The sequence below is a fragment of the Aquimarina agarivorans genome (genome assembly GCF_000218485.1).
Lineage (GTDB): Bacteria > Bacteroidota > Bacteroidia > Flavobacteriales > Flavobacteriaceae > Aquimarina > Aquimarina agarivorans.
The window spans coordinates 1-40,606 of the sequence record NZ_AFPB01000141.1 but is presented as its reverse complement, the minus strand read 5'-3'; the positions used below and the strand labels follow the sequence as shown (position 1 = coordinate 40,606).

Genomic DNA, 40,606 nt, shown 5'->3' with positions numbered 1-40,606 from the left:
ATTTAATTTAAAGCACTAAACAAAAAAGAATCTTTGGCATCAATGCTTACTAAAAATAATCTAAAATAAATTTAGGGTATTTAGTTTTTAAAGTGTCTTAGTTTCCAAATAATAAATATTTAAACTATGAAAAAGACCAACTTTTTAGTGTTATTACTTGCTTCACTTTATTTATTTTCTTGTAGTGAAGATGATAATGAAACCACGAGCTTGACCGATACCGAAAATGCTACTACAATAGATTGTTCAGTTGCTCAAAAAAAAGCATTTGGAATTAGAAATGACGTAAAATTAGAGACTATTGAAACCATAGCTGCAAACTTAGCACCGTATAATACTGCAGATTTCCCTGATTTTTCACCTGTAGTACAATTACAATTCCAATTAGGTAATTCAAGTTACGCAGCTTCAGGAACATTAATTTCACCTGAATGGGTTTTAACCGCTGCTCATATTTTTGCCAAAAAAAAGGAAGGTAAATTTACTTTAATTTCTCCTGAAACTGTAACCGCTACTTTTGGGAATGATCCCAATTCATCTTCAGCCAAATCCAAAATAGCTGAAATTAAAATTCATCCTGCTTATTTGGCAAAACACGATGATTATGATGATTATGACATGTGCCTAATTAAACTTTCGGCTCCGATAAATAATATCAACCCAGCCAAACTGTATTTTAACACTAAAAAACTAGAAAAAATGACCGCTTGGATTGCTGGATTTGGCCAATATAAAGCTTCACAAGGGCAAAATCCTGATCTGTTTGCAAAAAAGCATGCCTTTCAAAATGTTATTGACAAAGTACTTACTGACAGCATTACTACAGGCACCAACACATACAAAACCGTAGGGTTAGTTGTTGATTTTGACGATCCATGCGGAAAAAACAATACTTTAAATGATAACAAAATTTTTTCAGAAGCCTTAGCCCCAATAACAAGTAATGCCACTCCAACAAAGTACGAAGGCGTTATAGTTGAAGGTGACAGTGGAGGACCTATGCTGGCTAAAATAAATGACCAATGGCAAGTTGTCGGCATAAGCGCATATGAAGTTGTATTTATTGAAGGAAAACAATCAGATTACAGTACTGTAGCTATAAGTATAGGATTAAGTGCTTATCAAAACTGGATCGAGGAAAATATTAAAAATTAAATACTATTGACTCTCCAACATTTTAAATAAAAAAAAGAATGCTCAACTTTTTTTCTTCAGTTTGGAGCTGTACCTAAAATTAAGGTGATAGCTCCAAATATTTAAATAAATATTATAATTAGTAACAGCTCCCATAGTACACTCATTAATTAAAAACTTGGCTGTTTTTATTAAAACCAACCTCAATTAATTTAAATTTGCAGCATTCTCTTACAGCGAGTTTAATTTATGACGAAAAAAAAGCACATCGCCCAATTTTTAAAATGGAGGTATCGTCATATTTCAGATAAAAATTTAGTCTTTTTACTTAGTATTTTAGTTGGATTTTTAGCAGGCCTAGTTTCCGTGGTCCTTAAAAACATAACGCATTTTATACAGTCATTTGTAGAGCGTGATGATTTATTTTTAGGACAATCTCTTTATTTTATATTACCAATTGTAGGGTTGCTAATTGTTTTTACACTAAACAAGTATTTTTTTAAAAGATTTCCAAGGCACTCAGTACCTACTATTTTACATGCGCTTTCGCGAAGAAATGGCATCATAAAACGCGTAAAAATTTGGTATCCATTAATAATAGCTCCTATAACGGTAGGCTTTGGTGGATCAGTAGGCTTATTAGGTCCAGCCATATTATCAGGAGCTACTATAAGTTCCAATTTAAGTTCCTTATTCCATATTGATAGTAAAACACGAACCCTACTCTTTGGCTGTACAGCTGCAGCGGCAATTGCTGCCGTTTTTAATTCGCCAATTGCAGGAATAATTTTTGCTGTCGAAGTCTTAAGTTTGGACCTCACACTAACCTCACTACTCCCTTTACTACTTGCCTCGCTTTCAGGAGTAATTACCTCTTATTTATTTTTAGGTGATGAAGTCTTATTCCGATTTAATGTTGCCGACACATTTAAAATAAATGATCTGCCTTTTTATATATTTTTAGGCATAGGCACTGCGTTTACCTCAGTATATTTTACTAAAATGTATTTTGGAATTTTCAGATTGTTTAGCAAATTAAATAATAATTTTTACCGATTTGCCATTAGCGTAACTACCATTGGCTTACTCCTTTATTTTATTCCTCCTTTGTACGGGGAAGGATTAAGTTTTATTAATAGCTTACTCACTAACAACCACCTTGCCGCCTTAGGCAAAACTCCGTTTGATGATCATATTAATAATGTTTGGGTAGTAATCACTTTACTTTTTGGTATCACAGTATTTAAAGCCATAGCCATGACCTCTACCCTTGCCGCTGGGGGTGCTGGCGGAATTATTATACCCACCTTAGTTATGGGTAGTGCCTTAGGTACTATTGTTGCCAAATTAATCAATCATTTGGGACTTGGCTTTCATGTTTCCGAAAGTAATTTTACCCTAGTAGGCATGGCTGGTCTAATAGCAGGGGTATTGCATGCACCACTCACTGCCATTTTCTTAATTGCCGAAATTAGTGGTGGATACGAACTTTTTATTCCTTTAATGATTACCGTAACTATTTCTTTTTTGATCACAAAACACTTTATAGAGCATTCCATTTACACCCAAGAACTTGCTGAAAAAGGACAATTAATTACTCACAACAAAGATGAAATGGTGCTGCTACTAATGAAATTAGATCCAGTTATTGAAACCAATTTTGTAAGCATTAAGTCCGAAGCAACTTTGGGTGACCTAGTGCACAATGTAGTAGCTAAATCCACCCGAAATATATTCCCAGTAGTGGATAACGACTCTAAGCTTTTAGGCATCGTATTATTAGATGATATTAGGGACATTATGTTTGATCAAAGTTATTACAAAAATACTACAGTGCAAATGCTAATGAAACAAGTTCCTGAAATTATTACTTACGAAACTGACACCATGAAATCAGTGATGAAAAAGTTTCAAGATACAGGAGCTTGGAATTTGCCCGTAATAAAAAACGGCACCTATTACGGTTTTATTTCAAAATCTAAATTATTAACGGCTTACCGCCGAAAGTTGATTAGTTTTACTAGGTAAAAAATTAGATCATGAAATACATAGTTCGCATATTGGTCATTGCTGAAGTAATTGGATTAATCACTGGCTCTTATTTGATTAATAATAATCAAGAAATTTTGGGCAACAAGATCATTGGATTTAGCGCTCTGGGACTTGCCTTTGTAGTAATGCCTGTGTTTATCATCTATCGTTTCAGCAAAAGCGACAAAAGTAAATCCATATTTTCACCCACCGAAAAAAATGAAGAATTGGAAGATTTAATTAAAGGAGATAAAACTATTGATTAGGATATATTTTAGCCTAGTATATATGCTTTGAAATATACTAGGCTTTTTTATTATGAATATAAACTACACTGTTTATGCTTTTCAAAAAGACAATAGTTAACCTTCAACTTTATTGTTGAGTCATTACTATTTGGACATATTACCCCTGGTTAGCTAAATATTTAAATTAACATATTTTATTTATTAGAAATTACTTTTTTAAAGTAAAAAAGCATAAAACAATCACTAAAAATTGGTTATTTATTCATCTAATTTAAAGCAGATTTATTTCTGTTATTCTTTAATCAAGCTAAATACCTGTTCTGTAGTTTCATTTTTTAAGGTAACAATATAAAAACCGCTTGAAATAGTTTCCAAAGAAATCAATTCTGTCCCCTTTATTTCTTTTGTAAATAGTTTTTTACCTGATAAATCGTTAATACTTACCGTATAATCTGAATTAGTTATTCCTGAAAATGAAATACTTGATGCTGCCGGATTAGGAAACATGGTAATAGCATTTTTTTCATTTTCAAATTCTTCAACAGAAAGTGTATCACCTTCAACAACTTCAATACGTGATACGGATATATTTTTAACATCACCCTTGCTATTGGTAAACCGAACAAATATAAAATAGAATTCTCCATCAGTTAAATCAGCACTTGGCGTTATTCCATTTAAAGGAATTGAAACCGTAGCTGTTCCAGACTCAGTACCTATAGCAGTTTCATCAGTCACTACAATATCACTTATAACATTAAAATCTTTGTCTAAATGACGAAATAAGAACCGAATTCCTTGATCGGGTGATGAAGCAATTGTATTGCCTGTTCCCGCATGGTAATCTACACTAACATCCACATTACCATCAGCTGAATACGCCGTATTTTCGTATATTCTACGATCATCAAACATAAGACTGATTGCAAAAAATCTAGATACATTTATCGTTACTTCATCTTTAATTGAAGGATCCGACATTAAAGCCGCTGTCACTACAGCTGTACCATCAGCTACTGCTGTAATTATTCCGTTTGCATTTACTGTAACTACTGCTTCATCGCTACTTGTCCAAAGAATATCTTTATCATCGGCATCTGCTGGTTCAACTGTAGCTACTAACGTTCGGGTATTTCCTTCTACAATAGTAACTGTTTCCACATCTAATGTTATTGAAGTTGCTGCAATAGGAAAAAATGGAACTACACTTACAGTAGTACTTCCAAAAACAGAATTGTCTATTTTACTAGTTGCAGTAATTGTTGTGCTTTGCCCTTCTACAATCCCTGAAACTATTCCATTTTCATCTACCGTAGCTATGGTTTCATCAGCAGACGACCAGGTAACCTCTCGACTTGCAAAGGTTGGAATCACATCCAAATTCAATTGTGTTGTGCGTCCTTCTCTTACTTCTGCCATTGCTGGAGAAATTGTTATGGTTGTTGGCGCCACATCATCAGTATCAAAAAATTGATTCACAGCTTTATCATTAAACTCAGCAACTTCTCCGTTGCGCCAACGCACCATAATTTTTTCAATAACAGTGTCATTCCCTAAACCAAAATGAACAATATTTAACAAACTTTGCGAAAATACGGCTCCTCCAGAAGCGACACGTTTGTGTTGTTCTCCACTTGCTGTAGTTACTGTTACCTCAGCTGAAATAGGGTCTATATTTGAAACTGGCGAATACCCTACTTTTACTGTAGCAAAATTTCCATTATCATTCTTTTCATTGCGGTACAAGTACCAACTACCAAATTCATCATCACCATTTAAAATATCTACATCACCATCATTATCATAATCAAAGGCTTGCCCCATATCCCCATGACTAATTACCCCTCTAACGTTTGCGTTGTGGTGTGTCGTTATTTCAAAACCATTTCCTGTGTTTAGTAATAAATAATCTGACCTTCTACTTTTTAAATAGGCGTACCTGTGCACCAGAATATCTTGCAATCCATCATTATTAAAATCTGCGGTAATTGCACCAGTATGGCTCCCGCCTTTAGGTATATTCCATGAATCCGACACGTCTACAAATCCATTTCCTGTTGCTATATCATTCCTTAAAAGTATATCCTGCGTATTTCTGTTAGCTACAGCTGGTGAAGTATTAATTATTTCACTAACACCCTCTAAGGAAAAAGCGATGTTAAAAAATATATTTCCATTTCGTACTGTTTCGAACCGCCAACTATTCCCGCCTACATAACCAATATAAATACCATTTTCGGTTCTTTCAGATGCTTCTGGAAATCCGCTGGCATTATCCTGTGTGATGATGAGCTGCCTATCTGCTTTTGAAGCGCCTTCCAAGTCATTTTCAATTGATGCCACAATATTTTCGGTTTTAGCACTTCCTAAAAATATCGGATATGGGTCTTTAAATCCATTTCGTCCTAACAAATCCAAATCGTAAAACTTTAAGTCAGCCTCCGCTTGGAAGTCTATCGAAAACGTACCAGCGCTCCCCGAAGTTTTGGCGTCTAAAATTGTAGTAGTAGGTTCAAAATCAATTGAATTACGGTCGGAAATTGCAAAAACCCCTAATCCCCCTGCAATGTATAAATCAAGATCTCCATCATTATCAATATCCAAATGCGTAGCAGCAAGATTGTTAAAACGATTCCTGATTTGACCTACTAAAGGACTGGAAGCCGGAAGCCACTCTGTAGACATATCAGTAAATGAAAAATCGCCATTCCCTTTCCATACAGTTAACGGTCCGATCATTAAAACATCATCAATATGATCGTTATTCAGATCTGTAATCAGAACCCTTTCCGCAGTAGCATCTTCCAATCCTGGTACCGCTATTGGTATAAATTTAGGGTTCTCTTTATCCCCATTATTTGCATAAAACACATGACGGGTTACATCAGGATTAGAAGGTGTCGCATTAAAAAAAGCCAAATCCAAATCTCCATCTAAATCAAAATCAACCCACCTTGGCGAGCGCCCTCTTCCTGCTAAAGTAACTCCTGTAGCATCCGGACTGCTTTGAATAAGAGTTCCTCCTTCATTAGTATAAATAATTGGAGGTGTTGGGTTAGTACCATTTCCTCCACCATTGGATATGGCTATATCTAAATCCCCGTCATTGTCATAATCACCAGCTGCTGAACCGTGCAAATCATGTAATCTAAATTGCGAAAGCTGTTGCCCTCTGGTCACATTACCATCACCATTATTGGTGTATACTACGTTAGGCGCAAACTCATGTGCATTATGATTGTTTAATACAAAGTCATAATCATTATCATTATCGATATCCGCAATGGATGGCCCTCCGTACTTAATGCTTTGTGGCTCATTCAATCCTATAGTTTCGCTTACGTTAACAAATTCAGGAATTACAGTAGCAACAGCATCCTCAATTACCAGACTATTTAAAGTAACGGGGTTACTTCTAACAAAAAAATCCAAGGTTAAATCGCCACTAGCAGGTAAACTTACTATAAAATTTAACGTTTGCGGTATTCCTGAAGGTACATCCACATTATCTATCAAAATAGCATCCCCTACAGACATTCCTATATTAGCATAAGATCCATCAGCATCAACAGATAAAGTAATTTTTTTTAACAAATTCCCTGCTGCTGTATAATCTAAAGAAAACGTATCACCTATTAAAATTTCTTGTGGAGCATTAAGTAGTCCAAAATCTGCCGTAGTATTCTCATCAGTATCGGGGTCATCGACTAAAAATTCCGCCTGAATTTGACTTAATGATGTCGTTGGAGTGGTGTCCGTATTTAATTGCGAAGCTATGGTAGCAGTTTCGCCATCTACTAAAATACCATTACCAAAAAACAGCCATCCTAACTCGGAAATATTAAATTCCATAGTTTCGCTAGTAGCGGTAAACGGGTTTCGAGCAAAACCAGCAAACTGGTTGTTGCTTGAATTTCTCAACTGATTGAATAACAGATAACTATCTCCTACCACCAAATTAGTTAACTCAATGATAAAATCATTATCGGATGTTAATTGAGTTGGTGCTACTCCAGTTCCTATAGCTTCAGAATCAATAATTGTAGGTATTGATTTGTAAGCAATTTCCTGAGCGTGGCTTAATATTGAAATAAGACCTGCTAAAAACAATGTAATTCTTTTCATATAAATTATTTTGTGTTTTGTTTCTTACAAACTTAACCCACTATATCGTTTTCGATTACTACAAATTCGTAAAATTATAACACAAATGATTTTAAAGCCCTCAAAAAAACAACCATTAAAAAGTGAATCATTATTATTTTTCTCGATTTAATTTCCCTAAAAATTCATAACAACCTAATAATCAGAAGTCAAAAATATCATTCACTATAAATGATTAGTTGTAAACTATAATAATCAAAAAAAGCTACTGTTATAAAACAGTAGCTTTTTTATAAAATTATCAATTTAAAATCATAACCAACTAATACAAATACACCCGTAATCCCTTTACTATCTTTATAAAACAAAAAGCACCCCTAGTAAACCAACACCTCCTAAAACTAAGGTATAAGGCAACGCCATTTTTACCATTTTTCCGTAAGACAATCCAATTAATGGTGCTAAAGCAGAAGTTAGTAAAAATAAAAAGGCAGCTTGACCATTTGGTGTTGCCACACTAGGCAAATTGGTTCCTGTGTTAATCGCAATAGCCAGTTTTTCAAATTGGGCTCTGTCAATTACTCCTGATTCAAAGGCTTGTTTCACTTCGCCAATATAAACCGTGGCTACAAATACATTATCACTAATCATGGATAAAATTCCATTGGCCATATAAAACATGGATGGCTGTTGCGAAGGTTCTAACGATAACGCCCAGTCAATAATAGGTTTAAATAAATGCTGATCATGAATCATGGCTACTACTACAAAAAACACCACCAACAATCCTGTAAAAGGAAGTGCTTCTTCAAAAGCTTTACCTAGTTGATGTTCTTCAATAATACCCGTAAATGCAGTTTGAAATATAATTAATGCCAAACCAATAAAACCAACAGGTGCCACATGCGTAGCCAATCCTATGATTAACAAAACAGCTGCAATAGCTTGTACTTGCAAAGCATATTTTTGATTAGGAGTTCTCTTATTATCCTCTTCAATAGTATAATTTTCAATAATTTTTCTTGCCACATCAGGCAGTTGATCTCCAAAACCAAAAGATTTTGTTGCTTCTAAAATAATAGTGGTTAAAATACCACAAAAAAGCACTGGAACTGTTACTGGAGCCATTCGTAAAAAGAATTCTATAAAATCCCAGCCCATTTTTTCGCCAATCAATAAATTTTGCGGCTCCCCAACTAACGTACATACACCTCCAAGTGCAGTACCTACCACACCGTGCATAATTAAACTACGTAAAAATCCTTTGAATTGCTCTAAAGTGTCTCCTCTTAACTCCTTACGATCTACTACTCCATCCTCATCGTAGTCTGAATCTACTTTTGAATGTATTTTATGATATACCCCATAAAAACCTATTGCAACACTAATTAGTACCGCAGTTACCGTTAATGCATCCAAAAAAGCTGATAATACTGCCGAAATAAACACAAATAGCACGGACAACACCGTTTTTGAGCGGATTTTAGTAAATACTTTACTAAAAATATACATCAATAACGGTTTCATAAAGTAGATCCCTGCTACCATAAAAACAAGTAACAGCACCACTTCTAAATTTTGAGCAACTTCATGATACGCATTATGGGGTGTAGTTAACTGTAATGCCAAAATTTGAATTGCCAACAATCCTCCAGATTGTAAAGGATAGCAGTTAAGAGCCATGGCTAAAGTAAAAATAAACTCTCCAATAAATAACCACGAAACAATCACATGAGCCGTGTGTGCGTCCATAAAAGTAGGAAGCAAAAAATATAAAAGCATATTAATTACTAAAAAGCTTAGCATGGTAAACTTAAACCACTTGGGGCTATTACCTAAAAAATTTTGTAACATCAGTTTTTCAATTAAGTTAGATCACAAATATATGGAGGCTGTTAGTATAAAAAAATAACTAACACAAATTTATCTTTTTCGTAAAATTATTTACTTATTTGCGTTTTCTGTAAAAGTTTTCCATTCAAAATATGCTTCCTGATGAATGATTTTTACTTGCTCCTGTAACACTTGATAATACATTTATCTTATTCTGTAACCGTAAAACTCCCAATAAGCCAAAAATAAGCGCTTCTTTATACGCTATTAAATTCTTATCTGGCACTACTAATTCCACTGTGGTATATTTTTTTAGCTCTTGTAATAAAAATGTATTAAACACACCTCCCCCTGTTAATAAGGCTTTTTTATCACTTCCGTTAGAAGGCAAACCTAGGGCCGTTCCAATACACTGAGCAACATGCGCAGTAAAGGTGCGCAATTTATCTTCAACCGATATCTCAAAACTATCAATTAAAGGAATGACAACATTATTTACCCACTCAATACCTAAGGATTTTGGTGGCTTTATTTTATAAAAATCCAACGCATTTAATTGCAGTAATAATTCATCATTGACCGTACCTTTTTTTGCAAACGCGCCGTAAGCATCGTAAGGTTGCCCTAATTGCAGTGCATACTTGTTTAAAACCACGTTCACTGGACAAATATCAAACGCTATCCGTTCATTTCCTTTTTGAAATGAAATATTTGCAAAACCTCCAAAATTGACACAATAGGCATATTCTGGAAACAACAATTGATCCCCAATAGGCACCAAAGGAGCACCTTGCCCACCTAACTGCACATCAGCCACCCTAAAATCGCATACTATCTTTTGTTTTATAAGCGAAGCTAATTCGGGTAAATTCCCAATTTGTAACGTAATTCCTCGATCAGGCTGATGCAAAATGGTATGCCCGTGTGTGCACACAGCATCAATAGCGTGCAAGTTATTTTCATTAATAAAATGAAGGATCACTTCTGCCAAATAGGTGGTATACGCTATATCTAATTTTTTCAATTCCTTAGAAGAAAAACTGGATGCCACCCGCAACTGCTCCTCCCTTTTTTTTGAATAAGGGTAAGTTTTGCAACTACCAAGCTTAAATTTCCACTGCTCGGTATCCAAAAAAGTAATTTCTGCCAGGTCAATACCGTCTAACGATGTGCCAGACATGACACCTATAACTCGCACTGTTTTCATAATTTAAAAATACATTTTTGAAACAACTTTTCCGTAACTTTAAAAATATTCATATATTATGCATGCATAACAAAAAAACTTATAATGAATTTTGAATTGACCGAAGAGCATCAAATGATCCGTGATGCAGCCAGAGATTTTGCACAACAAGAACTTGAAAAAGGAGTGATTGAACGTGATACTAATCAAATTTTCCCTACTGAACAGATAAAAAAAATGGGCGAATTAGGCTTTATGGGCATGATGAATGATCCAAAATATGGCGGCGGCGGTATGGACACCTTATCCTATGTTATTGCCTTGGAGGAACTTTCCAAAATAGACGCTTCTGCCTCAGTAATTATGTCGGTAAACAACTCCTTAGTTTGCTTGGGATTGGATGAATACGGTACACACGAACAAAAGGAAATGTATTTAAGACCTTTAGTAACTGGTAAAAAACTAGGTGCCTTTGCGCTTTCGGAACCTGAAGCTGGTAGCGATGCTACTTCCCAAAAAACAACTGCTATTGAAAAAGAAGATCATTACTTGCTTAATGGTACAAAAAATTGGATTACCAATGGAGGGAGTGCCGATTATTACTTAGTTATTGCACAAACTCACCCCGATTTAAAACATAAAGGAATCAATGTTTTTATTGTTGAAAAAGGTTGGAAAGGTTTTGAAATTGGCCCTAAGGAAGATAAATTAGGCATCCGTAGTAGCGATACACATTCCCTTATTTTTAACGATGTGAAAGTTCCTAAAAAAAATAGAATTGCCGAAGATGGCTTTGGTTTTAAGTTTGCCATGAAAACCTTATCCGGCGGTAGAATTGGAATTGCTGCACAGGCGCTCGGCATTGCCCAAGGTGCTTACGAAAAAGCGTTAGCATATTCTAAAATCAGAAAAGCATTTGGCACCGAAATTTGTAACCATCAGGCGATTGCTTTTAAACTTGCTGATATGTATGCTCAAATTGAAGGTGCTCGATTATTGGTGTACAAATCAGCCATTGATAAAGATGCTGGTAAAGATTATGATTTGGCAAGTGCTACTGCAAAATTAGTTGCATCGCAAGCAGCAATGGATGTTACTATTGAGGCTGTACAAATACATGGAGGCAATGGCTATGTAAAAGAATACCACGTGGAACGCCTAATGCGCGATGCTAAAATTACTCAGATTTACGAAGGCACCAGCGAAATTCAAAAAATTGTGATTTCCAGAAAAATTTTAAAAGATTAAATTGTAATTTACTGATCAGAAGGTGCTATTCCATTAGACAGTGCCTCTATCTTTTAAACTAAAAAATAGTGCATATATGACACCAGACGAGTTGTATCAATTAAAATTTCCTATTGGCGAGTTTACACCTCCCGCTTACATTCCTACTAGTTTAATAAGTACTTGGATTGCAATTATTGAAGAATTTCCTAATGACCTAAAAATTGCAACAAGTAACCTAAGTTTAACCCAAAAAAACTGGAAATACCGCCCGGGCGGCTGGAGTTTAAAACAAATAGTACACCATTGTGCCGACAGTCATGTTAACGCTTTTATACGTTTTAAATTAAGCCTTACCGAAAATACTCCTACCATTCGCCCTTATTTTGAAGATAAATGGGCCGAAATGATTGACGGAAAGGATGACGATTTGAAAGATTCAATCGGACTAATTACAAGCCTGCATAGCAAGTGGAGCAAACTTCTTAAAAATTTAAAAAACTCAGACTACGAAAAAACATACGTGCACCCCGAATACGGTAAAAGTTTTCAGCTAGATGAAGTCATTGGCACCTATGCATGGCATTGTCAACACCATTTAACACATATAAAATTAGCCTTGGATGCTGAAGGAAAGTATGATTGAGATGAAAATTTCACCCTGTTTTCAGTGAAAAATGAAGCGCCGTAATAGTATATAAAAAAAGCCACCTTTATAAAGATGGCTTAAATTGGTGGGCAATGAGGGATTCGAACCCCCGACCCCCTCGGTGTAAACGAGGTGCTCTGAACCAACTGAGCTAATTGCCCTAATTGTTTTTTTAACTGAAAGAGAGTTGTGGGCAATGAGGGATTCGAACCCCCGACCCCCTCGGTGTAAACGAGGTGCTCTGAACCAACTGAGCTAATTGCCCTTTCTTTAGTTACTCCTAAGATAAAATCCTAGGCGGGTGCAAATATATAACTCTTTTATGGATTTAGACTCTTTTTTTTGAAAAAAAACTAAAGAATTTCTGCCACCACAAAAGTACTTCCCCCTATAAAAATCATATCCTTAGCACTTGCTGCATATTTTGCTGCATCAAACGCCTGCTTTACAGATGCATAACATTGCCCATATAATTTATAAGGAAAAGCGCACTCCATCAACTCTTTTTCGGGCAACCCCCTTAAATTATCTGGTTTTGTAAAATAATAAACTGCATTTTTAGGTAGTAAGGGCAATATACGCTCCAAATTTTTATCCTTAACTACTCCAAAAACCATATGCAATTGTTGTTTTGGCTGCCTGTCTATTTGTTGAACCACTAAGTGTAAGCCTTCGTAATTATGTGCCGTATCGCATACAGTAAGTGGCAATGCATTAAGTACCTGCCACCTCCCTAATAAACCTGTATTTTTTACAACCGAAAGCAATCCTTTTTCAATTGCATCATTATGTATTTCCCAACCTCCAATGTTGAGTAGCTCCAATGCTTTTAAAGCAGTTTTAGCATTTTCTTTTTGATAATCTCCTAATAAATCGGTGTTGTAAGGACTTGCCTTTTCCTTTTCAGCGTAATGTACCGTAGTATTTTTAGATGCTGCTACTTTTTCAAAAACTTTTTTGGTTTCAGGAACAGAATGCCCTATGACAACAGGAATCCCTTCCTTAATAATACCTGCTTTTTCAGTAGCTATTTTTTCCAGGGTATCCCCTAAAAACTGGGTATGATCCAAACCAATATTAGTAATGACAGCAACCTCAGGCACAATAATGTTAGTAGAATCCAAACGCCCTCCTAAGCCAACTTCTATTACTGCTATATCCACTTGTTCCGTTGCAAAATATTCAAAGGCGATGCCTACGGTCATTTCAAAAAAGGACAATTGATTCTTCTTAAAAAAAGGCTTATTCGTATTCACAAAATCACGAACCGCTTCTTCGGAAATCATTTTACCATTAATTTTTATTCGCTCCCTAAAGTCCTTTAAGTGAGGCGAAGTATATAAGCCTACTTTGCAACCTGCCTGTTGGAGTACTGAGGCTAACATGTGGCTGGTAGATCCTTTTCCATTAGTTCCTCCTATATGGATTGACTTAAACTTATGCTGCGGTGCATTTAAATGATCACAAAGTCTTTTAATATTTGACAAATCAGCTTTATAAGCAACTTTTCCTTGTTTTTGGTACATGGGAAGTTGCACAAAAAGCCAATCAATTGCCTCCTGATATGACATCATTATTCCGAAAGTTTGAAGGTATACACAATACTTCCCGTTTGCTTGGAAGGTGCTTTTTCGTCACTGTTAAATCGAGTTTTCAAAGCCGCTTCTTTAGCTGGCTTCATCAAACACGGAGCTGTATTGGTAGTTCCTTTAATACCTGGATAAGCTTGTATTACTTTACCTGATTGGTCTACCACAATTTTAACTACCACAGTTCCAGTTTCATTACACACTGGTATTTTTTTCTCTTTATTTAAGGCTTTTCTTCCGCCTAAGCGATAATTACCATCGCCATCTAACCCTTTTCCGTTACCGTAATACGCTTTAGCATTGGGATCGCCATCTGGGTTTCCTTTATCACCTCCTGTGGCATCATCACCCTCACCTCCTTTAGCTTTTCCTTCTTTTTTTGGTCCATTTAAAAAACTATCTAAGGCACTTTTGGTACTCGCATCAGGTTTTTTCTCTACGGGTTTAGGTTTTTCCTTTTTGACGGGCTTGGTTGCTTCCTTTTCTTCTTTTTTTGCTTGGTTGTCTTCCTTAGGAATTTCTTTCTCCGCTTCCTCCTTCTTCTTTTCATCCTTTACTACAGGTGCATCAGCGTCGTCCTGTGTAACCACCTCTTCAATTTCAGAAGCTTCCTCTGATGTTGCTTCTTCTGACACTGCTTCTTCTTCCTCCACAGGCGTTACCTCCTCTGCTGGTGCTGTTTGTACTGGCTCAGTGGGTTGAATGCGCCCACTACCTAAATCAGTTGTTCCAAAATTAACCGCAATTCCCTGTTCTTCTGCCGGATCTAAATATGTCATCCCAAAAAAGAACATAATCAATAGCAATAACGCATGCAATAACACAGTAATAAGTAGTGATTTCTTTTTATGTGGCGTATCTAGCATTGGTATTTATTGGTTATTGTTTAATAGCTTTTGGCTGATGGCTCTTAGCTTCTTACTTCTAATTTCTAACTACTGTCTCCTGACTAATATGTTTTGTGTTTTACACTAGGCAATCACTATTATTTATTCTGGTTTTACGGCTAATACTATTTTGTATTTATGCCTGTTGGCTATATCCATTACTTTAACAGCCTTTTCAATAGGCACCCCTTCTTCGGCTCGCAATATAATAGTAGGATTTTCAACAGTTTTTAAACTATTTACCAATGTGTTTTCTAATCCTTTTTCGCTTACGCGTTTGCTATTTACAAAAAATTGCTTTTTATTATTGATGCTTACCGATAGGTTTTGAACATTCGTTGTTTTTCCTTTTGCTTTTGGCAGAATTAAATCCAGAGCCTCTGGCGTAATTGCTGGTGAGGTCAGCAAAAAAAACACCAACAACAAGAATACAATATCTGTCATGGATGACATACTAAACTCGGGACTTACTTTATTTCTTCCTCTTAAATTCATAAGATATCAATTTAAACAGGTTCATTCAATAAATCCAAAAAGTCAACTGCAGTAGCTTCCATTTGGTGCACCACTTTATCCGTTTTTACCACCAAATGGTTGTAACCAATATACGCAATAATTCCTACAATAAGTCCAGCAACGGTTGTTGTCATTGCGGTGTAAATACCTTCAGCCAAATTCCCCATATCTGCCTGCCCACTACTTGTTGCCAATTGGTGGAATGCCAACACCATACCTATTACCGTACCCAAAAAGCCAATCATTGGTGCAGCCCCAGCAACGGTAGCCAAAATACTTACGTTTTTTTCTAATTTATAAACCTCAAGTCTACCTGCGTTTTCAATAGCCGTATTGATATCTTCCAATGGACTTCCAATACGGGAAATCCCTTTTTCAGTGAGTCTAGAAACGGGTGTTGACGTTTCTCTACATAATGATTTAGCCTCATCGGTATTTCCCAAACTTACATATTCTTTAATGCGCCCCATGAATCCCTCGTCATACTTTGATGCGGATTTGATGGCAAATAAACGCTCAAAATAAATATAAACCGCAACAAATAGAAGCACAAATAAAATACCAATGACAATCATACCAGCAACACCTCCGCTGATTAATAAATCTATAATTGATAGTGTTTTTTCCTGAGAAACTTCATCACTAGCAACTTCCTGCACTAAACTATTTAACATAATGGTGTTTAAATTTTAATTCAACTATTATTTCTGCGCTAAGCATTATTATTTAACTTTAAATATAACGCATTTTGATTTTTTAAATTACAATTTTGTAGGATAAAATTAGCGCGTGCTATTTAGGCTTGCTAACAAAATGAAAACAAAAAACCTATTTAAGTTTTTTATCAAAAAATATTTAAAAACACCAGTGCATTATCCCTAAAAATTGAAAAGTTTAATTCATTTTAAAGGTTATTGACACCTCTCCTGTTTTTTTGTTGATCTCAACCTTGGGCTTTCCTGTATTTTCTGTTTTTTGCCCTGTACTCATTTGGTATATTCCTGTTAAAAATTCCATCCCTTTGGTCATCACCTCCTGCATTTGCTCATAATCCTTTTCGGTTTTTACAGCATCGCCATTAATTTCAACTTTCTGTTGTGCCGCCTCATCTTGTTCTTTTTCCGGCAATAAAACCTCTTCTTTAACACCAGAACTTTCTGGCTCGCTAAATAAATTTTCTTCAGTGGCTAATTCGTCTTTTAAATTCTCAAAATTGATCATTTCTTCATTGCCATAAACATCAGAATAATCGTCCTTACTGATTACTTCCTCCAATTGTTTAATGAACTGAGATTTTCCTTTTTTTGAAAAATCAACCTCATCCGTCAAATCATTTGAATTCATTACGCCATCAAAAAGATTCTGTTTTAATGAAATCCCTGCCGCAATTTTCATTTCAATGGAATCATGAGAAAGTAAGTTAAACACATGTAATGTTTTTCGTTTTTGCCCAATTCGATCAATTCTTCCTATTCGCTGATTTTTTTTAGCCGGATTCCATGGCAATTCAAAATTGATTACGGTATCCGCCATTTGCAAATTAAGTCCCGCCCCGCCAGACTCACTTGACAAAAACACGTTGCACTCCTTATTATTTTCAAACTCATCTATCAAAACACCTCGCTTTTTGACTGGCACCTTGCCCGTTAACATAGTATAACCAACGTCTTCTTTTTTTAGCATATCACCAATGAGCTGTAACATGGTTACCCATTCCGAAAAAATAATAACTTTTTTGTTTGACTGCTTAATTTTAAGGTTTTCAATTAAAATTTCTCTTAACTCAACAAGTTTGGGTGAAAAATGTGTTTGCTTGTCTATTAAGTACGAAGAGTCACAAACCATGCGCATATTGGTTAGTAAATGCATTAATTTTTGCCAATCATAAGTAGTTTTAAACTTTTTGGCTAAAATTTTAGCAATTCCAAGCGAAAAACCTGCATGTGCATTTGCTTGCTCATCTGATAGAGCAACGTAAACATTTTTTTGAATTACAGTTGGCAATTGCTCAAAAACTTCATGTTTTTCCCTGCGGATAATTATATCTTTTAGTCTCTTTTTTAAACTTTGTAAATTGTAATATCCGTGGATTCGATTTTTTGAGTGCGCATCAAAAATACAATGCTGGTACGAAAATTCCCACAAGGGAGTTAATAGCTTGGTATCCAAAAATAATACTATAGAATACAGGTCCAGCAATTTATTTTCTAAAGGCGTGCCTGTGATGACCAAAGCATGCTTTTTTTGGATAGACTTTACAGCGTTTGATGTCTTAGTTTCATAATTTTTAATTTTTTGAGCTTCATCTAAAATAACAAAATCATACCCCGTTTTATTGATTGCTCCAAGATCTCTGAGTACGGTTTCATAATTAATAATGTGAAAGAATGAAGGTTCCTTTTCATACATTATTTTTCTCTCCTTGGGTATGCCTTCAATTACACATGCAGATTCATGTGTAAATTTTTCAATTTCTTTTTTCCATTGATGTTTTACCGAAGCTGGACAAATGACCAATACTTTACTAAAATCGAAAATGTCTTTCTTTAAAACAGCAGTAGTAATTGCCTGTAAAGTTTTCCCCAAACCCATTTCGTCAGCAATAATGACTCCTTTTTTAAATACTGAAAAAGCTACCCCCTCTTTTTGGTACGGATACGGTGTTGCTTTTATTTGGGAATAATCAAGTTCAACTTCTCTTTCTTTTCTTTTTAATGCTTCTTGATCAAAGTAAGTTTCTATTTTTTCAAATACCTCTTCACGTATTTTTATACGCGCAAAATCTCTTGACTTATTGACAAAACTAAAAAATGAAGCCAACTGACTATCATTCAAATAATTATTTTTACCAAAATAATCTTCTAATAATGATTTTTCAGAGGCTGAAAGCTCCCCTGGATAGTACCATGACACCTTATAATCATCCAATGGATTGGTATATATTTCAATAAAAGGATATTCCTTAGTTAATCTCCTGACTTTTGACGGATTTTCCTCTAGATAGTTAAACATATACATAATATGTTTTGTCGTTCCTAATTTATTGGTATAACCATCAATATTATTCACATAACCCGTCCTATTATCAAAATCGCGAAGTGTAATGGTAAACACCTTTCCTTTTTCATTATGCAACGTATGTTCTCCATAAATACTTTTCCCCAATTTAACCCGGTACACAGCTTTATTTGCTTTTTGTTCCCGTTCTTTCAATACTCTTTCCCGCATTCCTTCGCGAGTAAACTTCATACCTTCAGAAAACATTTCCTCCTCAAAATCATTATCTATAACATATAGCGCCACTAAACTATATACATCCCACGCAACATCTTTTTCGTTTACTTTTGCAAAAAAAGCACCATCTTCAAGGTAAAATAGCTGCACATTTATCTTTTCATCTCGATCCATAATTTGAAAAGATGTTTTTTCTTTTCCGTAAGCTAGTATCAAATGATCGTAAGCTTCATAAATAAATTTTGCTTTTTCAATATCTGAAACGGACATCAACTTTTTCTCTTGAATATCCTTAAGGGTTTGTTTAACTATTTGCAGCATGACAAAAAAAGGTGTCGATTATAATTTTTAATAAAGTAAAGACGAATATAAAACACTTTAAAGCAAAAAACCTCTTGATTTTTTACTATCGAGAGGTTTTTAAGAAAATAAGCCAACTACTGCTGAGTTAGCATTATATTATTGCATTAAAGCTCAAAACTTTACAACTCTAACGCCTTCATTAAATTGTTATCCATTAATAATTCTTCTGGATTTTCTAATGCTTCTTTTACAGCTACTAAAAAACCAACCGATTCCTTACCATCGATAATTCGGTGGTCGTAAGACAATGCCACATACATAATTGGTTGAATAACCACTTCGCCATTTACTGCCATTGGACGTTGCACAATGTTATGCATCCCTAAGATAGCCGATTGTGGTGGGTTAATAATTGGTGTAGATAACATGGATCCAAAAACCCCTCCATTTGTAATAGTAAACGTTCCACCTGTCATTTCATCAACTGTAATTTGACCATCTCTGGCACGTAAAGCCAAGCGTTTTACCTCCGCCTCTACTCCGCGGAAAGATAAATTTTCAGCATTTCGGATCACAGGAACCATTAATCCTTTTGGACCCGAAACTGCAATACTGATATCCTGAAAGTCATGCATTACCATTTCCTTACCATCAATCATTGCATTTACTGCCGGATACATTTGTAAAGCACGAGTACATGCTAGTGTAAAAAAGGACATAAATCCTAAACCAACACCGTGTTTTGCTTTAAATTCTTCTTTGTATTTGCTACGAATATCAAAAATTGGCTGCATGTTCACCTCATTAAACGTAGTAAGCATTGCCGTTTCATTTTTTACTGTAACTAAACGCTCCGCTACTTTACGACGTAACATGGACATTTTTTTACGCTCAGTTCCTCGGCTTCCGCCAGAAGTTGGTGTTCCCATGGATGGCACCGCTTTTACCGCATCATCTTTAGTGACACGACCATCACGACCTGTTCCTTTTATGCCTGAAGCTTCAATGCCTTTTTCAGCCAATACTTTTTTAGCCGCTGGCGAAGCTGTACCGCTTGCATATGTTTCTTTAGCCTTTGGCGCCTCGGGTGCAGGTGCAGCTTTTTCTTCTTTCTTTTCTTCTGCTTTAGGAGCTGTTGCTGCTTCTCCTTCAGGTTTAGCTGCATCTGTATCAATTAAGCACACTACTTGCCCTACTGCTACCGCATCACCTTCTTCTGCTTTAAGCGTAATTATTCCGCTTGCTTCCGCAGGAAGTTCCAACGTTGCTTTATCACTATCCACCTCTGCAATAGCCTGATCTTTTTCAACATAATCTCCATCTTGCACTAGCCATTCTGCAATTTCAACTTCGGTAATCGATTCTCCCGGTGAGGGAACTTTCATTTCTAAAGCCATAATATTTGTATATTTTACCTTAAAAGGATTTTAATTTTATTTGTTTATTAAACAGTGTTTGCTTTTTATTTTAAGCGCTGTTTTAAAAATTTATTTTTTTCACTAACCAAAGGTGAGATTTCGTTTTAAATGCTCCTAACGATGGTTATTTTTTGACTTATCAAAAACATAGTCAATTACTTGTTGATGACGTTTTTTTGAACGTGTTGAACTCCCTGCAGCAGGCGCTCCATAAGCTCTTCGCGAAGCAAAACGAAAACTTCTTGCTTTATCATAATTCATTAACATGTGCGCCATAGCACCCATATTTCTTGGTTCTTCCTGCGCCCAAACTACATCTTCGGCCTGATACTTTTCTATAACAGCATCCATTCCATTAACTGGCAAGGGAAACAACTGTTCCACACGCACTAGTGCTACATCATCTCTTCCTAAAGCTTCGCGCTCTTCCAGTAAATCATAATAAAATTTACCGGTACAAAATACTAATGTTTTTGCTTTTTCAGCCACTATAACATTATCATCAATCAATTCTTGAAAACTGCCTTCCGCAAACTCGTTTTTAGAAGAAACCACTTTAGGGTTACGCAACAAGCTTTTGGGCGTAAATACTATTAAAGGCTTACGGTATTCTGCCTTGAGCTGCCTCCTCAGTAAATGAAATAAATTGGCTGGCGTAGTTACATCAGCTACAAACATATTATCCTTTGCACATAATTGCAAATAACGCTCCATACGTGCCGAGGAATGTTCTGCTCCTTGTCCCTCATACCCATGAGGTAACAACATGACCAAACCGTTTTGCATTTTCCATTTATCTTCGGCTGCAGAAATGTATTGGTCAATCATAATTTGCGCTCCATTACTGAAATCACCAAACTGTGCCTCCCATATGGTTAAGGTTTTTGGACTTGCCATAGCATATCCATAATCAAACCCTACAACACCGTATTCCGATAAAAATGAATTGTATACGTAGAAATTCCCTTGATCTCCTTCTAAATTGTTTAGCAATTCAATTTCCTCTTCACTATCTTCAACCTTAACAACTGCATGACGGTGCGAGAATGTACCACGTTCCACATCCTGACCACTCAAACGAACGTCATAACCTTCCTTTAATAAAGAACCATAGGCTAACAATTCACCCATTGCCCAGTCCATTTGGTCAGTTTCGAAGTACATTTTTTCGCGCGCTTGAATCAAACGCTCAATTTTACGCAAAAACTTTTTATCGCTTGGTAATTTGGTAATTACTTTTGCTATTTCATCAAGCTCTTTAACAGGGAATGTTGTATCAATGGTTTCCATCATACGGTCTTCCTGCACACGTGTAAAGCCTTCCCAATCACGCTCCATAAAAGGAGTGATAATGGTTTTATCTTCTTTTCTAGAATCTTCTAATTTCTCTTCGAGCTTGTTTTTGTACTCTTTTTCAATTTCAGCAACAAAACCTTTATCAATAATACCAGCACTTAACAATTTATCGGCATAAATGTCTCTAGGGTTTTTATGTTTTGAAATCGCTTTGTATAATTTTGGTTGCGTAAAACGAGGCTCATCACCTTCATTATGCCCGTATTTACGGTATCCTAATAAGTCAATAAATACATCACGCTTAAACTCCATACGATACGCTAATGCAAAATTCATAGCATGTACCACCGCCTCAGCATCATCTGCATTTACATGTAATACTGGCGACAAAGTTACCTTAGCCACATCCGTACAATAAGTTGAAGAACGTGCATCCAAGTAATTAGTAGTAAATCCAATTTGATTGTTCACTACTATGTGTATTGTACCTGCGGTTTTATAGCCATCTAAACGCGCCATTTGAACAATTTCGTAAGCAATTCCCTGACCCGCTATAGCCGCATCTCCGTGTACTATAATTGGCAGTACTGCCGATGTGTTTTCCAAATACCCACGATCCTGCTTTGCCCTGGCAATACCCTCAACTACAGCACCTACAGTTTCCAAATGCGAAGGGTTTGGTGCAATGTTCATATTAATTGCATGGCCGTTTTTACTTTTACGCACGCCAGTCCAGCCCATATGGTATTTTACATCACCATCAAATATATCGTCTTCGTAATCTTTTCCGTCAAATTCGCTAAAAATATCTTTCGCACTTTTTCCAAAAATATTAGTTAAGGTACTCAAACGCCCACGGTGAGCCATACCCATAACAAATTCCTTTACCCCTAGATTGGATGCGCTTTCCAACAAATGATCTAATGCTGGTATTAACGCCTCTCCTCCTTCCAACGAAAAACGTTTTTGCCCTACGTACTTTGTATGCAAAAAAGTTTCAAAGGAAACAGCTTCATTAAGCTTTTTCAGAATTGTTTTTTTCTCCTCATTTGAAAATTCAGGATGGTTGCCATTTTTATTTAATTTTGCCTGAATCCATTCACGTTCTTTTGGCGATCGGATATACATATATTCTACCCCAATGGAGTCGCAATAAATACGATCCAAATGACTTACAATATCTCGTAAACTTGCAGGACCTAAACCAATAATTTCACCTGCACTAAATACCGTTGACAAATCAGCATCGCTTAATCCAAAAGACGCCAAATCGAGAGTTGGCGAATATTTTCTACGATCGCGAACAGGATTTGTACGGGTAAACAAATGTCCACGAGTTCGGTAACCATCAATTAGGTTAACTACTCTAAACTCTTTTTGAACATTTTCAGGAACTAATGTGTTTGTAGATGAAGTTTCTTCGAAAACAATCTCTGCACTCTCTGCATTCTCTAAACCAAAGTCAAAACCTTGAAAAAAGGCCCTCCAACTAGGTTCAATACTGTCTGGGCTTTGTAGATATTTGTCGTACAAATCTGCAAAATAAGCAGTTGACGCCCCATTTAAAAAAGAATAATTATCCATTGTATGGCTTTAAAAGCTCTTTTTATTTTAAAATCAAGAACCAAAATTACAATTTACTAGGAGATTAACGTAAGATTTATCTATATTTATATACATAGTTTTTCTTTTTTTCTCAATATTTTGCTCATAATGTTATGAATTCAAAAATACACCTTATCAACCTGATGCTGTTCGTCGTTTTTTCTTCTTGTTACTCACAAGAAAATGCTAAAAAAAAATCAAATTTTTGGGACAATGTTCGTTATGGAGGCAGCTTAAGCTTGGATTTCTCAAACAACGCTACTAGTATAATTGTAGCCCCATCAGCAATTTACCAGTTTAACGAAAAAATTTCCGCTGGGACAGGTATTAATTTTGGCTACACAAGATTCAGCCGTAATGATGTTAATCAGTATAATTATGGCGCATCACTTATAGGGCTTTATAACCCGTTTAGAGCATTACAACTTTCCGCCGAACTTGAACATACTTTTGTAAATTCATCAGCTACCATTGCTGAAGAAAAAATAACAAACAACTTTAGTTTTCCCGCACTCTATTTAGGGGCTGGATATCGCATAGGAAATATTGCAATTGGAGCACGATATGATGTATTGTACAATGAAAACAGAAATATTTATGCCTCCGCAATTTCACCGTTTGCTAGAGTCTATTTTTAACATACAAAAAAAGGGGGAAAAGACATTATTTATCATACGCAAAAGCTTTATTGGACAAAAAAAGATTTGAGATATATTTTTAAAATCTTTTACATTGACCATCTATAGCAACCATCATTTGTGCCTGTTTTTTCAAAACCAACCGTAAAAAAATCATGCATTTTAATTTATATTTACAGCTAGTAATAAACTATTTCCTCACTTACTACTAGCCAAACATGTTATTTAATTCCATAGATTTTGCAGTATTTTTACCAATAGTTTTTGCACTTTACTGGGGCATTGGTGGTAAGCATTTAAAATTTCAAAATCTTTTAATTGTTGCTGCTAGTTACTTATTTTACGGTTGGTGGGACTGGCGTTTTCTTTTTCTTATTGCTTTTAGCACTATCATCGACTATACTATTGGGCTATTATTAGTTCAAAAAAACAACTTATTACAAAGAAAAACACTCTTGTGGCTAAGTATCAGCATCAACTTGGGGTTTTTAGGTTTTTTTAAATATTTTAATTTTTTTCAAGAAAATTTTATTGATGCCTTTTCTTTTTTTGGTACAAAAATAAACGCCAGTTCACTCCAAATCATACTCCCAGTTGGGATTAGCTTTTATACTTTTCAAACTTTGAGCTACACCATTGACATTTACAAAAGGACCCTTGAGCCTACCAAAAACTTTATCGCTTTTAGTGCTTTTGTTTGTTTTTTCCCTCAATTAGTTGCTGGACCTATCGAAAGAGCCACTCAATTACTCCCGCAATTTTACACTCAAAGGACTTTTGAATATCAAAAAGCAACTGATGGCTTGCGCCAAATTTTGTGGGGTCTTTTTAAAAAAGTTGTCATTGCAGATAATTGCGCCCTATTCGTTAATCAAATTTTTGATCATTATGACACCCTTAACGGAAGCTCATTGGCACTGGGTGCTATACTTTTTTCCTTTCAAATCTATGGTGATTTTTCTGGGTACTCCGACATTGCTATTGGCACCTCAAGGTTATTTGGGTTTCACCTAAGCAAGAATTTTGCTCACCCCTATTTTTCACGCGATATGGCCGAATTTTGGCGCCGGTGGCATATATCATTGTCTACTTGGTTTAGGGATTACCTATACATTCCCCTTGGAGGAAGCAGAGGATCTACCTTATTAAAAATAAGAAATACGTTTATAATTTTTATAGTAAGCGGATTTTGGCATGGAGCAAATTGGACTTTTATTACCTGGGGCACATTACATGCTATTTTCTTTTTACCATTATTACTTACTAACAACAACCGAAATCATATAAGCAATGTTGCTGATCACAAAATACTCCCTTCATTTAAGGAATTTATTTCCATAATCATCACTTTTGGACTTACTTCCATTGCCTGGATTTTTTTCAGAGCCAAAAGCTTACCTCAGGCTTTTAACTACATTTTGAATCTATTCACCACCTCATTACTAGCTCCATTTGATTTTGCTGAAGTTCCAAAAGCCTTAGTTCTTTTATTGCTTATTGGAATATTTATTACCATTGAATGGATAGGCAGGCAAAACGAATATGCTATTGAAAAAATTGGGATAACATGGAAGAAACCTTTACGATGGCTTTTTTACACCGTAGTCATATTTGCAATAGGCATGTTTATGCAAACTCAAGAAACTCCATTTATTTACTTTCAATTTTAATGTGTTTATGAAAAAGTTTGTCCTATCCCTTTTCTTGTTTATTGCAGTTGCTTTTTTCACCTACATTGGCTATATCATCCTTTGGGGTTCTTTTGCTCCAAATGCATTGAAACCTAACCTTAATTACAGAATTGGTTCAAAAGGACATATGTTTACTCGCCTGCAAGAAGTAAAAAGAATTGATAGTGTAGACATTCTTTTCCTGGGATCATCACACGCTTACAGAGGTTTTGACCCTCGAATTTTTGCTTCCCATCAATTCAACACTTTTAATTTAGGTTCTAGTTCCCAAACTCCGATACAAACAGCGATTTTACTAGAACGATACTTGGATCATATAAAGCCTAAATCAATTATTTACGAAGTATATCCCACTACTTTTATGATAGACGGCATCGAATCGTCATTAGATATTATCGCTAATGACCGAAACGACCTTTTGTCGCTAAAAATGGCTTTTGAATTAAACCATCTAAAAACCTACAACACTCTAATTTATGGCATTTTTCGGAATTTATTTAATTTAAACACTTCCTTTACTGAAGCTATTCACAAAAAAAATGACACCTATATTTTGGGCGGCTATGTAGAAACGTTACCTAAAAAGTTTGCCCCAATCACATTTTCCAAACAAAAAATAACCCTTAATCAAAATCATTTAAACACCTTTGAAGCCATTATTTCTGAAATAAAAAAAGGAACATCGAACTCACCTTGGTTTTCGCCCCGCTATCACCCAGCTATTACTCCAGCTATACCAACATAAATGAGTTTGATACTATTATGAGCAGTTATGCCGACTATTATAATTTTAACGAGTTACTAAACACTCAGGATACCCTGCATTTTTCTGACTATCACCATTTGAATCAGGCTGGCGTGGCGTTATTTAACAATAAACTAATTCAAATCCTTACAAAAAAAAACTGATTTTTGCCGCTCACGGGCTACATGCTTTATTCTTTTCTTAAAGAAAGAAAAAATTGAAGCTTACTGGAAAAATAGAAATGCTCTAAGTATTGATGGTTTTGAAACCAACATTATTGACTAATCATCACATACCAAATTTGGCTCCACTGCGTTATGCACTGAGAAAAATTAAAAAAATTCAGCTAAAAAATTGTTTCCTTATAAATACTACGACTTTTCAACAATTAAGTGACGCTTACAATATGGAGTTTTACGAAACCACTTTTGTAGAATTGCTTAAATAAGTAAAAAATATGGATTGTAAATGTTTCAAATTGGCAATGAAACTCATGTGAAGCAATGTCAAAAATGCAAAAGTTATTACTATTTTCAATCAAAATTCTAGCCTAGTTTCGGGCAAAAAAAAGTACTTTTGAAGTACCTATTTAAAATCAAAATTTATTTTCAAATTAATATTCTTTTTAATAATTAACACCAATGAAATACCTACTAAGCCTTTTATCTATAGCCATATTGCTGAATTCTTGTAAAAACACAGAAAAAAACACGCCTAAAAATAGCACCACAGCAACGGAACAAAAAGTGGAAACCACTCCACCTGAAATAACTCCTGAAGTTGTGGAACAAATCAAAGATGACGAAACAATTTCCGCTCCACCAGTTGTAGATCATTTTATTTGCTATAAGAATAATGAAAACCCAAAAATGATTATTTGGATCAGTTTCACTGAAAAGCATACCGCTATTGAAGTAAAATACAAAGGACAAAAAGCTACAATTCCTTTAACTTTTGAAAAAGAAGAGTATGTTGAAGGCGGTACACATCCAACAATTCATAAATTTTATAAAGAAATTTATGATGGTAAAGAAAACGGCAGCTATAAATTAACACATTCAGGCAATTATGACTACGCGGAATATACCCGAGGAAAAGATGGAAAAAAATTTAAGTTTACCATTGATCATAACGCAAATCCTTACGGGAAAGAACCTTGCTTTTAAATTCATATAAACAGCTTGATTCTTTTAGCATAACCTTTTGCCGTTATATGATTTTATTAATATATGTTTGTTAACAAAAGCCTATTTTTACAAAAAAATATCACATGGCAAAAGGTGTGCTACTCGTAAATCTTGGATCACCAGACAGTACCGATCCTAAGGATGTAAAAAAATATTTGGGCGAATTTTTGATGGATGAGCGCGTAATTGATCTTCCTAAATTAGCACGTACACTGCTAGTTAAAGGAATCATTTTAAACACGCGACCCAAAAAATCAGCCGCAGCATATCAAAAAATTTGGTGGGACGAAGGTTCGCCACTAATTGTAATTTCGGAGCGTTTGACTGCAAAAATTGACGAAATGACCAGTGTGCCTGTAGCACTTGCTATGCGTTACGGTTCAATGAGCATACACAAAGGCTTACAGGAATTACACGATCAGGGGGTAGATGATGTTTTTATAGTTCCTTTATATCCTCAATTTGCCATGGCAACTACGGAAACTATTTTAGTATTAGCCAATGAATTGAAGACACAGTATTTTCCAAAAATGGAATTAACATCCTTACCGCCATTTTACAATCATCCGGATTACGTGAATGTACTTTCCCGAAGTATCGGCGAAAAATTAGACGGTTTGGATTATGAGCATCTTTTATTTAGCTACCACGGTGTTCCTGAAAGACATATACGCAAAAGTGACATTACAAAATCACATTGTAAATTAGATGGTAGTTGTTGCAAAACAGCCTCTGATGCACATGCCTATTGTTACCGCCATCAGTGTTATGAAACCACTCGATTGGTTGTCGAAACTTTAGAATTAAAAGAAGGCACCTACAGCACTAGCTTTCAATCGCGTTTAGGTTTTGATCCATGGTTGCAACCTTATACGGACCGAACTATTGAACGTATGGGAAAAGAAGGCACTAAAAAAATGGCCATTGTAACGCCTGCCTTTGTTTCCGATTGCCTTGAAACCCTGGAGGAAATTGCCATGGAAGGTGAAGAAATTTTTCATGAAGTAGGTGGAAAAGAATTTACTACAATTCCATGTTTAAACGATCGTGATGATTGGGCAAAAGTAATGTCCCGATGGATTGATGAATGGGCGCATGCATAACTTAACTTTATATGGCAAAACCAACATCTCAGGCCTTAGGCTCCGATCCCATTAGTAAATTACTGCTAAAACAAGCCATTCCTGCCTCCATTGGCATTTTGGTAATGTCGCTTAACATTTTGGTAGACTCTATTTTTGTAGGTAAATGGGTAGGTCCTATTGCTATTGCCGCTATAAATGTAGTATTGCCCGTATCTTTTTTTATAGCTGCCATTGGCATGGCTATTGGTATAGGAGGTTCCTCCGTTTTATCCCGCGCTTTAGGAGCTAATAATTATGAAAAAGCCATACGCGTTTTTGGCAATCAAACTGCCCTTACTTTATTAATTACCTTAACTTTTATTAGTTTAGGACTAGTGTTTGCAGATACTTTAGTAGACACCTTTGGAGGGAAGGGAGACATATTTTCGTCCGCTAAGGATTACTACCGCATAGTACTTTATGGTGTACCTATACTGGCATTATCAATGATGGGAAATACCGTTATTAGAGCAGAAGGCAAACCAAAACATGCCATGATTGCTATGATTATCCCTTCGGTAGCAAATTTGTTTTTAGACTATTTGTTTATTAATGTATTTGGTTGGGAAATGATAGGGGCTGGCTGGGCTACAACTGCCTCCTATATATGCTGCTTTGCTTATATTTTTTATTTTTTCTTCGCGATAAGCGAATTGCGATTACAAATTAAGCATTTGAAATTTAACCTTCCCATCCTTAAAGAAATTGCCGCATTAGGGTCAACTACCCTAGCCAGACAGGGAGTAATTAGTATAGTTTACTTGATTTTGAACAACATTATGGTAGATATTGAAGGAGAATGGGCCGTAGCTTGTTACGCTATTGTTAGTCGCCTGCTCATGTTTGCGCTGTTTCCAATTATTGGTATTACACAAGGGTTTTTACCCATTGCAAGTTACAATTATGGCGCGCAAGAGTTTGGCCGTGTTAAACAAGTAATTTATACTGCCATTACTTATGCTACTGGGTTGGGAATTTTTATTTTAGGATTACTTTTTGCGTTTCCCGAATCTATTGCGCAACTATTTTTAAGCAACGGAGCTCACATCCCTGATGCCCAAAAAGCTATAAATGCTTTGGTGCTTAAGGAGGCTCCCACCGCTATTCGATACGTTTTTGCTGCCTCGCCTATTATTGCCATCCAACTTATTGGATCCGCATATTTTCAGGCTGTTGGAAAAGCCGTTCCTGCATTACTACTTTCTTTATCAAAACAAGGCTTTTTCTTAATCCCATTACTACTTATTTTACCCAAATATTATGGAATCCTAGGCGTTTGGATTGCCTTTCCAATTTCCGATGCACTATCAACTTTAGTAACTGGTTTCTTTTTACATCGGGAAATTAAAACTAAATTAACACCAAAACACGCTGTAGCCAATTCGTAATATGGAAGCTTACCAATTATACCCTTACATAAAATCATTGCACTTAATTTTTGTAATCACTTGGTTTTCTGGATTGTTTTATATTCCGCGACTGTTTATTTATCAAATAGAAGCTCATCAAAAAACAAAAATTGAAAGAGATATTTTACTCCCTCAATTACAATTGATGACAAAACGATTGTGGTTTATTATTACCTGGCCTTCGGCTATTTTGGCTACACTATTTGCATTATGGCTTTTGCATTTAGCCCCAGATTGGTTGCAGGAAAGTTGGATGCATGTAAAATTGGGGTTTGTGGTATTACTTTTTGCCTATCATTTTAAGTGTCACGCTATTTATAAGCAACTACTGAAAAGCACTTGCAAGTGGACATCTAACCAAATGCGCTTATGGAATGAAGGTTCAACTATCATCTTATTTTCAGTAGTATTTTTAGTAATCTTAAAAAATGCTTTTAACTGGATTTATGGCGTTGTTGGAATAATCGCTTTAGCTATATTGCTCATGCTAGGAATTCGTTTGTACAAACGCTTGCGTGAAAAATAAAGTTCGCTTTTTAAAATTTATAAAATTAAGCTCTTCAATTATCTTATCTAGTAAAGCAAAAATGGTATCGAAATTTAATATTAATAAAGCTTTCTATATTTATATGCCTTACGATATTCAAAATTTTAGCACTCAATAATTGTTGCCTATTTATACTTAATATTAAGTTTAATTTATACCATACCAATATAAGTTTACCGAATTAAAATACGCTTTTAGAAATTCTAAGTCAACATAAAAAGAATCGTAACACATACTGTACTTATTTTTTCTGTTTTGTATAATTCCTAAACTCATCGTTTTTCTTTAAGATAAATTCAAACAGGAAATAGTATTACATTCATAGTGCAATTCTAGCCCCAACACCCCCACATTAAAAAATTAATCTTATTATTTAAATTCCTAGAGTGCCTTAAAAAGATTATCAGTTTCCGACAGACTTGCTTAAACAAAAGGACTGCCCTACTAATAATTTCAGTTACAACCTTTAATAAACTAACGTTTTAAAAACCAAAACTTTACTACAAGTCATAAATATGTGGTTTTACCACATAAAGTGTGTGGGTGTAAAAAACTAAAAAAAACACCTTAAGGTAATTTAGCTAATAACTTAAAACCTTACAATTATGAAACTTTCTCGTTTAGCAATTTTTTCTTTTATCTTAGTATTAACTTCTTGCGAAATAGAAGGTATTAATGAATCAACCACAACAAATGAGTTTGATAAATCTAATTTTTTATTGAAAAGTGAACTTGAAAATAACACTATTATCAACGACACAATTGAAACACCTAATGAAACAGAATCCGAAGGTGAATATGGGGATGATGTTGAAGATAGAGATGAAAATAGTTAATGAACAATATATATATACTAGCCTTAATTGCCTTTTTTTTAATCAACTGTAAACAAAAAAAGAGAAGCCTACCTTACCTGAGTCTGATAATAAAACTTTACCTAACTCTAGTAAGGTAGACTCGCTGTACTATAAATTCAAATTTTTAAAAAATAAAAATGATAGTACTTACACTACTACATTAATGAAAATTTCATACAAATTATCTAAGTTAGACGACTCCTTAAAATTCAGAATTGTAAACAACAAAGCAATACGCGTTGCATTGAAAAACAACAATATTAAAAATCTTGGTTATTCCTATTGGGATTTAGCTGGGTATTTTAATAGTAATGCGTACAGAGATAGCGCTTATTTTTATTACAATAAAGCCCAAAAGATTTTTGATGCCACTAACGACAAAAAAAAATCAGGAATATTACTTTTAAACTTAGCGATTTTAAGTAAAAACAACAGAGATTTTACAGGGAGTGAAACCATTACCTATAAGGCGATTAATAATTTTGAAGCTTCAAAAAATTACAAGCAATTATACCGTGCATACAATAACCTTGGAATAATTGCTAATGAATTAAAAGAATACAAAAATGCGCTAAAGTTTTATAACAAAGCAGAAGTAAACTTAAAAAAAGCTACCGATCCCTACAGACTAGCCACACTTTACAACAATATAGGTGTTACCTATACTTATATGAATAAAAACGATATAGCGTTACAATATTTTAAAAATTCTAAAAAAATATACGATGAAAAAAATTAAATAAGCTCAAACTCTATGCAATGTTAATTGATAACGCCGCGTATTCTAATTTTAAAATTAATAATAACACTACAGATATTGAGGCTGAATTTAAAAAAGCATTAAAAATTAGAAAAGAAAATAATATTTATAATGCTATTTCATTAAGTCATTTGCATTTATCTGAATATTATTCAAATTTGGGTAAAACTTCCGAAGAATTAAAACATTTAAGAGAGGGATACAAAACCTCAAAGCTGTACAACACCATTGATGATCGATTTAAAATATTAAAAAAACTAGCAATAGTTGATAGCTCGCATGCTGCGGATTACCTAAATGAATATATAGATCTTAGAGAAGAATTAATACTTTCGGATAGAAAAACAAGAGAAAAGTTTACAAAAATCAGATTTCAAACTGACGATTACAAAAATAAAAATAAAAAGACTGACCAAAAAGTTTGAAGGAACTTTATATTTAACATTTTTATTAGTATTTATCTTATTTCTATTCATTTATATTAGTATTCAAAAATCAAAAGTTAAAAAGTTAAAAGCAAAACAGGATAAGCAAATTTATGCTAACGAAATTTACAACCTGATGCTTGAACAAAGAAAAATTTATGAAAAAGGTAGGGAAGAAGCTCAATTAAAAATTTCAAGAGAGCTACATGATGGTATTTTAGGGCAGATTTTTGGAGTGAGATTAAGTTTGGATTCCTTAAACAAAAACATTTCGGAAGAAGGTATAAAAAAGAGAGAAAAATACATTAATGAAATACAAGTTATAGCAGAGGAAATTAGGCAAATTTCACATAAATTAAATAAAACACATTCAATTAAAGTTAATTTTCAATCCGTAATAAATGGTTTAATTGAAATGAACAATAATTCTAATATTAAATTTATTTTAGAAATGGATGCATCCATTAAATGGGAAAAAATTAGCGAAAAAATAAAATATAACTTATACAGAATTTTACAGGAAGCATTGACTAATGTACAAAAACACTCTCGTGCTATTGAATGTAAGGTCAAACTTGAAATTGATAATCCTAAAAAATTAACAGCCCATATAATGGATAATGGGGTAGGTATATTAAAAAAAGAAATTAAAGGTATTGGACTTAAAAATATTCGATTTAGGGTAAAAGATTTAAATGGAAAAATCGACTTCAACAATAATATTGAAAAATATAAAGGCTTAAATATTACATTACAAATTCCGATAAATTAAAATATATGAGTAATACAGATATAATAAATATTTTAATGGTTGATGACCATGAAATGATATTGGAAGGTTATAAAAATGTATTCTCTAATATTTCTTCTGAATCAAAAAAATTTAATATTGAAACTAGCACAAATTGCGAAGAGGCATGGAAACTAGTAAATGATAAAATATTTGATGTAGTTTTTTTAGATATTAACTTCCCCGTAATTGAAGGGAGTAAATTAATTTCTGGTGAAGATTTAGGTATAAAAATAAAGAATGAAAAACCATTAATAAAAATTGTAATACTTACTACCCTAGAAGATAAATTTAGACTTCAAAATATTTTATTCAATATTAATCCTGATGGCTTTTTACTAAAAGGAGAAACAAATTCCAGCGAATTGATAAAATGTATAGAAAGAGTTATTGAACAACCACCATATTATGGGCAAAAAATATCTAAAATTTTAAGAAGCGGAGTTAACCACAAACTTACTTTAGATAAAACTGATAGGTCTATTTTGTACCAATTGTCCTTAGGATCAAAAAACAAAGACGTTGCCGAATCAGTAAACCTATCTTTAAGAGCTGTAGAAAACAGAAAAAGAAAACTTAAGGAAATTTTTGATATTGAAGGAGGAAGCAATAAACAATTACTCGAAAAAGCAAGAGAAAGTGGATACATATAAATGGTATCCAAAACTAAAAAAAGCCATCTAAATAATTTTAGATGGCTTTTTTTATGCTTTAAATAATTATGTGGTTTTACCACATAATTCGTGTGGGTGGAAGACTCAAAAAAAGTATACTAATAAAGTACATTTACAATAAGATGAATAACCTTTGTTACCTAATAAATAAGAGAATGCAAAAAATACTCAACATACTTTTCCTAATCATAATTCAAAAATTTACTTATGCTCAGATGTTTGAAGGAATTATAATGAGTGACACCAACCAACCTATTGCTTTTGCAAATGTAATTGCTGAAAAAATCAACACTAATGAATTAATAACAGGAACCATTTCAGATGAATTTGGAAAGTTTTCTTTAGAAATCAACTCAAATACTCCTTTCAATATCTCAATTACATAGGTGGGTTTAAACCCATGGAACAGAATTAATTGACAATAAAAGTGAATTTCAATTTAGGTGAAATTATTTTAACAGAAGACATAAGCTCACTTAAAGAAATAGTCATTCAGGGAAGAAAAAAACTCATAGAAAAAAAGGTAGATAGGTTGATTTTTAACGTAGGCGAATCCACTGCTGCTTCAGGAGGTACTGCGATAGATGCGTTGAAAGCAGCCCCAAGATTGAGGGTGCAAAACGAGGAAATAAAAATAGTTGCCAAAGGAAGAACTAGGGTAATGATAAATGATAGAATGATAAATTTAGAAGGTTCTGAACTTACAAATTATCTAAAAAACATTCAATCGTCAGCTATTAAGAGTATTGAAGTTATCACCAATCCCCCACCTAAATACGATGCTGAAGGTAATAGTGGAATTATAAACATAAAACTTAAACACAATAATGATGATCATATAAATACTTCGGTAAGATCAACATACAAACAAGCAACATATCCCACAGGTGTTATTGGTGGTGCCGTAAACTATAAAAAAACTACCACTTCACTATTTTCGGACATCAACTATACGAAAGGCTCCATATTGAACGATTTAAACTATTTAATTGATGACCCTAATCAACTTTGGCGAGAAAACATTCAGCAAAGAAAATTTACTAAATCCTTAGCTTATAAGGTTGAAATAGATCAAAAAATAAATGATAAAATTACTATAGGTGCTTTGTACAGTGGTAATATTAGTGAACCCGACAAAAAAGATGATGATGTAATCAGACTGATTGATGCCTCAACAAATAATATTAATTCTTTGATTAAAACAAATGCTATTACTGAAGCACAACGAATATATAATACTGTTAATGCACATGCTGTATATGATTTCCATAAAGAAGATAAAAAACTAACTTTAGATTTAGATTACTTCAATTTCAATAATACTAATAAGCGTTCATTTAGTACAACAAATTTTGACAACCAAAATGCACCAATTCCTAATTCGCTTTTTTCGGCAAATAATGAAGGGAAACAAAATATTGATAATTACTCCATAAATATTGATATGGAACACCCTTTAGAAAAAATTAGTTTAAATTATGGAGGGAAATTATCATTTTCTCAAACAGAAAATGATGTACTATTTTTAAATACAACAAGTGGTATGCCGGTTTTTGATGCCACACAAAGTAATGAGTTTGATTATAACGAAAATACTCAGGCATTATACTTTTCGGCTACAGGCAAATTTAGTGAAAAATTGACATGGAAAGCTGGCTTAAGAGCTGAAAATACTGATACAAAAGGCAATTCCGTAACATTAAATCAAATTACAGAACAATCATATTTTGAATTATTCCCTACCGCATATTTATCTTATCAATTAACTGATAATGATATTTTAGATATAAACTATGGCAGAAGAATTGATAGACCAACATTTAGTTTTTTAAATCCTTTTAGATGGTTTTTATCCAACGTTTCATTTTTTGAAGGAAATCCGTTATTACGCCCTGCATTTTCCCATAATATTGAGCTTTCATATTCCAATAGCAAAAACCTAATAGCTTCATTATGGTACTCAAAATTAAATGATGGATTTGAATATATAGCCATTGTTGACCAAGTAGAAAATACCCAACAATTTATTGCTTCAAATTATTATAATAGTGCCGATATCGGATTGTATACTAGCTTAGATTTAAAGATAAATAATTGGTTTGATGTTAGTCTGAACACCAATATTTATCATACCGAAGCCGAATCGACAAGTCCTTTACTAAATCCAACACTTTCTGGTTTTTCTTTTGAAGGGGGAGCAAGTACCAATTTTGTTTTGGTAAAAAACAGAAAGCTATTGTTTAATATGACTTATATGTATATCTCGGATGGAATTTCGAGTCTGGAAAAAAATGAAGCTTACTCACAATTTGATACAGCTATCAGGTGGCAACTTTTTAATAAATCATTGCAAATATCATTAGTGGGTAATGACCTTTTTAAAGGGAACAGGTCTTTAATTACACAACAAGCAATAGGTTTTACTACAAGCTACAACCACTATAGGGATGATAGAAGTGTAAGACTGTCATTAGTATACAATTTTGGAAAAAAATTGGAATTACCAGAAAGGAATTCAAAAAATAGCGAAGAAAAAAATAGAATAAATTAAAAATATACTTGCAAGTTAGACCAATGAAAAGTCTCCATGTCTTTAAACTACAGGCTAATAACTATTAATTTTTAAATTTTGTTACAATGAAAAATTCAAATTTCAACCCAAAAAACTTTTTAGGCTTAAAAACATTATCAACTCTTGAAGAAAGAAAAATTAAAGGTGGAACAGCTGGTTTAGCTGAAACTGTGATCAAACAAAAACAAAAGCAGAGAACTGCTGCTGTATAATAATCCTTTCAAAGCAAAAAGGAGGAGTTATAATTTTTAGACACTTATGCTCCTTCTTTTCTAACAAAAATTTATTAAAAATTATTACAAATTCAAAGAACAAATTTAGCAAAATAATTTATTGCTATTACACAAAATGTGAAAATTATGGAAACTATAACAAAACCTTTTTCTAAAGAATTTTGGAAGGAATTTATTCATAGTAATAATGACTTTCAAAAGCCATGTGTAGTAAATAACGCTATTGATTGCACATTGGTAAAAGAATTAAATAATGGCGTACTTAATGTACTCCAAAACCGATTTAAATTATCGGATGTTGGTGATGGAATACGTGTTTACATTGACGGTGAAGAACAAAGCGACCAATATCTGTTAAGTTTATGTAAAAATCCACCTAAGAAAGATGAAAACATCGAAGAATTTACTTCACGAATTTTTGATAAAAAATTTGGAATAATAATAAATTCGGGCGAAAAGCATTCTACAACTATTGCCAACAAAATCCGAAAAGCAATTAAGCCTTTATTAGCTATTAAAGGGGTTCCGGCAACTGGTGTTGAGATTACTATTTTTATTGGTAATTATGGCTGGACACCTTTAGGTATTCATCAAGATCACCCTGGCGAGAATGTACTTCACTTTCATTTAGGTCCTGGCAAAAAATCAATGTATACTTGGGATGAAGATAAATATGACAGCCTAACCAATGACCAAACCAAGTACAATAATAAAAATATTGAACCAATATTAGAACACGCCAATCAATTTGAATTTTCTGAAGGCGATTTATTTTACATGCCATGGAAAAATTACCATGTTGGTTTTAGTGATGAACTATCAGTGGGTGTAACACTTTGGTTCAACAACCCAACTAAAGAGATTTATACTAAAAAAATTGTACGTTCACTAATATATCAATTTGAATCTCCGAATGAAAATACTGTTGAAAAAACAATTCTACAACCATCAAAAAAATTACTTGAAAATGAAGCTTCATTTTCAACTTTATTATCCACACTCAATCTTGATGAATCGACACTTAAACTTCCTACAAAAGATTTTTTATACCAATTAAATCTAGATTATAAATATGCCCTTTTAAGTAATGGTTGTTGGCAGTCAATTCCATTAAGTAAAAATATTACTGATAGTTATGACGTGGAAAAGTATAATTTATTAATTGATAAGATTGTTCAATCTAATTCAAATTTTGAACTACTGTACTATACAAGAAATAACAAATTAATTTTGTTTTCCAGAGGCATAAAAATGGAAATGAAATACCATAAAGAGTTGGAAAAAATAATTGATTTATTAAACACTCATCAAAAGTATCCAGTAAAAGAATTATTAAGTGATTTAGCAAAAGAATGGCCCATTGAAGCAGGTTTATATTTTATATCTGAAATCTACAATTATAATGGAGTCGAAATTATTTAAGAGGAATTGTTCCTAAGAAAAACACTACTAGTATGAAGCCAAAAAATAAAAAATTTAAGTTTATCCGCCAATTTGACCAAATGGATTGTGGTCCTGCTTGTTTAGCAATGTTAAGCAATTACTACGGCAAAACATATTCCCTGCAATTTTTTAGAAACGAATGCTTTATTACTAAAGAGGGTGTTTCTTTAGATGGAATAAAACACGCTGCACTAAAAGTTGGATTTAGTTGTATTTCTGAAAAGTTATCAATTGATCAGTTAATTGAAATAAATCCAACTAACGCCATAATACATTGGAATCAAAATCATTTTGTAGTGCTAATGGCTATTAAAAAAACAAGGAATGATGGGTATTCATTTAAAATTGCAGATCCTGCACATGGTATTATTTCATTTAATTTAAAAAAATTTCAAGAACACTGGTTGTCAAAAGGGGATTTAGGTATTTGTTTACAATTAAAAACAACTCAAAACTTTTATACAAATGAAATACCTGTTGAAAAGAATATTTCATTTAAATTTTTATTAGATTACTTAAAGCCGCACTACAAACAATTGATTAAGTTATTTATATTATTGTTTTTAGGAAGTTGTGCTACGTTAGTTTTTCCATTTATTACTGAGTATTTAATTGATAAAGGTGTACAAGTCAAAAATTTAAATGTAATTAGTACTCTTTTAATGGCTCAGCTTGGTGTATTTCTAGGCGTTATTATTATAGATGTTTTTAGAAATTGGATTCTTTTACGTGTGGGTACAAAAATTAGCATCACAATCGTTTCAAATTTTCTTAAAAAGATTCTATTACTACCTATTCATTTTTTTGATACCAAAATGACAGGAGATTTTAATCAAAGAATTCAAGACAATGAACGAATTGAAGAGTTTTTAACCTCGCAAAGCCTCACCACATTCTTCTCACTAATCACTTTTTCTGTTTTTTTTGGCGTTCTATGGTATTATGATATAACAATTTTACTCACATACTTACTTATAACAACAGTGGCTATATGTTGGTCGCTAGCATGGCTAAATAAAAGAAAAATTTTAGACTATTTTGTTTTTCAGGCTAAAACCGAAAATCAGGATTTGATATATGAAATTATAAATGGGGTTACCGAGCTTAAATTAAACCAATTTGAGGAACATAAAAGAATAGAATGGGAAAGAGTTCAGGACAAACTATTTAGAACAAATAGCAAAATTTTAAAACTAGATCAAATTCAAGTTTCTGGTTATCAGTTTTTAAATCAGTTTAAAAATATTGTAGTCACATTTCTAGCTGCAACTTATGTTGTAAATGGTACTATGAGTTTAGGGGAATTATTGAGTGTAAGCTATATTATCGGACAAATGAATGCACCAGTGAATCAATTAATTGACTTTTTTAAATCTTTACAAGATGCTAAATTAAGTTTCAATAGGCTAAGTGAAATACAGGAGCAAAAAGGAGAGGAAGAAGATAAAGGTTTAGAAAAATTGAAAAGTGAATCATCAGTAAGAGGGATATCTTTAAAAAATGTAAACTTCAAATACGAAGGTCCTTCAGCTCCTTACATTTTAAAGAATATAAATATGCATATTCCTGAAGGTAAAGTTACAGCTATTGTAGGGGCTAGTGGTAGTGGTAAAACTACATTAATGAAACTACTCCTTAAATTTTATAAACCAACCACAGGTGCTATTTTAGTAAATGGACAAAATTTGCAAAATATATCTCCAACTAGCCTTAGAGAACAGGCTGGAATTGTTATGCAAGATGGTTACATATTTTCAGATACTATTTTTAGAAACATTACTACTGGCGATAAAAATATTAACAGAAAGCGTTTGTTTAAATCTGCTGAAATAGCAAATATTTCTGAATTCATTAATGAATTCCCAAATGATTTTTCAACTAAAATTGGCGCTTCTGGGGTAGGTATGTCTGGCGGACAAAAACAACGAATGCTAATTGCCAGAGCAATTTATAAAAATCCAAATTATTTGTTTTTTGATGAAGCGACTAGTGCTTTAGATGCCGAAAACGAAAAACAAATTCACGAAAATTTACAAAAATTTTACGAAGGTAGAACGGTATTGATAATAGCTCATAGACTAAGTACTGTTAAAGATGCTGATCAAATTATAGTATTAGACAGAGGAGAAATTGTAGAAGTCGGTAACCATAATGAATTAGTTACAAATAGATCCAACTATTACAACTTAATAAAAAATCAATTAGAATTAGGAAACTAAAAAAATCAATTATGTACAAAACACCAATTAAT

At 33.8% G+C, this 40,606-nt stretch carries 32 protein-coding genes and 2 tRNA genes; 22 read left to right on the top strand and 12 right to left on the bottom strand.

The features are described 5' to 3' along the window. The first annotated feature begins 126 nt into the window (after positions 1–126). The 3 genes from GMC_RS0108545 (at position 127) to GMC_RS0108535 (ending at position 3,431) form a co-directional block, all read left to right on the top strand. Positions 127–1,155, top strand: a complete 1,029-nt coding sequence (locus GMC_RS0108545; RefSeq protein ID WP_010521729.1) for a S1 family peptidase — start codon at positions 127–129, stop codon at positions 1,153–1,155. 228 nt (positions 1,156–1,383) lie between these two features. After that, complete coding sequence (locus GMC_RS0108540; protein WP_010521728.1) at positions 1,384–3,162, top strand: chloride channel protein; 1,779 nt, start codon at positions 1,384–1,386, stop codon at positions 3,160–3,162. Positions 3,163–3,173: 11 nt separating this feature from the next. Continuing rightward, positions 3,174–3,431, top strand: a complete 258-nt coding sequence (locus GMC_RS0108535; RefSeq protein ID WP_010521727.1) for a hypothetical protein — start codon at positions 3,174–3,176, stop codon at positions 3,429–3,431. Between the two features lie 273 nt (positions 3,432–3,704). Here GMC_RS0108535 and GMC_RS0108530 read toward each other — a convergent pair whose 3' ends face one another. The 3 genes from GMC_RS0108530 to GMC_RS0108520 all read right to left on the bottom strand — a co-directional run bounded on the left by GMC_RS0108530 (position 3,705) and on the right by GMC_RS0108520 (position 10,557). Beyond that, positions 3,705–7,538 carry an Ig-like domain-containing protein gene (locus GMC_RS0108530; RefSeq protein ID WP_010521726.1) on the bottom strand — a complete coding sequence of 1,278 codons (3,834 nt, stop codon included), beginning with the start codon at positions 7,536–7,538 and terminating at the stop codon, positions 3,705–3,707. 336 nt (positions 7,539–7,874) lie between these two features. Further along, a complete protein-coding gene (gene nhaB, locus GMC_RS0108525) occupies positions 7,875–9,371 on the bottom strand; it encodes a sodium/proton antiporter NhaB (RefSeq protein WP_010521725.1) in 1,497 nt (498 codons plus the stop codon). A 124-nt stretch (positions 9,372–9,495) separates the two neighbouring features. Continuing rightward, positions 9,496–10,557 carry an anhydro-N-acetylmuramic acid kinase gene (locus tag GMC_RS0108520; protein WP_010521724.1) on the bottom strand — a complete coding sequence of 354 codons (1,062 nt, stop codon included), beginning with the start codon at positions 10,555–10,557 and terminating at the stop codon, positions 9,496–9,498. Between the two features lie 84 nt (positions 10,558–10,641). Between GMC_RS0108520 and GMC_RS0108515 the strand changes: the two genes are divergently transcribed. Continuing rightward, a complete protein-coding gene (locus GMC_RS0108515; protein WP_010521723.1) occupies positions 10,642–11,784 on the top strand; it encodes an acyl-CoA dehydrogenase family protein in 1,143 nt (380 codons plus the stop codon). A gap of 76 nt (positions 11,785–11,860) precedes the next feature. Continuing rightward, positions 11,861–12,409, top strand: a complete 549-nt coding sequence (locus GMC_RS0108510; RefSeq protein ID WP_010521722.1) for a YfiT family bacillithiol transferase — start codon at positions 11,861–11,863, stop codon at positions 12,407–12,409. An 86-nt stretch (positions 12,410–12,495) separates the two neighbouring features. Here GMC_RS0108510 and GMC_RS0108505 read toward each other — a convergent pair. The 9 genes from GMC_RS0108505 to GMC_RS0108465 form a co-directional block, all read right to left on the bottom strand. Beyond that, positions 12,496–12,573 (bottom strand) — tRNA-Val (locus GMC_RS0108505). A 29-nt stretch (positions 12,574–12,602) separates the two neighbouring features. After that, positions 12,603–12,677 (bottom strand) — tRNA-Val (locus GMC_RS0108500). An 88-nt stretch (positions 12,678–12,765) separates the two neighbouring features. After that, positions 12,766–13,983: a bifunctional folylpolyglutamate synthase/dihydrofolate synthase gene (locus GMC_RS0108495; RefSeq protein WP_029489681.1), complete on the bottom strand. Its 1,218-nt coding sequence runs from the start codon at positions 13,981–13,983 to the stop codon at positions 12,766–12,768. Positions 13,984–13,985: 2 nt separating this feature from the next. Beyond that, a complete protein-coding gene (locus GMC_RS0108490) occupies positions 13,986–14,867 on the bottom strand; it encodes a hypothetical protein (RefSeq protein ID WP_010521720.1) in 882 nt (293 codons plus the stop codon). A gap of 123 nt (positions 14,868–14,990) precedes the next feature. Beyond that, a complete protein-coding gene (locus tag GMC_RS0108485; protein WP_010521719.1) occupies positions 14,991–15,383 on the bottom strand; it encodes an ExbD/TolR family protein in 393 nt (130 codons plus the stop codon). 11 nt (positions 15,384–15,394) lie between these two features. Then, positions 15,395–16,078: a MotA/TolQ/ExbB proton channel family protein gene (locus tag GMC_RS0108480; protein WP_010521718.1), complete on the bottom strand. Its 684-nt coding sequence runs from the start codon at positions 16,076–16,078 to the stop codon at positions 15,395–15,397. A gap of 220 nt (positions 16,079–16,298) precedes the next feature. Further along, positions 16,299–18,959, bottom strand: a complete 2,661-nt coding sequence (locus GMC_RS19510; RefSeq protein ID WP_050813299.1) for a DEAD/DEAH box helicase — start codon at positions 18,957–18,959, stop codon at positions 16,299–16,301. Between the two features lie 161 nt (positions 18,960–19,120). Next, entirely contained in the window at positions 19,121–20,338 is a 1,218-nt protein-coding gene (gene odhB, locus GMC_RS0108470) for a 2-oxoglutarate dehydrogenase complex dihydrolipoyllysine-residue succinyltransferase (protein WP_010521716.1), read from the bottom strand. Between the two features lie 135 nt (positions 20,339–20,473). Further along, on the bottom strand, positions 20,474–23,239 hold the full coding sequence (locus GMC_RS0108465) for a 2-oxoglutarate dehydrogenase E1 component (RefSeq protein WP_010521715.1): 2,766 nt from the start codon (positions 23,237–23,239) through the stop codon (positions 20,474–20,476). 134 nt (positions 23,240–23,373) lie between these two features. Between GMC_RS0108465 and GMC_RS0108460 the strand changes: the two genes are divergently transcribed. The 17 genes from GMC_RS0108460 to GMC_RS0108375 all read left to right on the top strand — a co-directional run bounded on the left by GMC_RS0108460 (position 23,374) and on the right by GMC_RS0108375 (position 40,574). Continuing rightward, positions 23,374–23,898 carry a hypothetical protein gene (locus GMC_RS0108460; protein ID WP_029489680.1) on the top strand — a complete coding sequence of 175 codons (525 nt, stop codon included), beginning with the start codon at positions 23,374–23,376 and terminating at the stop codon, positions 23,896–23,898. 218 nt (positions 23,899–24,116) lie between these two features. Continuing rightward, a complete protein-coding gene (locus GMC_RS0108455) occupies positions 24,117–25,568 on the top strand; it encodes an MBOAT family O-acyltransferase (RefSeq protein WP_010521713.1) in 1,452 nt (483 codons plus the stop codon). Positions 25,569–25,575: 7 nt separating this feature from the next. Continuing rightward, positions 25,576–26,334, top strand: coding sequence for a hypothetical protein (locus GMC_RS19505; protein WP_202945886.1), 759 nt, complete (start codon positions 25,576–25,578; stop codon positions 26,332–26,334). 641 nt (positions 26,335–26,975) lie between these two features. Beyond that, positions 26,976–27,500, top strand: coding sequence for a hypothetical protein (locus GMC_RS0108440; protein ID WP_010521709.1), 525 nt, complete (start codon positions 26,976–26,978; stop codon positions 27,498–27,500). A 104-nt stretch (positions 27,501–27,604) separates the two neighbouring features. After that, entirely contained in the window at positions 27,605–28,624 is a 1,020-nt protein-coding gene (gene hemH / locus GMC_RS0108435) for a ferrochelatase (protein ID WP_010521708.1), read from the top strand. Between the two features lie 11 nt (positions 28,625–28,635). Further along, on the top strand, positions 28,636–30,033 hold the full coding sequence (locus GMC_RS0108430; RefSeq protein ID WP_010521707.1) for an MATE family efflux transporter: 1,398 nt from the start codon (positions 28,636–28,638) through the stop codon (positions 30,031–30,033). A gap of 1 nt (position 30,034) precedes the next feature. After that, positions 30,035–30,580: a CopD family protein gene (locus GMC_RS0108425; RefSeq protein WP_010521706.1), complete on the top strand. Its 546-nt coding sequence runs from the start codon at positions 30,035–30,037 to the stop codon at positions 30,578–30,580. Positions 30,581–31,206: 626 nt separating this feature from the next. Then, positions 31,207–31,437, top strand: coding sequence for a hypothetical protein (locus GMC_RS0108420; protein WP_010521705.1), 231 nt, complete (start codon positions 31,207–31,209; stop codon positions 31,435–31,437). Between the two features lie 184 nt (positions 31,438–31,621). Then, positions 31,622–32,197 (top strand): tetratricopeptide repeat protein, encoded by a 576-nt coding sequence (locus GMC_RS0108415; protein WP_029489679.1) that lies wholly within the window; start codon positions 31,622–31,624, stop codon positions 32,195–32,197. A gap of 20 nt (positions 32,198–32,217) precedes the next feature. Next, positions 32,218–32,643: a hypothetical protein gene (locus tag GMC_RS0108410; protein ID WP_029489678.1), complete on the top strand. Its 426-nt coding sequence runs from the start codon at positions 32,218–32,220 to the stop codon at positions 32,641–32,643. Between the two features lie 136 nt (positions 32,644–32,779). Then, entirely contained in the window at positions 32,780–33,415 is a 636-nt protein-coding gene (locus GMC_RS0108405) for a sensor histidine kinase (RefSeq protein ID WP_029489677.1), read from the top strand. Positions 33,416–33,420: 5 nt separating this feature from the next. Then, on the top strand, positions 33,421–34,086 hold the full coding sequence (locus tag GMC_RS0108400) for a response regulator transcription factor (protein ID WP_010521704.1): 666 nt from the start codon (positions 33,421–33,423) through the stop codon (positions 34,084–34,086). A 236-nt stretch (positions 34,087–34,322) separates the two neighbouring features. Beyond that, positions 34,323–34,493 carry a peptidase associated/transthyretin-like domain-containing protein gene (locus GMC_RS21500; RefSeq protein WP_138940594.1) on the top strand — a complete coding sequence of 57 codons (171 nt, stop codon included), beginning with the start codon at positions 34,323–34,325 and terminating at the stop codon, positions 34,491–34,493. Positions 34,494–34,534: 41 nt separating this feature from the next. Further along, on the top strand, positions 34,535–36,658 hold the full coding sequence (locus GMC_RS0108390) for an outer membrane beta-barrel family protein (protein WP_040472492.1): 2,124 nt from the start codon (positions 34,535–34,537) through the stop codon (positions 36,656–36,658). A gap of 86 nt (positions 36,659–36,744) precedes the next feature. Beyond that, positions 36,745–36,891, top strand: coding sequence for a hypothetical protein (locus GMC_RS21670; protein WP_157998153.1), 147 nt, complete (start codon positions 36,745–36,747; stop codon positions 36,889–36,891). A gap of 147 nt (positions 36,892–37,038) precedes the next feature. Then, a complete protein-coding gene (locus tag GMC_RS0108380) occupies positions 37,039–38,334 on the top strand; it encodes a cupin domain-containing protein (RefSeq protein ID WP_010521702.1) in 1,296 nt (431 codons plus the stop codon). A 32-nt stretch (positions 38,335–38,366) separates the two neighbouring features. After that, positions 38,367–40,574 carry a peptidase domain-containing ABC transporter gene (locus tag GMC_RS0108375; protein ID WP_010521701.1) on the top strand — a complete coding sequence of 736 codons (2,208 nt, stop codon included), beginning with the start codon at positions 38,367–38,369 and terminating at the stop codon, positions 40,572–40,574. The last annotated feature ends 32 nt before the right edge of the window (positions 40,575–40,606 follow it).

Bases quoted from the DNA above. Each gene is read 5' to 3' on its own strand.
- GMC_RS0108545 (WP_010521729.1), top strand. From the start codon at position 127: ATGAAAAAGACCAACTTTTTAGTGTTATTACTTGCTTCACTTTATTTA.
- GMC_RS0108540 (WP_010521728.1), top strand. From the start codon at position 1,384: ATGACGAAAAAAAAGCACATCGCCCAATTTTTAAAATGGAGGTATCGT.
- GMC_RS0108535 (WP_010521727.1), top strand. From the start codon at position 3,174: ATGAAATACATAGTTCGCATATTGGTCATTGCTGAAGTAATTGGATTA.
- GMC_RS0108530 (WP_010521726.1), bottom strand. From the start codon at position 7,538: ATGAAAAGAATTACATTGTTTTTAGCAGGTCTTATTTCAATATTAAGC.
- nhaB (WP_010521725.1), bottom strand. From the start codon at position 9,371: ATGTTACAAAATTTTTTAGGTAATAGCCCCAAGTGGTTTAAGTTTACC.
- GMC_RS0108520 (WP_010521724.1), bottom strand. From the start codon at position 10,557: ATGAAAACAGTGCGAGTTATAGGTGTCATGTCTGGCACATCGTTAGAC.
- GMC_RS0108515 (WP_010521723.1), top strand. From the start codon at position 10,642: ATGAATTTTGAATTGACCGAAGAGCATCAAATGATCCGTGATGCAGCC.
- GMC_RS0108510 (WP_010521722.1), top strand. From the start codon at position 11,861: ATGACACCAGACGAGTTGTATCAATTAAAATTTCCTATTGGCGAGTTT.
- GMC_RS0108495 (WP_029489681.1), bottom strand. From the start codon at position 13,983: ATGTCATATCAGGAGGCAATTGATTGGCTTTTTGTGCAACTTCCCATG.
- GMC_RS0108490 (WP_010521720.1), bottom strand. From the start codon at position 14,867: ATGCTAGATACGCCACATAAAAAGAAATCACTACTTATTACTGTGTTA.
- GMC_RS0108485 (WP_010521719.1), bottom strand. From the start codon at position 15,383: ATGAATTTAAGAGGAAGAAATAAAGTAAGTCCCGAGTTTAGTATGTCA.
- GMC_RS0108480 (WP_010521718.1), bottom strand. From the start codon at position 16,078: ATGTTAAATAGTTTAGTGCAGGAAGTTGCTAGTGATGAAGTTTCTCAG.
- GMC_RS19510 (WP_050813299.1), bottom strand. From the start codon at position 18,959: ATGCTGCAAATAGTTAAACAAACCCTTAAGGATATTCAAGAGAAAAAG.
- odhB (WP_010521716.1), bottom strand. From the start codon at position 20,338: ATGGCTTTAGAAATGAAAGTTCCCTCACCGGGAGAATCGATTACCGAA.
- GMC_RS0108465 (WP_010521715.1), bottom strand. From the start codon at position 23,239: ATGGATAATTATTCTTTTTTAAATGGGGCGTCAACTGCTTATTTTGCA.
- GMC_RS0108460 (WP_029489680.1), top strand. From the start codon at position 23,374: ATGAATTCAAAAATACACCTTATCAACCTGATGCTGTTCGTCGTTTTT.
- GMC_RS0108455 (WP_010521713.1), top strand. From the start codon at position 24,117: ATGTTATTTAATTCCATAGATTTTGCAGTATTTTTACCAATAGTTTTT.
- GMC_RS19505 (WP_202945886.1), top strand. From the start codon at position 25,576: ATGAAAAAGTTTGTCCTATCCCTTTTCTTGTTTATTGCAGTTGCTTTT.
- GMC_RS0108440 (WP_010521709.1), top strand. From the start codon at position 26,976: ATGAAATACCTACTAAGCCTTTTATCTATAGCCATATTGCTGAATTCT.
- hemH (WP_010521708.1), top strand. From the start codon at position 27,605: ATGGCAAAAGGTGTGCTACTCGTAAATCTTGGATCACCAGACAGTACC.
- GMC_RS0108430 (WP_010521707.1), top strand. From the start codon at position 28,636: ATGGCAAAACCAACATCTCAGGCCTTAGGCTCCGATCCCATTAGTAAA.
- GMC_RS0108425 (WP_010521706.1), top strand. From the start codon at position 30,035: ATGGAAGCTTACCAATTATACCCTTACATAAAATCATTGCACTTAATT.
- GMC_RS0108420 (WP_010521705.1), top strand. From the start codon at position 31,207: ATGAAACTTTCTCGTTTAGCAATTTTTTCTTTTATCTTAGTATTAACT.
- GMC_RS0108415 (WP_029489679.1), top strand. From the start codon at position 31,622: ATGAAAATTTCATACAAATTATCTAAGTTAGACGACTCCTTAAAATTC.
- GMC_RS0108410 (WP_029489678.1), top strand. From the start codon at position 32,218: ATGTTAATTGATAACGCCGCGTATTCTAATTTTAAAATTAATAATAAC.
- GMC_RS0108405 (WP_029489677.1), top strand. From the start codon at position 32,780: ATGCTTGAACAAAGAAAAATTTATGAAAAAGGTAGGGAAGAAGCTCAA.
- GMC_RS0108400 (WP_010521704.1), top strand. From the start codon at position 33,421: ATGAGTAATACAGATATAATAAATATTTTAATGGTTGATGACCATGAA.
- GMC_RS21500 (WP_138940594.1), top strand. From the start codon at position 34,323: ATGTTTGAAGGAATTATAATGAGTGACACCAACCAACCTATTGCTTTT.
- GMC_RS21670 (WP_157998153.1), top strand. From the start codon at position 36,745: ATGAAAAATTCAAATTTCAACCCAAAAAACTTTTTAGGCTTAAAAACA.
- GMC_RS0108380 (WP_010521702.1), top strand. From the start codon at position 37,039: ATGGAAACTATAACAAAACCTTTTTCTAAAGAATTTTGGAAGGAATTT.
- GMC_RS0108375 (WP_010521701.1), top strand. From the start codon at position 38,367: ATGAAGCCAAAAAATAAAAAATTTAAGTTTATCCGCCAATTTGACCAA.